General features: G+C 43.0%; 50 protein-coding genes, 3 tRNA genes and 1 other RNA gene (2 of these 54 cut by a window edge). 16 read left to right on the forward strand and 38 right to left on the reverse strand.

All coding sequences use genetic code 11. The features are described 5' to 3' along the window. The 17 genes from ftsZ to rsmI all read right to left on the reverse strand — a co-directional run. A protein-coding gene (gene ftsZ, locus F607_RS0100245) for a cell division protein FtsZ (RefSeq protein WP_027706421.1) crosses the window boundary here: on the reverse strand, window positions 1-926 show its 5' portion. 241 nt of this gene lie to the left of the window's left edge; 926 of the gene's 1167 nt are visible here — the first part of the coding sequence; it begins with the start codon at window positions 924-926; the stop codon falls past the left edge of the window. 73 nt (window positions 927-999) lie between these two features. Further along, entirely contained in the window at window positions 1000-2235 is a 1236-nt protein-coding gene (gene ftsA, locus F607_RS0100250) for a cell division protein FtsA (RefSeq protein ID WP_027706422.1), read from the reverse strand. Window positions 2236-2294: 59 nt separating this feature from the next. Beyond that, window positions 2295-3098, reverse strand: coding sequence for a cell division protein FtsQ/DivIB (locus F607_RS0100255; RefSeq protein WP_038289367.1), 804 nt, complete (start codon window positions 3096-3098; stop codon window positions 2295-2297). Between the two features lie 31 nt (window positions 3099-3129). Next, window positions 3130-4062, reverse strand: a complete 933-nt coding sequence (locus F607_RS0100260; protein ID WP_038289414.1) for a D-alanine--D-alanine ligase — start codon at window positions 4060-4062, stop codon at window positions 3130-3132. 7 nt (window positions 4063-4069) lie between these two features. Then, the gene (murC, locus tag F607_RS0100265) at window positions 4070-5497 is read right to left on the reverse strand and encodes a UDP-N-acetylmuramate--L-alanine ligase (RefSeq protein ID WP_027706425.1); all 1428 of its coding nucleotides are present in this window, start codon (window positions 5495-5497) and stop codon (window positions 4070-4072) included. A gap of 22 nt (window positions 5498-5519) precedes the next feature. Beyond that, window positions 5520-6605 carry an undecaprenyldiphospho-muramoylpentapeptide beta-N-acetylglucosaminyltransferase gene (gene murG, locus F607_RS0100270; RefSeq protein WP_027706426.1) on the reverse strand — a complete coding sequence of 362 codons (1086 nt, stop codon included), beginning with the start codon at window positions 6603-6605 and terminating at the stop codon, window positions 5520-5522. Next, window positions 6598-7776 (reverse strand): putative lipid II flippase FtsW, encoded by a 1179-nt coding sequence (ftsW, locus tag F607_RS0100275; protein ID WP_051310597.1) that lies wholly within the window; start codon window positions 7774-7776, stop codon window positions 6598-6600. The genes murG and ftsW overlap by 8 nt, the downstream gene beginning before the upstream one ends. Continuing rightward, window positions 7769-9142 (reverse strand): UDP-N-acetylmuramoyl-L-alanine--D-glutamate ligase, encoded by a 1374-nt coding sequence (gene murD / locus F607_RS0100280; protein ID WP_027706428.1) that lies wholly within the window; start codon window positions 9140-9142, stop codon window positions 7769-7771. Before murD ends, ftsW begins: the two co-directional genes overlap by 8 nt. Window positions 9143-9149: 7 nt before the next feature. Further along, the gene (gene mraY / locus F607_RS0100285) at window positions 9150-10232 is read right to left on the reverse strand and encodes a phospho-N-acetylmuramoyl-pentapeptide-transferase (RefSeq protein WP_027706429.1); all 1083 of its coding nucleotides are present in this window, start codon (window positions 10230-10232) and stop codon (window positions 9150-9152) included. A 3-nt stretch (window positions 10233-10235) separates the two neighbouring features. Beyond that, window positions 10236-11606, reverse strand: coding sequence for a UDP-N-acetylmuramoyl-tripeptide--D-alanyl-D-alanine ligase (locus F607_RS0100290; protein WP_027706430.1), 1371 nt, complete (start codon window positions 11604-11606; stop codon window positions 10236-10238). Continuing rightward, entirely contained in the window at window positions 11599-13104 is a 1506-nt protein-coding gene (locus tag F607_RS0100295) for a UDP-N-acetylmuramoyl-L-alanyl-D-glutamate--2,6-diaminopimelate ligase (RefSeq protein WP_084611039.1), read from the reverse strand. Before F607_RS0100295 ends, F607_RS0100290 begins: the two co-directional genes overlap by 8 nt. 6 nt (window positions 13105-13110) lie before the next feature. Further along, window positions 13111-14835, reverse strand: a complete 1725-nt coding sequence (locus F607_RS0100300) for a peptidoglycan D,D-transpeptidase FtsI family protein (RefSeq protein WP_027706432.1) — start codon at window positions 14833-14835, stop codon at window positions 13111-13113. Further along, complete coding sequence (ftsL, locus tag F607_RS0100305; protein WP_027706433.1) at window positions 14832-15125, reverse strand: cell division protein FtsL; 294 nt, start codon at window positions 15123-15125, stop codon at window positions 14832-14834. The genes F607_RS0100300 and ftsL overlap by 4 nt, the downstream gene beginning before the upstream one ends. Window positions 15126-15148: 23 nt before the next feature. Beyond that, window positions 15149-16123 (reverse strand): 16S rRNA (cytosine(1402)-N(4))-methyltransferase RsmH, encoded by a 975-nt coding sequence (gene rsmH, locus F607_RS0100310; RefSeq protein ID WP_420864423.1) that lies wholly within the window; start codon window positions 16121-16123, stop codon window positions 15149-15151. Further along, window positions 16098-16553 carry a division/cell wall cluster transcriptional repressor MraZ gene (mraZ, locus tag F607_RS0100315; RefSeq protein WP_027706435.1) on the reverse strand — a complete coding sequence of 152 codons (456 nt, stop codon included), beginning with the start codon at window positions 16551-16553 and terminating at the stop codon, window positions 16098-16100. Before mraZ ends, rsmH begins: the two co-directional genes overlap by 26 nt. Before the next feature lie 398 nt (window positions 16554-16951). Next, window positions 16952-17310, reverse strand: an RNA gene (rnpB, locus tag F607_RS32415) — RNase P RNA component class A. Between the two features lie 10 nt (window positions 17311-17320). Next, a complete protein-coding gene (gene rsmI, locus F607_RS0100320) occupies window positions 17321-18169 on the reverse strand; it encodes a 16S rRNA (cytidine(1402)-2'-O)-methyltransferase (RefSeq protein ID WP_027706436.1) in 849 nt (282 codons plus the stop codon). A gap of 499 nt (window positions 18170-18668) precedes the next feature. On the opposite strand from rsmI, the gene F607_RS0100325 reads away from it, so the two are divergent. From F607_RS0100325 to F607_RS0100340, 4 genes are all read left to right on the forward strand, one after another. Next, entirely contained in the window at window positions 18669-20558 is a 1890-nt protein-coding gene (locus F607_RS0100325; RefSeq protein ID WP_027706437.1) for a penicillin-binding protein activator, read from the forward strand. Window positions 20559-20566: 8 nt separating this feature from the next. Then, complete coding sequence (locus F607_RS0100330; protein WP_027706438.1) at window positions 20567-20941, forward strand: YraN family protein; 375 nt, start codon at window positions 20567-20569, stop codon at window positions 20939-20941. A gap of 271 nt (window positions 20942-21212) precedes the next feature. Beyond that, the gene (locus F607_RS0100335; protein ID WP_027706439.1) at window positions 21213-21797 is read left to right on the forward strand and encodes a phosphoheptose isomerase; all 585 of its coding nucleotides are present in this window, start codon (window positions 21213-21215) and stop codon (window positions 21795-21797) included. Window positions 21798-21817: 20 nt separating this feature from the next. Then, the gene (locus tag F607_RS0100340; RefSeq protein WP_027706440.1) at window positions 21818-22393 is read left to right on the forward strand and encodes a BON domain-containing protein; all 576 of its coding nucleotides are present in this window, start codon (window positions 21818-21820) and stop codon (window positions 22391-22393) included. A 49-nt stretch (window positions 22394-22442) separates the two neighbouring features. On the opposite strand, the gene F607_RS0100345 is transcribed toward F607_RS0100340, so the two are convergent. From F607_RS0100345 to rplM, 7 genes are all read right to left on the reverse strand, one after another. Then, the gene (locus F607_RS0100345) at window positions 22443-22856 is read right to left on the reverse strand and encodes a ClpXP protease specificity-enhancing factor (RefSeq protein ID WP_325167624.1); all 414 of its coding nucleotides are present in this window, start codon (window positions 22854-22856) and stop codon (window positions 22443-22445) included. A gap of 99 nt (window positions 22857-22955) precedes the next feature. After that, window positions 22956-23585, reverse strand: a complete 630-nt coding sequence (locus F607_RS0100350) for a glutathione S-transferase N-terminal domain-containing protein (protein WP_027706442.1) — start codon at window positions 23583-23585, stop codon at window positions 22956-22958. A 107-nt stretch (window positions 23586-23692) separates the two neighbouring features. Further along, window positions 23693-24448 (reverse strand): cytochrome c1, encoded by a 756-nt coding sequence (locus F607_RS0100355; protein ID WP_027706443.1) that lies wholly within the window; start codon window positions 24446-24448, stop codon window positions 23693-23695. Continuing rightward, window positions 24448-25659 carry a cytochrome b gene (locus F607_RS0100360; protein ID WP_027706444.1) on the reverse strand — a complete coding sequence of 404 codons (1212 nt, stop codon included), beginning with the start codon at window positions 25657-25659 and terminating at the stop codon, window positions 24448-24450. The genes F607_RS0100355 and F607_RS0100360 overlap by 1 nt, the downstream gene beginning before the upstream one ends. A 10-nt stretch (window positions 25660-25669) precedes the next feature. Beyond that, a complete protein-coding gene (petA, locus tag F607_RS0100365) occupies window positions 25670-26263 on the reverse strand; it encodes a ubiquinol-cytochrome c reductase iron-sulfur subunit (RefSeq protein ID WP_027706445.1) in 594 nt (197 codons plus the stop codon). A gap of 251 nt (window positions 26264-26514) precedes the next feature. After that, the gene (rpsI, locus tag F607_RS0100370) at window positions 26515-26907 is read right to left on the reverse strand and encodes a 30S ribosomal protein S9 (RefSeq protein WP_027706446.1); all 393 of its coding nucleotides are present in this window, start codon (window positions 26905-26907) and stop codon (window positions 26515-26517) included. 14 nt (window positions 26908-26921) lie between these two features. Further along, window positions 26922-27350 carry a 50S ribosomal protein L13 gene (rplM, locus tag F607_RS0100375; protein WP_027706447.1) on the reverse strand — a complete coding sequence of 143 codons (429 nt, stop codon included), beginning with the start codon at window positions 27348-27350 and terminating at the stop codon, window positions 26922-26924. Between the two features lie 408 nt (window positions 27351-27758). On the opposite strand from rplM, the gene F607_RS0100380 reads away from it, so the two are divergent. Then, window positions 27759-28802, forward strand: a complete 1044-nt coding sequence (locus F607_RS0100380; protein ID WP_027706448.1) for an NADP(H)-dependent aldo-keto reductase — start codon at window positions 27759-27761, stop codon at window positions 28800-28802. Between the two features lie 68 nt (window positions 28803-28870). Here F607_RS0100380 and zapE read toward each other — a convergent pair whose 3' ends face one another. Then, the gene (gene zapE, locus F607_RS0100385) at window positions 28871-29971 is read right to left on the reverse strand and encodes a cell division protein ZapE (RefSeq protein WP_027706449.1); all 1101 of its coding nucleotides are present in this window, start codon (window positions 29969-29971) and stop codon (window positions 28871-28873) included. Window positions 29972-30265: 294 nt separating this feature from the next. Between zapE and F607_RS0100390 the strand changes: the two genes are divergently transcribed. Continuing rightward, complete coding sequence (locus tag F607_RS0100390) at window positions 30266-30745, forward strand: Z-ring associated ZapG family protein (RefSeq protein WP_027706450.1); 480 nt, start codon at window positions 30266-30268, stop codon at window positions 30743-30745. On the opposite strand, the gene F607_RS27520 is transcribed toward F607_RS0100390, so the two are convergent. From F607_RS27520 to trxB, 4 genes are all read right to left on the reverse strand, one after another. After that, window positions 30738-32801 (reverse strand): flavohemoglobin expression-modulating QEGLA motif protein, encoded by a 2064-nt coding sequence (locus tag F607_RS27520; protein ID WP_084611040.1) that lies wholly within the window; start codon window positions 32799-32801, stop codon window positions 30738-30740. The two genes, F607_RS0100390 and F607_RS27520, sit on opposite strands and share 8 nt — an antisense overlap. Then, complete coding sequence (gene gshB / locus F607_RS0100400) at window positions 32785-33822, reverse strand: glutathione synthase (protein WP_027706451.1); 1038 nt, start codon at window positions 33820-33822, stop codon at window positions 32785-32787. The genes F607_RS27520 and gshB overlap by 17 nt, the downstream gene beginning before the upstream one ends. Before the next feature lie 381 nt (window positions 33823-34203). Next, window positions 34204-34986, reverse strand: a complete 783-nt coding sequence (locus F607_RS0100405) for a GumC domain-containing protein (RefSeq protein ID WP_027706452.1) — start codon at window positions 34984-34986, stop codon at window positions 34204-34206. Between the two features lie 224 nt (window positions 34987-35210). Continuing rightward, window positions 35211-36161: a thioredoxin-disulfide reductase gene (gene trxB / locus F607_RS0100410; RefSeq protein ID WP_027706453.1), complete on the reverse strand. Its 951-nt coding sequence runs from the start codon at window positions 36159-36161 to the stop codon at window positions 35211-35213. Between the two features lie 576 nt (window positions 36162-36737). On the opposite strand from trxB, the gene cysZ reads away from it, so the two are divergent. Next, a complete protein-coding gene (gene cysZ / locus F607_RS0100415; RefSeq protein ID WP_027706454.1) occupies window positions 36738-37484 on the forward strand; it encodes a sulfate transporter CysZ in 747 nt (248 codons plus the stop codon). 78 nt (window positions 37485-37562) lie between these two features. Beyond that, window positions 37563-38741: a glycosyltransferase gene (locus tag F607_RS0100420; RefSeq protein ID WP_027706455.1), complete on the forward strand. Its 1179-nt coding sequence runs from the start codon at window positions 37563-37565 to the stop codon at window positions 38739-38741. A 7-nt stretch (window positions 38742-38748) separates the two neighbouring features. Here F607_RS0100420 and F607_RS0100425 read toward each other — a convergent pair whose 3' ends face one another. Next, window positions 38749-39351 (reverse strand): Yip1 family protein, encoded by a 603-nt coding sequence (locus F607_RS0100425; RefSeq protein WP_027706456.1) that lies wholly within the window; start codon window positions 39349-39351, stop codon window positions 38749-38751. A 272-nt stretch (window positions 39352-39623) separates the two neighbouring features. Here F607_RS0100425 and F607_RS0100430 point away from each other — a divergent pair, with 272 nt between their 5' ends. Further along, on the forward strand, window positions 39624-40163 hold the full coding sequence (locus tag F607_RS0100430) for a hypothetical protein (RefSeq protein ID WP_027706457.1): 540 nt from the start codon (window positions 39624-39626) through the stop codon (window positions 40161-40163). An 89-nt stretch (window positions 40164-40252) separates the two neighbouring features. Here F607_RS0100430 and F607_RS0100435 read toward each other — a convergent pair whose 3' ends face one another. Together F607_RS0100435 and F607_RS0100440 are read right to left on the reverse strand one after the other, a co-directional pair. Beyond that, window positions 40253-42748, reverse strand: a complete 2496-nt coding sequence (locus tag F607_RS0100435) for an ABC transporter permease (RefSeq protein ID WP_027706458.1) — start codon at window positions 42746-42748, stop codon at window positions 40253-40255. Further along, on the reverse strand, window positions 42745-43425 hold the full coding sequence (locus F607_RS0100440) for an ABC transporter ATP-binding protein (protein ID WP_027706459.1): 681 nt from the start codon (window positions 43423-43425) through the stop codon (window positions 42745-42747). Before F607_RS0100440 ends, F607_RS0100435 begins: the two co-directional genes overlap by 4 nt. On the opposite strand from F607_RS0100440, the gene F607_RS27525 reads away from it, so the two are divergent. The 4 genes from F607_RS27525 to F607_RS0100460 all read left to right on the forward strand — a co-directional run bounded on the left by F607_RS27525 (window position 43424) and on the right by F607_RS0100460 (window position 49273). Continuing rightward, on the forward strand, window positions 43424-44089 hold the full coding sequence (locus F607_RS27525) for an arylesterase (RefSeq protein WP_084611041.1): 666 nt from the start codon (window positions 43424-43426) through the stop codon (window positions 44087-44089). The two genes, F607_RS0100440 and F607_RS27525, sit on opposite strands and share 2 nt — an antisense overlap. 572 nt (window positions 44090-44661) lie before the next feature. Beyond that, window positions 44662-45852 carry an acetate kinase gene (locus F607_RS0100450; protein WP_027706460.1) on the forward strand — a complete coding sequence of 397 codons (1191 nt, stop codon included), beginning with the start codon at window positions 44662-44664 and terminating at the stop codon, window positions 45850-45852. Window positions 45853-45955: 103 nt separating this feature from the next. Continuing rightward, window positions 45956-48088 (forward strand): phosphate acetyltransferase, encoded by a 2133-nt coding sequence (gene pta / locus F607_RS27530; RefSeq protein ID WP_038289376.1) that lies wholly within the window; start codon window positions 45956-45958, stop codon window positions 48086-48088. A 264-nt stretch (window positions 48089-48352) separates the two neighbouring features. Then, window positions 48353-49273, forward strand: coding sequence for an acyltransferase (locus F607_RS0100460; RefSeq protein ID WP_027706461.1), 921 nt, complete (start codon window positions 48353-48355; stop codon window positions 49271-49273). Window positions 49274-49310: 37 nt separating this feature from the next. Here F607_RS0100460 and F607_RS27535 read toward each other — a convergent pair whose 3' ends face one another. The 3 genes from F607_RS27535 to F607_RS0100475 form a co-directional block, all read right to left on the reverse strand. Further along, window positions 49311-49907 carry an OmpA family protein gene (locus F607_RS27535; protein ID WP_051310600.1) on the reverse strand — a complete coding sequence of 199 codons (597 nt, stop codon included), beginning with the start codon at window positions 49905-49907 and terminating at the stop codon, window positions 49311-49313. A 138-nt stretch (window positions 49908-50045) separates the two neighbouring features. Then, on the reverse strand, window positions 50046-51233 hold the full coding sequence (locus F607_RS0100470) for a PleD family two-component system response regulator (RefSeq protein ID WP_027706462.1): 1188 nt from the start codon (window positions 51231-51233) through the stop codon (window positions 50046-50048). A gap of 44 nt (window positions 51234-51277) precedes the next feature. After that, on the reverse strand, window positions 51278-52939 hold the full coding sequence (locus tag F607_RS0100475) for a fatty acid--CoA ligase (protein ID WP_027706463.1): 1662 nt from the start codon (window positions 52937-52939) through the stop codon (window positions 51278-51280). 419 nt (window positions 52940-53358) lie between these two features. Here F607_RS0100475 and F607_RS0100480 point away from each other — a divergent pair, with 419 nt between their 5' ends. Further along, the gene (locus F607_RS0100480) at window positions 53359-54546 is read left to right on the forward strand and encodes a thiolase family protein (protein WP_027706464.1); all 1188 of its coding nucleotides are present in this window, start codon (window positions 53359-53361) and stop codon (window positions 54544-54546) included. Between the two features lie 106 nt (window positions 54547-54652). After that, window positions 54653-54976, forward strand: coding sequence for a DUF3094 family protein (locus tag F607_RS33390; protein WP_084611044.1), 324 nt, complete (start codon window positions 54653-54655; stop codon window positions 54974-54976). Between the two features lie 209 nt (window positions 54977-55185). On the opposite strand, the gene F607_RS0100490 is transcribed toward F607_RS33390, so the two are convergent. The 3 genes from F607_RS0100490 to F607_RS0100500 form a co-directional block, all read right to left on the reverse strand. Beyond that, a tRNA-Lys gene (locus tag F607_RS0100490) sits at window positions 55186-55261 on the reverse strand. Window positions 55262-55266: 5 nt separating this feature from the next. Continuing rightward, window positions 55267-55343 (reverse strand) — tRNA-Pro (locus F607_RS0100495). 5 nt (window positions 55344-55348) lie between these two features. After that, window positions 55349-55424: transfer RNA gene (locus tag F607_RS0100500), tRNA-Asn, on the reverse strand. Window positions 55425-55838: 414 nt separating this feature from the next. Here F607_RS0100500 and F607_RS0100505 point away from each other — a divergent pair. Beyond that, window positions 55839-57671 carry the 5' portion of a DUF1631 domain-containing protein gene (locus tag F607_RS0100505; protein WP_027706465.1) on the forward strand. 648 nt of this gene lie beyond the right edge of the window, so 1833 of the gene's 2481 nt are visible here — the first part of the coding sequence; its start codon is at window positions 55839-55841; its stop codon lies off the right edge, out of view.

Genomic DNA, 57671 nt, shown 5'->3' on the forward strand with positions numbered 1-57671 from the left:
ACTCGTAACTCATCAGACATATCGGGGTCTATCACAGTACCGACTACTACGGTAGCATTTTCGGATGCAAACTGCTCTACAGTATTACCCACTTCTGAGAACTCACCCAAAGAAAGATCGAGACCTGCTGTAATATTTACCAAAATTCCTCGAGCCCCATGTAAATTGACATCTTCCAGTAATGGGCTACGAATTGCTGCTTCTGCAGCTTCAACGGCTCGATTAGACCCTGTTGCAGAACCCGTTCCCATCATAGCCATTCCCATTTCAGACATGACGGTACGTACATCTGCAAAGTCAACATTAATCATACCTGGGCGTATAATTAAGTCTGCAATACCTTGCACAGCTCCCAGTAATACATCATTTGCTGCACTAAATGCAGAAAGTAAACTGGCATCTTTACCAAGCACTGGCAGTAGTTTTTCATTAGGAATAGTAATCAGTGAGTCAACATTATCTGCCAACTCAATCATCCCTTCATTGGCAATAGCCATACGCTTCTTGCCTTCGAAAGGGAATGGCTTAGTAACAACGGCTACTGTCAGAATTCCAAGCTCTCTAGCAACTTGTGCAACTATAGGTGCAGCACCTGTTCCTGTTCCACCACCCATGCCAGCTGTAATAAAGACCATATCAGCACCAGAAAGCACTTCAGCAATACGGTCTCTGTCTTCAATAGCTGCATCACGGCCAACATCAGGATTGGCTCCAGCCCCCAGCCCTTTGGTAATAGCGGTACCTAACTGTAATAATGTCTTTGCATGTAAATGCTTTAATGCTTGGGCATCTGTGTTTGCACAGATAAAATCCACCCCATCCACATGCTTACTTAACATGTGGTTTACAGCGTTGCCACCTCCGCCACCGACGCCGATGACTTTAATGACCGCGTTTTGCGGTACATTATCGACTAACTCAAACATAACCCTCTCCTTTCTATCGCTTCACATCTGTTTTGCGTAAGGTTGTAGTCCACACCCCAGGTTCTCGTCATTATCAAAAGTTACCCTGAAACCACTGTTTAACCCGCATGAGGATCCCTTCTTGTGATTCCCGAATAGGCACACTTAACTGGCCTTCCTTTTGATGTTTAATGCCATACATTAATAATCCGACACCTGTTGAATAGATCGGGTTCTGTACAACATCAGCCAAACCTTTCACATTTTGTGGAACACCCAGTCGAACTGGCATATGAAATATTTCTTCTGCCAACTCAACGGCCCCTTCCATTTTTGCGGTTCCTCCTGTTAAAACAATGCCCGCAGCAACAAGGTCTTCAAAACCACTACGGCGCAACTCTGCTTGGACTAGCGTAAACAGCTCATCATAGCGAGGCTCTACTACCTCCGCCAACGCTTGACGAGATAAGTCCCTTGGTGGCCTATCACCCACACTTGGCACTTTTATCATTTCTTCAGCGCCAGCCAACTGTGTTAATGCACAGGCATACTTAATTTTGATTTCTTCAGCATGCTGAGTTGGGGTTCTTAGGGCCATAGCAATATCATTTGTAACCTGATCACCCGCAATAGGAATAACCGCAGTGTGTCGAATAGAACCCTCAGTAAAAATGGCAATATCTGTCGTGCCCCCACCGATATCAACCAAACACACACCAAGCTCTTTTTCATCATCAGTCAAAACGGCATAGCTAGATGCCAATTGTTCAAGGATTATGTCTTCTACATCCAAACCACAGCGTCGAACACACTTCTCGATGTTTTGTGCTGAATTTACTGCACATGTCACCAGATGCACCTTAGCTTCCAGACGCACCCCAGACATTCCTAACGGTTCTTTCACACCTTCTTGAGTATCAACAACATACTCCTGAGGTAATATATGCAATATTTTTTGGTCTGCAGGAATGGCTACCGCCTGTGCAGCATCAATAACCCGCGCAATATCTGCAGTCGTCACTTCTCTATCACGAATAGCTACAATACCGTGAGAGTTAAGGCTACGAATGTGACTACCCGCGATACCTGCATACACAGAGTGGATCTGGCAGCCAGCCATTAATTCTGCCTCTTCAATAGCACGCTGGATGGACTGAACGGTAGACTCAATATTAACCACCACTCCCTTTTTAAGACCACGAGAAGGATGTGCGCCAATACCAATTATCTCCAGTGAGCCTTCATCATTAAGCTCACCAACAATGGCCACTACTTTAGAAGTGCCAATGTCTAGTCCCACAATCATTTTTCCGCCAGTTGCAGCAGCCATTCAATCAGACCTTCTTACGCCAACTATTTTCATACTTTCATATTCATTAAATACGACGTTTAACCACGTTGTTCTCGCCAAGCAACTGCAACACCATTTGAATAACGAACATCAACAGATTTAATTCGTTGCTTTTGCGTTTGCAACTCCGCTTTATAAATCAGCGCAAAACGTTGCATTTTTTCTAAAAGATCATCTCTCCCCAGCAAAATCTTTAACCCATTTACTTTTAACGTCCAACTACCCCGTTCACTTTGTTGTAGTGATACAATGTTTAGTTTTATAGGCCTCAACTGTTGACTGATAGAATGGTATTGCTTCATCATTTCTAATTGAGTACCTTTAGGTCCTACCAAATGTGGTAACCCTTCAAACCCACTAACATCATCTGGGGTAAAACTTTCTCCATTAGCGTTTAATAAAGAACGTTGATTCCATCGTGCTACAGGTATTTGTTCAATTATATGGACAGCAAGCTGGTCAGGCCAGAGTCGCCGTATAACGACAGTTTCTACCCATGGTAGCTGCTCTAATGCTATCTGTAGCTTTTTTATCTTTAAACTAAAAAAACGTTGCTCAAGAAAAGGTTCTATTGTCTGCTGAACATGCTGCTCTTTTAATGCAGCAAATTTACCTTGCACCTTTACTCTAGCTATAGGTTGATTTACTTTTTTTTCAATGTAAGGCCAAGTATACCCCCCTATAAAAATAATACCGCATAATGCCAATAGTTTCCCGACGATTTTTAGATAAAAAACGAACGCACGGCTTCCTTTTTTATTCGAAGTATTGCGGCTTGCTCCACGCGTTTTTTTTCGTCTACCTCTCACATTGACATCACTGTAACCATACACGTCAAGCATTATCGCTTTACCCAAACTGTTTGGCAAATAATCAACTTTTGGAAGTCGCTAAAATAGACATCACCAGCTGGTTAAAATCGATTCCCGCCACTTTAGCTGCTTTAGGAACCAAACTATGTGTTGTCATGCCTGGTATTGTATTGACCTCCAATAACCAAAAATTGTTCGATTCATCTTGCATAATGTCGACACGTCCCCAACCTTCACAGTCCAAGGCAGAAAATGCTTCAAGTGCAAGCTTTGTCAGCTGCTTACGCTGCTCATTTTCAAGCTCACATGGGCAAATATACTGAGTATCGTTTGTAGTATATTTTGCCTCATAGTCATAAAACTCTCGTGGTGTTTTTAACTCGATGGCAGGCAATGCCTCACCATGCAAAATCGTAACGGTAAACTCTCGTCCTGTTACCCAGGTTTCCGCTAATACCTGTTCATCAAACTGATAGGCTTTTTTAAGTGCACTCTGCAACTCTTCACAACTTTTTACTTTTGTCATGCCAACACTAGAGCCTTCATGCACAGGCTTTAAAATACACGGCAAATCAATTGTTAAAGATTGTGACTCACCTTTTCGAAATAATTGATAAGGTGGTGTTGGCAAGCCCAATCCCTGCCAGACTAATTTTGATCGAAACTTATCCATAGCGAGAGCACTGGCTAATACCCCTGAACCTGTATAGGGAATATTAAACATTTCCAGCAATCCCTGGATGGTACCATCTTCTCCAAAGCGACCATGCAAGGCGACAAATGCCCTGTCAAATGTCTGCTGAGATAATTGCTGACGTAGATTTTTTTCGTCTACATCCAATAAAAAAGCATCGAAACCTTGTTGAACCAATGCATTATAAATTGCTTGCCCAGTGAGTAATGAAATCTCCCGCTCAGCTGTATGCCCGCCATAAAGCACAACAATACGGCCAGCTTCTTCAGGTGTGATCACTGCTTTTGCAACATCTATCATCGCCACATTACTCTCTGTTTTTTATTTGCCCAACAAATAAATTGTGCTGTGCTAATTCACTCGCAAGACCACCAATATCACCCGCGCCTTGTGTTATAACAATATCACCAGGTAACAAAACATCATCTAAAATAGAAGCAATATCGTCTCGATGTTTAACATAAATTGGCTCTACTTTTCCCCGTTGACGAATACTTCGACATAAGCTTCTACTATCAGCCCCAGGAATTGCTTTTTCTCCTGCGGCATACACCTCCATTAAGAGCAAAACATCAACTTCAGATAAAACGTCAACAAAGTCCTCATATAAGTCACGTGTTCGAGAAAAACGATGAGGTTGATAAATCATCACTAAACGCTTTTCTGGCCAACCATTTCGTATTGCATTAATCGTGGCTAATACTTCTCGCGGATGATGGCCATAATCATCAACCAGCATAACTTCACCATCAGCCACAGGGTAATTACCATATATCTGAAAACGTCTACCCACGCCTTGAAATTGCATCAGCGCATGACAAATATCTTCATCAGCAATGCCTTCATCCTGTGCAATAGCAATGGTTGCAAGGGCATTTAATACATTATGTCTACCAGGCATGTTGAGACAAATATCCAGTGACTTACCTGATGGGCACACTGCAGTAAAACTTGTTTTTTGCCCAACCTGGCTTATGTTGACAGCCTGGTAGTCCGCCTCCTCAGTACAACCATAGGTAATAGTTGGTCGTTTAACCAATGGTAGTATTTCCTGCACAACAGGATCATCCGTACATAATACTGCTAATCCATAAAAAGGCAGGTTATGCAAAAAGTCGACAAATGTTTTCTTTAGTTTTTCAAAGTCACCTTCATAGGTAGACATGTGGTCTGCATCAATATTGGTGACGACCGCAATCATTGGTTGCAAATGCAAAAACGAAGCATCTGACTCATCAGCTTCTGCAACCAGGTATCGGCTTGCACCTAACTGAGCATTAGTGCCTGCAGAATTCAATTTACCTCCAATGACAAAAGTAGGATCAAGCCCGCCCTCTGCAAGTACTGATGAAATTAAACTCGTTGTGGTGGTTTTTCCATGTGTTCCAGCCACTGCAATTCCATGCCGATAACGCATTAATTCTGCTAGCATTTCAGCCCGAGGTACGATTGGAATACGAGCTTCTTTTGCTGCAATCACCTCAGGATTACTTGCAGCTACAGCACTGGAAACAACAACAACATCGGCATTGATAATATTTTTTTGGTGATGGCCAATCGCTATATCAACACCTAACTGTTGTAAATGCTCAACCGTTGCTGACGACTTAATATCTGAGCCAGCAATTTCATAGCCCTGATTAAGTAAAACTTCAGCAATGCCACACATACCAACACCGCCAATTCCAACAAAATGAATACGCTTTATTCGACGCATTTCTGGAATAGCGAACATGGGTACTGGTTTATTTAACGTACTAGCCACCTTTTACAACCTCCAAGCAATGCCCTACCACTTCATTTGTCGCATCCGGCCTGGCTAACGAACGGGCAGCATTGGCCATTTGAGTCAAACGCTCTTTATTAGTCATTAATTGCGTTAATAATAATTGCACATGATCTTGAGTAAATGCTTGCTGCATAACCAACTCTGCGGCACCATGACTTACTAAATAATGTGCATTTTTAGTCTGATGATCATCAACAGCATAGGGAAAAGGTACTAGAATTGAAGGCACACCAGCATTTGCCACCTCAGCAATAGTTAACGCCCCTGCGCGACAAATAACAAGATCCGCCCACTGATAAGCAGCCCCCATATCTTCAATAAATGCCTCAATTTTACCTTTCACACCATATTGGTTATACAGTGCCTGAGTTTGCGTTAAGTTTTTTTTGCCTGTCTGGTGCCAGATTTCAATAGACTGCTTTTGTTGTAGTTCTGCAATAGCAGATGGCACTACTTCATTTATAGCAACAGCCCCCAAACTCCCACCTAACACCAGCAGTCTAAAAGGACGCTCATTAGACTCTGTTTCATGTATTTTTTCCTGAGGAACAATATTTTTTCTTACTGGATTACCTGTACAATAAACTTTACGCAAACTTGCAAACGTACCAGGAAATGCCTCAAGTACACGTGTAGCAATTCGTGAGAGTAAACGATTAGTAAATCCAGCAATGGCATTTTGCTCATGGATAACCAGTGGTATACCAAGTAACTTTGCTGCCACTCCACCTGGCCCGGCAACATACCCACCCATACCCACAACACAATGTGGCTTCAAGCGTTTTAAATGGTGTTTTGCCATACAAACTGCTTTGGTTATCATGAGTGGTGCTTTAACCCAACGCTGGACACCCTTGCCGCGAAGTCCCCCAACATTAATTAATGTCATGGGGATTTCTTCTTTTGTAATCAAATCAGCTTCCATACTGTTGGGCGTACCAAACCAGTGAACACTATGTCCCTCGGCTAATAATTGTCGTGCTGTTGCTAACGCAGGAAATATATGCCCACCTGTACCCCCAGCCATAATCACAAATGTTTTTTGTTCACTCACGGCGTTTACTCCTGCTTTTAGTTTTAACAGAAGCTCTAAGCCTTCGTGTTTCAAAATCAATACGCAACAACAATGCAACAGCCATACAACTCACCAATAAACTACTACCGCCATAGCTCAATAATGGCAGTGTTAACCCTTTAGTAGGCAGTAGTCCTGTATTTACGCCAATATTTATTAATGCCTGCATACCAAGAAGCAAGCCTAATCCATAAGCGATATAAGCAGAAAACAAACTATTTTCACGCTCTGCTTCTACTCCAATACACAAAGCTCGCCAGGCAACGAAAACCAGCATAAATACGACAAATAGTGCCCCAATTAAACCAAACTCTTCTGCTAACACAGCAAATACAAAGTCAGTATGGGCTTCCGGTAAATAAAACAGTTTCTGAATACTATTACCTAGCCCAACGCCAAACCATTCTCCTCGCCCAAACGCAATTAATGCCTGAGTTAACTGGTAACCACTATCAAACTGATGTGCCCAAGGGTCGATATAGGTTGTTAGTCGCTGTAAGCGGTAGGCTTGTGAAAATGCCATTAAAGCAACAGCACCACCACAGGCCATTATCAGCAGAATAAAGTAAAACAGTTTCACCCCTGCTAAAAATAACATGCCCACAACTGCACTAATCAGCACCACAGCCGCGCCAAAATCTGGCTCTAATAGCAGTAAAAAAACAACTAAGGCCAATAAACACATCGGCTTTAAAAAACCTGACCAACGTTGTCGAACCTCTTCCTGACGCCGCACTAAATAACCTGCCAAATAAATAATGATGAATACTTTTGCTAATTCAGAAGGTTGAAAATTTGCAATGCCCAGGCTCACCCAGCGCTTACTTCCATTAATCTCACGCCCCACCAATAACACCGCAGACAACATCAATAGTGAGCATAAAAACAATAACCAGCCTTTGCTTTCCCACCAGCTCATTGGCACCATTAAAACCGTTAGTACCACCACTAAACTGACACTTAAATAAAGCAGTTGCCGGATACAAAAATAAAAAACATCATCATACTGGCTAAAGGCTATTTCCGTTGATGCGGACGTCACCATCACCAACCCCGTGGCAATCAACATAATTGACACTACAACTAACGGTAAATCATACGTCATAGTGACATTATTTTTTGATATCCAAGGCCACCAGGATTTAGTCATTCACTAACTCCTTGACCCACTGACAAAATTCATTACCACGTGCTTCATAATTTGCAAACATATCTAAGCTGGCACAGGCAGGCGATAATAAAACAACATCTCCAGGCTGAGCCATTTCAGCCGCCTTACTGACTGCACTTTGTAATGTGTCATGCTCTTCGCCAGGAACTCCTGCCGAACGCCCCACAGCTAACAATGGTTTAGCATCTCGCCCTATAGCCACTAGATAACGACAATATTGATTGAATAAATCACCTAAAATATCAAAATCTGCATTTTTACCATCACCACCAGCAATGAGAATTATTTTCCCTGCTATTTCAGAGCCAATGCCTTCTAATGCCGCAGATGCCGCCCCCACGTTAGTCGCTTTTGAATCATTAATAAAAGTAACCTGACTTTTCTCGGCAACCCACTCACAACGATGCGGAAGTCCTTTATACGTTCTTAAAGCAGAACACATAGCCTCTACCGGCAAACCCGCTTGATATCCTAACGCCAACGCTGCAAGTGCATTCGCATAGTTATGAAGCCCGACCACTTTTAACTCACGTGTATTCAGTAACCGATCTTGTCCCTTAACTAAAAATGTTCCGCCATCCGTATCATCTTCAATAACACCAAATTCTTTTAAATCTGGCTCATGCAAAGTAAACATTACATGAGGTATTTGCTGTGGCAGTAGCGGTTGAGTTAAAGCATCATCCTTATTACTCACTGCGGCTTTACAATTACGATAAATTTTTTGCTTTGCTTGATGATAAGCCATCAGTGAAGGATAACGATCCATATGATCTGGACTGATATTTAAAATAGTGCTTACAGTGGGCGCAAATGTATCAACCGTTTCTAACTGAAAACTAGATAACTCCAATACAAAAATATCGAAGCCTCGGTCCAAAAGTGATAACGCAGGTATACCTAAATTACCACCCACACCTGTTTTCAAACCTGCTGCCTTGCACATGTCACCAACCATTGTGGTGACTGTACTTTTTCCATTAGAACCTGTTATCGCAATAACAGGTCTATCGCAGTAATAACCAAATAACTCAATATCACCAATAACTCGAACACCTTTTGCTTTAGCATTCGCAATCGCTGGTTCAGTGAGAGGTACACCCGGACTCACAATGAGTTCTGCAGCCCGAGATAGCACTTCTTCTGGAATTCCACCAAGATATACTTGCACTAAAGGAAACTCGGCTCTAAAAACAGCTAACTCTGGTGGCGACTCTCTGCTATCAACAACAATAAAATTAATACGTTGCTGCTGTAAAAAACGAGCACACGCCAACCCGGTTTTACCTAAACCAATAATGACACGAAGTTGATCAGAAGCAATTAAGCCCTGTTGTTTTTCCATGCTCTTATTACCGCAGTTTCAAGGTAGCTAAACCAATTAATACTAAAATCAATGTGATAATCCAAAAACGAACAATAACACGAGGCTCTGGCCAACCTTTTAATTCAAAATGGTGATGCAAGGGTGCCATTCTAAAAATACGTCGTCCCGTCAACTTATAGGAACCTACCTGTAAAATGACAGAAACTGTTTCCATAACAAACACACCACCCATAATAAATAACACAATTTCCTGCCGGACAATTACCGCAATAACACCAAGTGCAGCCCCTAGCGAAAGTGCACCAACATCCCCCATAAACACCTGTGCTGGGTAAGTGTTAAACCATAAAAAACCTAATCCAGCACCCACTAAGGCTGCACAAAATACAACAAGCTCTCCTGCACCTGCGATATAAGGAATATGCAAATAATCGGCAAAACCAATATGGCCACTTAAATAAGCAAAGATACCTAAAGCACTTCCAACCATAACTGTGGGCATAATTGCCAGCCCATCCAAACCATCGGTCAGGTTCACAGCATTGCTACTACCCACAATGACAAAATACGTCAGTACGATATAAAAAATGCCTATATCCAAAACCACTTCTTTAAAAAATGGCACGATCAACTCAATTTCTGCAGGTGAAGGCGCTGTTTTAAATAAAAAAACTGCTGCACCAAGCCCTCCAACTGACTGCCAAAAATATTTCCAACGGGCTGGCAGTCCTCGCGAATTTTTTTCAATCACTTTTCGGTAATCATCAACCCAACCAACAGCACCAAAAATCAGCGTAACGCCTAATACTACCCATACATAACGATTACCCAGATCAGCCCATAACAATGTACTAATAGCAATTGCCACAAGGATTAACGCGCCACCCATTGTTGGCGTTCCAGCCTTGCTCAAATGCGACTGAGGTCCATCATCTCTGACAGCCTGGCCAATTTGATAATGTGTCAGTTGTTTAATCAATTTTGGTCCCAACCAAAGCGCTAACCCCAACGATGTTAACACCCCTAAAATGGCCCTAAATGTTAAATACTGAAAAACGGTAAAACTGCTTTCATACTGCGCTAGAAATTCCGCCAACCACAACAGCATTTATTAATTACTCCCATAATTCCTATCCAAACAGGCCATAACAACATCTTCCATTTTTGCACTGCGAGAGCCTTTAACCAAAACAGTTGTTTCATTAGTTAAAAGTGCTTGCAGCTCATCTATAAGATTTTGTTTATTCGTATAGCCATGCCCACATTCGCCAAAACGAGCGACCGTATGTTGGCTTAAAGGCCCAACCGTTAACAAATGGTTTATGCCCATTTTTCGAGCATAATCACCTAATTCTGCATGAATTTCTTCAGCATCTTGGCCCAGCTCAGCTAAATCACCTAGCACCAATACACGTTCCCCAGGCTGCAGTGAAAGTAAATCAATTGCCGCCTTTACAGAACCTGGGTTTGCATTATAAGAGTCATCAATGAGTACTGCGCCCATTTTTCCTGGCAGCTTGTTGCCCCGACCTTGAACTGGCTCAACCTCGGCCAAAGCATTTATAGCCACGGGAATAGCTACCCCTAAAGCGATAGCTCCTGCAATAGCGGCTAATGCATTGGCAACTTGATGCTTACCTCCCAGTTTGAGCTCAACAGGAAATACTTGTGCTTGATAGCGCAAGTTAAAGTACATACCGCCATTAGGCAAAGGCTCAATGGCTGTTGCCTCAAGGTCTGCAGCACAGTCATCAAGTGCAAATGACAAAATATGGCATGATGAAGCTTGATCTTGCCAATAATCAAAAAACACATCATTTTTATTGAGAACAGCAACACCATTAGCTGGCAAAGCGTGTAAAATTTCTGCTTTTGCTTGAGCTATTTTTTCAACAGACCCAAATCCACCTAAATGAGCACGCGTCACATTAGTAATAATGCTAACGTCAGGCTGGGCTAAATCTGCCGTATAAGCAATTTCACCAACCTCACTTGCGCCAAGCTCAATCACAGCAAACTGATGCTCTGCAGTAAGCTGCAAAAGTGTTAATGGAGCACCAATTGCATTATTTAAATTACCCTTGGTAGCCAGCACATCCCCTTGCTTATGCATAATGGCAGTGAGCATTTCTTTAACGGTGGTTTTTCCGCTATTACCAGTAACCGCTACCAGCTTTCCAGAGTAATACTGACGGTTTAATGCCGCTAATTTACCCAGCGCCTGAAGAGTATCTTTTACACATAACTGGGGGATAGGCACATTTTCTTGCACTTCACTGACGATTGCAGCACTAGCTCCTTTTTCATAAGCAGCAGCGACAAAGTGATTGCCATTAAAATTGGGTCCTTGCAACGCAATAAACAAGTCACCAGGTTGCAACTGCCGGGTATCAGTAACGATATTGCCTATTTCAATATCTTGACCATGCAAATCAGCATCTAATGCGGAGGTAACATCTGATAAGTGCAAGCGCTTAATCATAAGCATACTCCTTCAATACTTTTGCTACTTGCACAAGGTCACTGAAGGGGTAGCGCTGACCATTAACCTCTTGATAATCTTCATGACCTTTACCTGCTACAACAACAATATCATCTGGCCTCGCCGCTAAGATGGCCTCTTGTATTGCTTTAGCTCGGTCAACTTCGACGTGAACCTGAAGCTGAGCATGTTTAAAACCAGGCATGATATCGTTGATGATCGCACTAGGATCTTCTGTGCGAGGGTTATCACTGGTCACCACACATTCATCAGCGCACTGAGCAACCGCTTCAGCCATTAAAGGACGTTTTCCTGAGTCGCGGTCACCACCACAGCCAAAAACACACACCACTTTACCCAGAGAGTGCAAACGAACAGCTTTCAATAAATGTGCAAGGGCATCAGGCGTATGCGCATAATCAACAACAACTGTTGGCTGGTTTTCTTCACCAAAATACTCCATTCGACCAGGAACTGTTTTGAGCGCTGATAATGCATCCACAATTCGCTCAACTGGCTGCCCATGACAGCCTAGTGCAGCAACTGCGGCTAACACATTTTGCAAACTAAAGTGACCTAACAGTGGAATATTGGCTAAAACGCTACCCCATGGCGTATGCAACAAACACTGGATACCATGAGGTAAATACTGAATCTGACTTGCATAAACATCAGCAGAAGCATTACTTAGACTGTAGGTAATTTGCTCTGTGGTTTCAGCTACAGAGTGTTTAATAAAAGCTGCGTAATCATCATCCAAATTAATAATGGCATGTTTAAGCTCTGGCCAGGCAAATAGCTTAGCCTTGCTTTGCGCATAAGCTTCCATCGTGCCATGAAAATCCAAGTGATCCCGACTGAGATTCGTAAAAATCATGGTTTCAAACTTACAACCCACAAGCCGACCTTGTTCTACTCCATGGGAAGAAGCCTCCATCGCTAAATACGCAACTCTTTTTTGCACTAGTTCTGTAAGGTGAGACTGAATAACTAAACTACTAGGCGTGGTATTTAAACTAGCATTTAACGCATCAAGCATGCCGTAGCCTAACGTTCCCATGACACCTGCAGATATATTTAAAGCACTAAACAACTGGGCAATAAAATGAGAAGTTGATGTTTTACCATTCGTGCCAGTAACGCCAATTACTTGAATATGTTCGCTAGGGTTATGAAAATAACGACTAATGATACTTCCTACTTGAGTACTTAAATTCTGCATCAAAAACACAGGAATAGCATAGTCATACTGTGTTTCTGCCAGTACGCTATTTGCCTCAGCTAATACGCCAACAGCACCTCGTTCAACAGCTTGAGTGATAAACTGATGACCATTCACCCGAGAACCCGGCAACGCAATAAACAAGTCCCCAGGTTTAACTTGCCGGCTATCTAATGCAATACCCGTGATGGTTAAATGCGCATCAACAACCACATCAAAACCTGAGAGCAGTGCCTGTAACAACCATGTTTTTTGATCTACTTGCTGCGTATTCATATACTTTTACGACTTATTTTTAATCCCAGGTTTTGCTTCTTGTTTGGCGACAGTAGGCATATTGTCTGGTGGAACACCTAACATTCTTAAAGCTCCTGCTGTCACATTCGAAAAAATTGGGGCCGCAACTGCACCACCGTAGTATTTTCCAGCCTTAGGATTATCAATCATCACGACTGTAACCACGCGCGGATTTGTGGCTGGGGCCATACCCGCAAAAATCGACATATATTTTTTTTCTTCATAACCATGAGCACCGACTTTATGTACTGTGCCCGTTTTGCCCGCCACTGAATAGCTATCCACTTTGGCACGAGTGCCTGTCCCCCCCTGTTCAATAACGGTGGTTAACATTCGGACCACTTGCTTGGCTACTTTCTTAGGTAAAATTTGTTGTGCATCAACACTGGCGGGGTCATCTACCTTTAATAAGGATACAGGACGCTTAATACCGCCAGAAGCAAGTACCATATAGGCTTGGGCTACTTGCAGTGGTGTGGTGGAAAGACCGTACCCATAAGACAAGGTGGCAATTTCCACTGGGCGCCACTTAGTGTGAACAGGCAAACTACCACTTCGCTCACCAGGAAAACCAACCCCTGTTGGCTCACCAAGCCCAACTCGACTAAGCAGTGACCATAACTGTTCAACACCAATATCTTGAGCAATTTTGGTTGTTCCCACATTGCTCGATTTGGTCAACACAGTAGTTAAATCGATGACGCCATAATTTCGGTGATCTTTAACTGCTTTACGACCAACCATGATATAGCCAGGGCGCACATCGATTTTGGTATCAGGCGTGTATTTGCCTGTTTCTAACGCAGCAGCAACAGTAAAGGCTTTCATGGTAGAGCCAGGCTCAAACACATCAGTTACCGCACGATTTCGTAATGCAGAAACTTTCACCCCCTTTCGGTTATTGGGGTTAAAAGACGGGTTATTGACCATTGCCAATACTTCACCTGTAGTAACATCCAATACGACAACTGAACCACTATCTGCTTCGTTTTCTTTAACCGCATCTTGAAGAGCTCGATAGGCATAGTATTGAATGCGCATATCAATGCTCAGCATTAACTCCTTACCTGGTTCCGCACTTTTAATCGATTGCGCCTGCTCAATAAGGCGACCACGACGATCCTTCAGCAAGCGCACCTTACCTGGCTTACCATCAAGCCACTCACTGTAAGCCAGCTCGATGCCTTCTTGCCCTTGGCCATCAATGTTGGTGAATCCTATGAGATGAGCAGCCACTTCACTGGCAGGATAATAGCGACGAAACTCATCCATGACGTAAACACCTGGAATATCCAGTGCGGTTACCTTGTCACCCTGTTTGGGCGTTAAGTGACGACGTAGATAAATAAATTCTTTATCGGCACTGCGTAAAATTCGCTTGGCTAAGGTTTTACGCTTAATACCTAATGTATCTGCCAGCTCTGGCCAGCGTGCTTTGTGTTCTACAAGTTCTTTTGGATTTCCCCAAAAAGACTTAACAGGTGTGCTAACAGCAAGGGGCTCACCGTTTCGATCAAAAATAATGCCCCGCGTTGCCGCTATCTCGGTATAGCGAACTGTTCGTTTATCACCTTGATCCTGCAAAAACTGGCGATTTATGACATGCAAATCAATAATACGCCAGGTAATGACGCCCATAACCAGCATCAAGCACGTTACAACAACTCGAAAGCGCCAAATATAAGGCCCTGTCTGCTTGACCTTACTCATGGCACTACCATTTTTATCTGATCAGGATTTGGTGTTTCCATCTCCAGCTTCTCTGTTGCAATCCTTTCAACACGCTTGGGTGTAGTAAGAGTGCTATGCTGTAAAAGCAATTGCCCCCACTCAACTTGTGCAGCATTTTTCACAACAAGCTGGCGCTGCAGATCATTAAATGCACGACGATTCATGTGCGCTACATAAGTAATGGCTACTGAGGAGATAACCATCATCACCATCAGTATCAAAAACACCACAACTTGCTTATGCTTCAGCTGCGCTACTACATGAGTCATAGGGACCCTCTTACTAATTGACGCTAACGCAATTTAGTGGCCACCCGCATAATTGAACTTCTAGCGCGGGGGTTTTGCTGAACTTCTACTTCACTTGGACGAACAGGTTTCCTTTCACCTCGGAGGCGCTGAGAACTACTGACCATATCAACGGTCACGGGTACACCCGGTGGATACTCAGTCCCTTTTTCATGCTTTCTGATAAAGCGTTTTACGATGCGATCTTCAAGTGAGTGGAAGCTAATAACAACCAGTCGACCATTGACGTGTAAACACTGGAGCGCATCATCTAATCCTTGCTGCAAATCATCCAGCTCTCTGTTCACAAAAATGCGAATTGCCTGGAAGGATCGCGTCGCAGGATGCTTATGCTTTTCCCACGAAGGGTTAGCCTGCGCTACGATCTCTGCTAACTGTTTTGTCGTAGTGATAGCTGCCTCCTCTCGGGCACGCACAATGGCATTTGCAATTCGCCGAGCAAAACGCTCTTCACCATACTCTTTCAAAACTATCGCAATATCTCGCTCATCTGCTCTTGCTATCCAGTCTGCTGCACTCACTCCATGGTCAGGATTCATTCGCATATCCAGCGGGCCATCTTGAAGGAAACTAAACCCGCGTTGAGCATCATCAAGCTGGGGGGAGGACACCCCCAAGTCCAGTAAAATACCATCTACCCGCCCCAGCCAGTGATGCTGTTTCACCCACTCCATTAACTGTGCAAATGAACCATGGACAACACTTACTCTTGAATCCTCCTGTGCTAACTGATTAGCAATGGCGATTGCTGTAGGATCTTTATCAATAACCAGTAGCTTCCCCTCAGCCCCCAACTGAGACAGAATCTTCCGGCTATGTCCACCACGCCCAAATGTGCCATCAATGTAAATACCATCAGCGACAATATTTAGCTGCTGTACAGCTTCATCCAACAACACAGTGGTGTGTCTTAGTTCTTCAGTCATAAGCTCACTACAACGACAAGGACTGCAGCTCATCTGGCATTTCACTTCCTTGACTGGCTTCCGCCAGGTAGGCATCGCGACGCTCGCTCCAGCGCAGTTCACTCCAAAGTTCAAATTTTTTGCCCTGGCCCAAGAGGATCACTTTCTTCTCGAGGCCAGCATAATCTCTTAGCAGTGGCGGGATTAACACCCTACCACTCCCATCAATTTCTAAATCAGTGGCATGCCCTATCAGCAACCGCTGTATCCGTCTAGCTACAGGGTTGAAGCTTGGTAACGCCTCAATTTTTGCCTGGATTTCCTCCCACTCATCAATGGGGTAGATCAACAGGCAAGGTTCTTCTGTATCAATCGTGGCGACTAAAGAACCATTGCAATGGGAACTTAGTACTTCTCGGTAACGACTTGGGATAGCAAGCCGCCCCTTGGCATCCAGACTGATTGCATTGACTCCGCGGAACACAACTATACACTCTCGCCACTTTTACCCCAAAAAAATCCACTTTCACCCACTTTGTACCACTTTCAGACACTATAGGAATGGCCCTGAGTTCCGTCAAGGCAACCCAAAGTGCCAACCCCCAACAAAATGTGACGGAGTTGACAAAAATGCGCAGATACGGGTTATTACATAACCAGGTACCAAATATATTTATCAAGAGGATTCAGCGAGTTAACGCAATTATTGAATTGACGTGACGTATGGATTAATTATTTCTGTAAAACACCTAATTGAGGGAAAAGCATAGAAGTGCAACATATTGTTGAACATTGTGCAGAGTACTTCATTTTCAGATGTTATATCCCATCATTCTAAGCTCACTTCAACTAATGAAAACAAGCAATAATGTGGGAAATAAAAAAGTGAGTTGGCCGATAAGCCGGGTTCTGTCATGGACAGTCATTCATCTGGGATGTATATCACTATACACCTCAAGCAACCTACCCGAATTCAGTGCGGGCCACACCAATGAATTCCTATTTGGTCTTGCTCCAAGCGGGGTTTACCATGCCGTGAAGTGTTACCACTCACGCGGTGCGCTCTTACCGCACCCTTTCACCCTTACCGGCAAAGTAAAGTACTTTGCTTAGGCGGTCTACTCTCTGCTGCACTTTCCGTAGGTTCACACCCCCCAGGCGTTACCTGGCGCTTTGCCCTATGGAGCCCGGACTTTCCTCCATAATGCTAAAAGCATTACAGCGACTGTCTGGCCAACTCAGCCGCGAAGCTTAGCTACCTTTATTTGAAAGTGCAACTTTGTATAACAGGTTTTTCTTCAGTCCAGAAATTTTTGCTGTCAAGCTTGCGGCCTGCTTAACAGGAAGCTCAGTTTGAAGTGTTTGTAAGATATGTAACACATCTGCAGGAATTTCATTTTCAGTATGAGCAGACTCCACCTTACCTTCAACAAGTACCACAAACTCGCCTTTCTGCTGAATGGGCTCATCCTGTAAACGTTCAAGCAACTCACTCGCAGAACCTGACAACACTGTTTCAAACCGTTTGGTCAGTTCACGTGCTATGACTACCTGCGTCTCATTTTGCAATACCTGTTGCATATCCTCCAAACAGTCAATAATGCGATGGGTTGACTCATACACGACCCATGTCGCCTGCAGTTGCGCCAGTTCGTTAATACGCTGCTTTCGTTGTGATGTTTTAGCGGGTAAAAAACCTTCAAACCAAAACCGGTCAGTAGGTAAGCCTGCCACAGATAGTGCAGACATAATCGCACTGGGACCTGGAATTGGGCTTACCTGAAAACCCGCCTTTCTTGCGTTTCTCACTACCACAAACCCAGGATCAGAAATAAGTGGGGTACCTGCATCAGAAATCAATGCAATTGACTGACCCTGCTGCAACTTTGCTAATAGCTGCTCCGTTCGTTGTGATTCATTATGTTCATGGTATGAAACCATGGGTGTGGTAATCCCAAAGTGAGATAGCAACCGCGAAGAATGTCGAGTGTCTTCCGCTGCAATTAAATCAACTTGCTGCAAAATTCTTTGTGCACGAGGACTAAAATCATCCAAGTGCCCTATAGGCGTTGCAACAATATATAAAACACCTGATGCCATTATAAATAGAGCCTTTCCCACCAAGTTAGCAATATGACTGATTTACTTTTTAGTGAAACCAGTCATTATGAAGCTTATAAAAAAAGTGTAGTTTTCAGATAAAATAGAATAATGGACACCTCTAAAATAGTATTTTTTTGTAGGGCTGACACAATTAGTGAAGCTCTGCAAAAGCAGTATTACCCATAGCAGGGTCTAGGTGTTAATCCACACTCAATGTTGTACTTCACTTTACACTTTGCCAGTTAACTGTAAAGCCAAGTGAGCAAAAGTACATCAAGTTGGACCAAATATTTCGGTGTATACCATTAGCAGTATTGACCTATCCTAATGTTAAAGGGACCTGCTTTCTAGCAGTAGCAGTCCTTACATGTTGTTTTCTAGGCATAGCACTTTTGCGACATGATTGATAATCCCTAAAGACAGGGCACCGTGATAAAATTACTAAAGGTTCTTTTTTTACCCGCTCAAACCAACGCAATAGGAATCGCATTCAAGCATGACAAGCACGAAAAAGATCAAAGCCCCTTTCAAGCAAGCCATCAAGCTGCTTGTTTCAGCTTGCCTTATCAGTGGTTTACTCACGGGCTGCGGCAACTCATTTATAAACCGTTCAGGTAGCTCACAAAGTGATCCCCTAGCCACTCAATCAATGGCAGAAGTACAGCAGCTTCTCTCGAGTGCCGAACAGAGTACGGGGGCAGAACAAGATGCCCTGCGACTGGATGCTGTAAGTATATTGTTAGAGCAGCAAAAGACAGCAGAAGCTAAAAATATTCTGCAGCAACTGTCGCCCAGCGTCGAGACAGGTTCAAACCAAGCTCGTTATGCCGTTGTCCAAGCGCAGCTGGCATTGGCAGAAATGAACGCCATGAAAGCATTTGAGTGGCTTGACTCCCCTGCTGTTATTAATAATTCTGATAGTCAGGTCGGCAAGCGCGCCTATGCCGTTAGGGCTGAAGCCTATGCACTGAATAAAGAGTATCGTGCAGCCATTGATGAAGTCATGATGGCTATTCCCCTTCAAACAGAGAGAGAAAAGCAGCCTTCTTACCAGCGCTTGTGGCGCTACTTACTCAATGTTGATAGCCCAACCCTGGACGCTATGGCAGCGAACACAGCGGATACTTTACTGACTGGTTATATTCAGCTGGCCAACATTGTTAAAAAATCAGATAACATCGAAAGCCAGCTACAGGCTTTCGCCAATTGGCAACAACAGTGGCCTAACCATCCAGGGCATCAACAACTCCCTCAAACTCAACAACTGTTGAGTAAGGCCTCGCAAGAGCGCCCGCAAAAAGTTGCTCTGCTGTTACCCAAAAATGGTGCTCTAAAGGTTGCAGGCAATGCCATTGAATTAGGCTTTTATACTGCCTACTACCACTCTCAGCGAAGCGGTGGTCAGGTACCAGAAATTATTCCTTATGACACAACTTCAGCAGACCCTCTTGCTTTGCTTAACCAAGCTGCCGCTTCAGGTGCACAGCTGGCTATTGGCCCACTACGCAAAGATGCTGTTCAACAGTTACAAAATAATGCTGCCCTGCCAATCCCAGTGATGGCATTAAATTATGCTAATCGTGGTCAACAGGCTGGCAATCGGCCTTTCTACCAGTTTGGACTGTCAGCTGACGATGAAGCCCGTCAAGCGGCTCGTCAAGCAATACATGATGGTCATCGCTTTGCAGTAGTGATCACTCCTGACAGTGACTGGGCTGTCCGCGCCAGTGAAGCTTTTCAACAAGAATTACAATCTCTGGGTGGTGAAGTTGTTGGGGTTGGGCGATTCAATGAAGCAAATAATAACTATAAAGCCGTTATTGGCCGCTTAATGAATGTTAATGCCAGCAGTGCCAGGGCCCTTGAGATCCAGCGCCTTGCAGGTAAAGAAGTTGAATTCAGCGGGCGCCGCCGTCAGGATGTCGACTTTGTTTTTCTTGCAGCCAGTGCCAGCCAATCACGACTGGTTAAGCCTTTTCTAGCTTATCATTTTGCTGGAGACCTGCCTGTTTATGCTACAGCAAATGTATTTTCAGGCACAGTTAACCCTCAAATTGACCATGACCTAAACAATATTCGCTTTACCGGTATGCCCTGGCTCAATGATGATTTCAGTGATCCACTAAAAGCCGAAATTATTAAAGCGCGTCAGAACAACGGCACATCTTACGCTCAGCTTTTTGCCTTGGGTATAGACGCCTTCCGCTTATATGATCGCTTAGGTCAACTTGCATCCTTAAGTGGTACTCAAATAAACGGTGCATCAGGCTCCCTGACAATGAACACATATCAAGAAATTGAGCGAACTCAACCTTGGTATATTTTTAAAGCAGGCAAACCACAGCGGTTACCAACGATGACTTTCAACCAGCCTAGTACTCAGTAAGTTTGAGTATGTTTTGGCGCCTTTCCCATCGCCATCGAGGAAGCCAGCATGAAGATTTCGCGCTGGCTTACCTGAAGCAACATGGATTAACGCTTGTGCAGCGAAATTATGCTTGGAAAGGCGGCGAAATTGACCTCATTATGCTAGATAAAACGACACTCGTATTTATTGAGGTTCGTTATCGAAAAAATACTACCTATGGCACAGCTGCTGAAACATTAACCAGCAGTAAGCAACGCAAACTCATTAACACAGCTAAACACTTTCTACTGACACAGGCTAAGCACAACCCTCCTTGCCGCTTTGATCTACTCGCAATAACAGGGCAAATGCCCGACCAGCAAACTGAATGGATCAAAAATATAATCCAGTTGACTTACTAGCATCTAATAACAAGCTCAAGCTTCATTTAATTAATTCACTTAAACTGTTAACGGCTGTATTTTTGTTTTTTATCTGTCATCATCCCTGTCCTGACATTATTGATTCAGGTTACAATAGCACCCTCAGTCACCAGCTAAACGTTACATCAGTGCCTGACTGTCAGAAGAGATAGCCACCAGCACGCTGTATTAATCGTTTACAACAACCACTTTATTTCTTCAACTGCTGTCTTTATCCTCAGCAATTCAACAATGTAAGGCTGTTTAACCAATGCATGAACGCATAACACGTCATTTTGCCGAAAGCATCGATGCAGTGGCCCATGCAGCAGAAATTCTCAGCCCCCATATTGGTCAAGCCAGCGAATTAATGGTCAACGCGTTACTCAATGAGGGGAAGATTTTAGCATGTGGAAATGGCAACTCAGCCAGCAGTGCTGCTTATTTTACTGCAAAACTACTTAATCGCTTTGAACGAGAACGTCCCGCACTGCCTGCTGTAGCATTGTCTGCAGATGCAGCTACACTCACAGCCATTGCCTGCGACTATAGTTTTCATGAAATATACTCAAAGCAAGTACGAGCTCTAGGTCAACCTAGTGACATTTTATTTGTTATTTCAGCCAGTGGCCGCTCTACAAATATTGTTCAGGCCATTCAGGCTGCTCATGATAGAGAAATGCTGGTAGTGGCATTAACTGGTGGTGATGGTGGAGATATTTCTGCATTATTGGATGCAGAAGATGTAGAAATTCGAGTACCTGAAATTAATACTCAGCGTATTCAAGAGGTTCAACTGCTCACCATACACTGCTTATGTGATTTAATTGACGAGTTTTTGTTTGGCGGCATTTAATTTTGGTGGAGCTTAACGAAATGAAAAATCCTATTTTATGGTTCCTTTTAGTCAACTTAATAACTTTCTCCACAGCATGCACCCCTATATTAAAAGCAACGAATGATGGTCCAATTCAGCAAGACAAAAGCACACGGACTGTGGGCGACTGGGTTGATGACAACACCATTGAAACAGTTGCTCAGGTCAATATTACCAAAGCAGACCCAGCTCTCGAGCAGTCGCATATCGTAGTGACAAGTTATGATGGTATTGTCTTATTAACAGGACAAGTAGCGAATGAACGGTTGCGTAATCTTGCAGGTGATGTTGCCCGTAATGTTAAAAAAGTACGGCGTGTTTATAATGAGCTAGAAATTGGTCCCGCTACCACGTTCTTAATTCGCAGTAATGACAGTTGGTTAACCTCAAAAATTAAAACCAAAATGCTTGCTGAAAAGAACTTCCCAGCAGGCAAAATCAAAATCGTGACAGAGAATGGTATTGTATATCTGATGGGAAAAGTTAATCAGTCTGTCGCCCGTCAAGCTGTAGACATTAGCCGTACAGCTTATGGCGTACAAAAAATTGTTAAGATTTTTGATTACACCGATTAAATATAGCAAGCCATTGCTTGCTATTAAGTCATTCTACTGTGGCCCATTTTTACTTAACAACTTTCAAACTTGGCTTACCACTTGGCCGTGAGCCAGGTTGTCCATCAGTACTTGGACTGGTTGGCGTAGGCTCTGGATCAGTAGGCGTTTGCTCTACTTCAAAGACCATGCCTTGTCCATTTTCCTTGGCATAAATCGCCATCACGGCACCTGTAGGTACATAAACATGCATGGGTGATCCACCAAACCGCCCATTAAATTCAATCTGCTCATTACTCATTAGCAAGTCCCGTACAGCAACAGGAGAGATATTGAGCACGATCTGATCATCCTTAATGAACTCTTGCGGTACAACCACACCAGCTTGCGCAGTATTGACTAATACATAAGGGGTACAGTTGTTGTCGACTATCCACTCATATAATGCTCTCATGATATATGGGCGGCTACTGCTCATTGACATCAATTGTCTCCTTTGTTTGGCGGGTATCTAGTTTTTTGGTGAGCATTAAGAGGGCCAAAGCCCTCTGACTTCATAGCGAAAACACAGAGTCTGCTTTGCCTAGATACGCATTTCCTTTTCAGCCTCTGACAAGCTTTCTTTGAACGACTCCCTAGCAAATAACCGCTCAGAATACTCAATCAAAGGTCGAGCTTGTTTTGGCAACTCAATTCCCATTACCGGTAATCGCCATAAAACTGGAGCAACACAACAGTCAACCAGCGTAAACTCTTCACTCATGAAAAAGGGCTTTTCCATAAAGATGGGGGTAGTAGATACCAAGCTTTCTCTCAGCTCTTTACGCACCCTGTTTGCAGTTGTCTCTTTGGTTTTAGCATCCAGCAATGTATCTACCTTTGTGGCCCAGTCCTTGGCAATTCGGTGCATCCACAACCGGCTTTGTGCCCGAGCTACAGGGTAGACTGGCAGCAATGGTGGATGGGGGAAGCGCTCATCGAGATACTCCATCATCACATTGGCTTCATACAAGATTAAATCTCGATCCAAAAGTGTTGGCAGACTATTGTATGGATTAAGATCAGCGAGTTCGGCAGGTTTATTTTCAGGATCAACATCCTGAATATCAACAGCCACACCTTTCTCAGCAAGAACTATTCTAACGCGATGACAATAATGATCCTTAGGATCGGAGTAAAAAGTCATTGAGGAACGTTTGGCGACTACGCCCATGTTTAACCCCACATTTTGACTGAACCAAAAAACAAACAATGCGCGTACTCCTAAGAGCACACGCTGTTAACCTTAGCTAAAAAGCTATTGTACCAAGCAATGACTGCTTAGTGTACGTCTTTCCAGAACTCTCGCTTCAGCAAGTATGCAAAAACAAAGAATACTGCCAAAAACAATAGCACATAGACACCAACTCGTTTCCGCTCTAGCTGAGCAGGTTCTCCTGCATAAGCTAAAAAAGTCACCAAGTTTTTGGTCGCTTCTTTATACTCTTGCTCTGACATTGATCCTTCTTTACCTGTAATAGGTTTAAACCCACACATGCGCTCGCCTGTTAAAGTATCACGCGTTGAGGGATCAGTATCACCACAAGTATCTTCCTGAAGCCCCTGAAGCTCTGCAAGCACGTGCGGCATAGCTACATCAGGAAATACTTTATTATTGACGCCCCAAGGACGCTTGGGGTCAACATAAAAAGTATTCAGGTAAGTGTATAACCAATCTGTACCTCGCACCCTAGCCACAAGGGTCAAGTCAGGAGGTGCAGCACCAAACCAAAGTTTAGCCTCATCATCACGCATGGCATTTTCCATTAGGTCGCCAATTTTTGCGTCATCAAAGACCAAGTTATCCATAAAAAGCTCATGAGGAATGCCTAAATCATCAGCCACTCGCTCATAGCGCTGAAACTCTGTACTGTGGCAGCCCATACAGTAGTTTATATAAAGCTTGGCACCTTCTTGCAAAGCCGCTTTATCTTCCAAGTTGACATCAACATGGGTCAATGGATAACCACTGCCACCTGCGGCCATTACAGCAACAGGCATCCATGCTAATAACAACGCAATCAGTTGCTTTTTCATTAGCCTGTCACCCTCTCTGGAACTGGTTTAGTCTTCTCTACCCGTGTGTACCATGGCATCAACAGAAAAAATAAGAAGTAAATGACCGTACATACTTGGGACCAAAACGTTCGAGTGTCAGTGGCAGGCACAGCACCTAAATAGCCCAACCATAAGAAGCTAACAGCAAACAACACAATGGCTACTTTACTCATCCATCCCTTATAGCGGATAGATTTGACTGGGCTACGATCTAACCAGGGCAGAACAAATAAAATAGCAATCGCTGCCCCCATAGCAATAACGCCCATTAGTTTATCAGGAATTGCCCGCAAAATGGCATAAAAAGGCGTAAAATACCAAACAGGTGCTATATGATCCGGGGTTTTCAAGCTATTAGCCTGTTCAAAATTAGGTTTTTCAAGGAAAAACCCTCCCATTTCAGGGAAAAAGAACACAACAATACAAAACACAAATAAGAAAACAACAACACCCACAATATCCTTAACGGTGTAGTAAGGATGAAAAGGAATACCATCTAAAGGTATACCATTAGTGTCTTTTTTCTTTTTAATCTCAATTCCATCGGGGTTGTTAGAACCAACCTCATGCAGTGCTAAGATATGCAAGACAACCAGACCAACCAGCACTAGAGGTAAGGCAATTACATGTAATGCAAAAAAGCGGTTGAGGGTAATATCAGAGATTAAGTAATCCCCTCTAATCCACTGTTGTAAGTCAGCACCTATCACTGGAATAGCACCAAACAGTGAAATAATAACCTGAGCCCCCCAATAGGACATTTGCCCCCACGGTAACAGGTACCCCATAAATGCTTCAGCCATTAATAATAAATAAATGGCCATACCAAATATCCATACTAGCTCTCGGGGTGTACGGTATGATCCGTATAAAATACCGCGAAACATGTGCAAATAAACCACAACGAAAAATGCAGAAGCTCCTGTCGAGTGCAAGTAGCGAATCAGCCAACCCCATTCAACATCACGCATAATATATTCGACGGAAGCAAATGCCTCTTCAGCCGATGGTTTATAGCTCATAGTCAGCCAGATACCCGTCAACAGCTGGTTAACGAGTACCAATAAAGCCAGAGAGCCAAAAAAGTACCAAAAATTAAAGTTCTTCGGCGCGTAATATTTACTTAAATGTTCTTCCCACATCTTTGTGGCGGGAAAACGCGCATCGACCCAGGCCATGAATCTTTGCATTCTGCTCATATTAAGCGTTCTCCTCATCAATCCCGATGATTAGGGTGTTTTCATCCTCAAATGAGTAACGGGGCACCTCTAGATTCAGCGGTGCAGGCACTCCTTTATAAACCCTGCCCGCTAAATCAAACTTGGAGCCATGACAGGGACAATGAAAGCCTCCCAACCATTGCTCATCGAAATCCATGGCCTTAACTTCAGGATGATATTTTGGCGAGCAGCCCAGGTGTGTACATAAGCCAACCAACACTAAAAGTTCTGGTTTACGTGAACGATACTCATTTTTTGCATATTCAGGCTGTTGCTCCTCATTTGAACCAGGATCAGCAACACGCTCATCCATTTTTTTGATGTTGGCTAAACTTTCTTCCGTTCGCCGGACAACAAATACAGGCTTACCTCGCCATTCAGCAACAACTTGCTGACCTGGCTCCACCTTGGCGATGTTCACTTTAACTGGGGCTCCCGCGGCCTTAGCCTTGGCACTTGGGTTCCAGGATTTTACAAATGGGATGGCGACTCCCACTGTACCAACAGCCCCTACTACTGACGTAGCGCCCACAAGAAAGCGACGCCGGGTTTTATTCACGCCGTCATTCGTCATTAAATTATTCTCCCCATCAGAGACATGACCCGTCGAATTTGCAGCTGAAGAATCAGAACAGATATAAAGCGTCAGACTTATAAAAATGATTAAAATTTTGCGAATGTTAAAGAAAATCCCTTCACCTAGCAACCTTAAGGGTATTTTGTAAGACTTAAGAAGTGAAAATGCTCAACGCTTAAGCAAAAAAATACCCGGTCAATGCCGGGTATTTTACAGCCACAATGAAGTGGGCAATGTAAATGCGTAAATTAACGCTTGGAGAACTGAGGACGCTTACGCGCTTTACGCAATCCAACTTTCTTACGCTCAACCTCACGCGCATCACGAGTAACATAACCCGCTTTACGCAATGAAGGACGGAGATTGTTATCGTAATCCATCAGGGCACGAGTAATACCATGACGAATTGCACCTGCTTGACCAGCAGCACCACCACCAGTCACAGTAATTTTTATATCAAACTTGTCAGTCAATTCGACCAGCTCTAAAGGCTGACGAACGACCATGCGAGCAGTTTCACGACCAAAGTACTGATCCAGCTCACGACCATTAACAATAATTGCACCAGAACCTGATTTCAGGAAGACACGAGCAGTCGAAGACTTACGACGACCTGTTCCATAGTATTGAGTAGCAGACATAGCCAGACCTTATCTTAAATTTCCAGAACCTGTGGTTGTTGCGCAGTATGGGGATGCTCAGTACCAGCATAGACTTTTAGCTTGCGATACATCGCACGACCCAGTACATTCTTAGGCAGCATGCCTTTTACTGCGGACTCAATTACACGTTCAGGTGCTTTATTGATCAGGCCCTCAAAGTTGATGCTACGCAATCCACCAGGGTAGCCAGTGTGGCTGTGATACATCTTATCTTTGCTCTTATTCCCGGTTACCCGGACTTTTTCAGCATTGATAACAACAATGTAATCACCAGTATCAACGTGAGGTGTATACTCTGGCTTATGCTTGCCGCGTAAACGACGAGCAAGTTCAGTAGCAAGACGACCTAGGGTCTTATCTGCTGCATCTACAATGTACCAGTCACGCTTTACTGTTTCTGGCTTAGCACTAAACGTTTTCATTAAACAATTGCCTCATTGACCGAATAAATTACCGGCAAAACCAAACACCCCTATCACCTTGGCTTGAGATGTAAAGTGATGTTTGCGTTTAAGGGGCATTAGACGTTGGGAAACGAATGCGCAATTATACGCATCAGGCTAAATTTTAAAAGTCCTAAGCGACCTGAAAGACACTTTGGCAACCGAAAACTGACAAAACTCTACAATATAACTCAGTCAGAATACTTCCAAAGCCATGCAAGAGAGCTATATACCTCACAAAACAAATGTCAGCGAGCTTTTGAGCATGCCAGGCTGATACGCTTACTAGCTTTTGTACAGATATCAAGTACGAGACTAAAAACATCATTCTACGCGCGAACAGGCTACAACAGGCTTTGCTATCCATTCTCAGCTAGGACTTATCTCATGGACTATAGACCATTAGCAAACACTTCGCTAAATGTGAGCCAGCTCTGTTTAGGTACAATGACCTGGGGGGAACAAAACAGTAAAGCTGATGCTTTTCAACAGCTTGACTATGCTACCAGCCACGGGGTTAATTTTATTGATACTGCAGAGCTCTACCCAGTCCCACCCAAAGCCAACACCTATGCCACTACAGAAAAAATTCTTGGCAAATGGCTAAACCTGCACGGGCATAGGAGCAACCTTATCATCGCAACTAAAGCTGCTGGACCCGGAGACTGGGTCAGTTATATCAATGAAACAGGACCAACTTTAAAACATACAGACATTATGCGTGCTGTAGAAGGCTCTTTAAAACGCTTAAACACTGATTATATCGACCTTTATCAAATACACTGGCCAGGGCGCAGCACAAATTTTTTTGGTCAACTAGGTTATCAGTTTGCTGAAGATAGCCCTGACATTGCATCCATTGAAGAAACGCTTTTTGCTCTAAACGCGTTAGTAAAGAGTGGTAAAGTACGATACATAGGTGTTTCCAATGAGACACCCTGGGGGGTTAGTCAATACCTACAACTTGCGGATAAGCATAACTGGCCCAAGATTGTCAGTATCCAAAACCCTTACAACTTACTTAACAGAACATACGAGGTTGGTCTGGCTGAGTTTGCCCAAAGAGAGTCAGTGGGTTTACTCGCCTATTCTCCCCTGGCATTTGGTGTGCTTTCAGGGAAATACCTTTATGGGGCTAAACCAGTGGGGGCACGTCTAACGCTATTTAGTCGCTTTAGTCGTTATAATAATCACTATGCCCATCAAGCAACCGAGGCTTATGTTCAACTGGCACAGCAGTATGGGCTTGATCCAGCTCAAATGGCATTAGCCTTTGTCAATAGCCAGCCATTCACAACTAGCACAATCATAGGTGCAACAACCATTGATCAATTAAAAACCAATATTGCCAGCAGGAAAATAACCTTACCTAATGAGATTCTGGATGGGATAGCACAAATCCACCAACAGTATTCAAACCCTGCCCCATAGGCTCAAAAATAAAAGGCTCAACTCACTTTACTCCCAAAAGACCAAGAGTGCTTGAGCCTTCTCAGCACCTAAGCCTGGTGTGGTCGCGCCAAATACTCATGTGACTGCATTTCTTGTAAGCGACTGACAGTGCGCTTAAATGGAAAGCTCAGATTCTGCCCTTGATAAAGCTCCGTAACAGCTACAGCAGCAGACATAATCACATTCACATTGCGATCATAAAACTCATCAATCAAATTGATAAAACGACGCGCTAGGTCATCATCTTTTGCGGTAAGCTGAGGAATTTCATCCAGTAATACTGTATGAAACTGCCGGCTGATCTCAATATAGTCATTTTGACTACGCGGTCCATCGCAGAGTTGAGCAAATGAAAACCAGACAATACCATCACACACCTTTTTAAAGGGGATATCCCGTCCCAAAATCTCAAGGGTGGCATCTTCAACAATATTACCCTCACCTAATACAGAAAGATTTTTAAAGTTTTCAGTTAACTGCTGTTTGGCTTGCTCATCCAGGGGGTAATGATAAATCTCTGCCTGCTCTAAAACTCTCAATCGGTAATCAATACCACTGTCGACATTAACCACTTCAGTATGTGTCTTTAATAATTCAATTGCCGGCAAAAAGCGCTGTCGCTGTAAACCATCTTTATATAAGTCATCAGGCACAATATTTGACGTCGCTACCAACGTTACACCTCTAGCAAAAAGCTGTTGCAGAAGCCCCGCCAAAATCATGGCATCCGTTATATCTGTGACAAAAAACTCGTCGAGACAAATAATACGAAAGTCTGCGGATAATTTTTGTGCCACTTGCTCTAGTGGATTTTTTTCGCCTAGAATGGCTTTTAATTCCTGATGGACGCGCATCATAAAGCGGTGAAAATGAGTACGCCATTTCTGCTGGGTTGTCAGGCTTTCAAAAAACGTATCGACGAGGTAAGTCTTGCCTCTGCCGACCCCTCCCCAGAAATAGAGACCTTTAATAGGTGCTTCTACTTTTTTTGTGCGAAAAAATAGCCAGGAACGTTTAGCTGGCTGGTTTGATGCCGATTGCAGTGTCTCATATAGACACTGAAGGTGTTTTACCGCCTGCTCTTGTGCTGCATCGTATAAGAAATCCTCTCGTTGTAAATCCCGCTGGTAACGCTCAATAGGGCTCATGGTAAATACTCTTAGCTTTTTATACTTCGAAGTAAATGGCACAGTCAGCTGTGCTCAAATACTGTCAGCGAATATTACGGAGGCTTGCGATCCCCCCCTCTTTATGTGTTTAATGTCGCTGCACGCTAGGAAACTTTAATGGCCACGCCTATAAATGGCAAATCAATGAAAATATGATGAAATCTAGGCTGGCCACAAAAACGTCACGAGCATTGAAACACAATCAACACTAAACCTGCACAAATCTTGCTTGAGTAATTTTTATTTCAGTACAAGTGAGAGGGGGGTAACAACATGGAACTGACAGAGAATCTTTGGCTTGCCTGCAGTATTAGCTTTGTCATCGGCTCAATCATCGGCGCATGGCTTTATCGAGCCTCAACGAGCGGTGTAGAGAGAAGCCAGTTAGAGGCAAAGCTGTCCGCCATGGAAAAGCAAATGCAAAAACACCAACAAAACCTTGATGAACACTTTAATCAAACAGCCCAGCTTTTTAACCGTGTCACCGATGCTTACAAAGACTTGCAGGTACATATGGCAAATAGTGCGGCGTCACTGAGTCAAGATCCATCAGCATCTCACCAACTCTCTGATGCTTTATTAGCAAGCCAGACTCTGTCACCAGAGCAACCACCTGAGAGTCGTGAAAAAAGTGATGACACCCTATTATCACCTCCCAAGGACTACGCCCCCAAATCAACTCCGGATGAAAAGGGGACTCTTTCTGAAGAGTTTGGCTTGCAACAGCCAATACAACCACAACCAGCTAAATAGCTTGTTTAATCTCACTGGTTGTTTTTGGCGTGATCACTATTGTTTGCTGTTTACTGACATCAAAAGGCTGAATGGACTGCAATAAGTAGTCCATTACAGGACCCGCTTCCACAGGGCTAGAAAGAAAAGCTGGTAACCACTCAGGTTTTTTAGCCATACCCCGCTCAATCATTTCATTAATAATCGGTAAAAAACGAAAGCCGGTTTTACCAATAAATAAGTTGCGAATAGGCTGTGTTTTATAGAGTTGTACTGCCTGGCATAGCCCTTGTAGATACAAATAATCCTTGGTAAAGCCACCACCACGGTGTACTCGGGTTGTTAAGCGAAATGCCTCATCTGGCTTCATATGGTGTTCTTCGGTTAAATACAGCCAGGTATGGCGAAAATCACGATAAAGTAGCATCTGTTCTACAGCGAGGACTCGTAATCCAAGCATTTTTAAGCGCTTTAAAGTCAAATTACCTGAATAGTGTTCACTTAAAATAGCCAAACCTTCCTGAGTTAGCGTGTTATCTGGCAACCCCAAAGCAAACACCTTTAATGGCTGTAAACCTGCGTTCAAGGTTGTCACCATATGAACACCCAACTCGTGATGAGCTAACGCCTGCAGTTCCGTGGCTGTCACCTTGGCATCTTTGCGAACCAATAACGCTCTCCGCCCACTACTCACCATGGCCGCCGCAACCAAACGAGAACTGGTTTCGACTTTACAGTTCAGCCCCCATTCGGTTGCTTTTTGCTGCAAAATCTCACGCATTTGCTCAGCATTGTAAGCCGGGCTTTCCTCCTGCTCTGCAATAGCAGGTGCGTAGAGTAAAAAGCGCGCATTATCAATATCCTGTTTACCTGGCTCACCATAGTAACGTAAAGAGTTATAAATAAACCGCTCAGTACCAATACTCACCAATAAGTCAACCTTCATAGAGATAGTATCAATAACCTCACGATACAATTGCTGAATCCCAGCATCTCGGATTTCATCAACGGGTAGACGATATAATTTTTCTCTTAGTAAATAAGGGTCCATTGCCAACTGGCGATAGGTAAACTCAGGCTGATACTTTGCTCTGTGCGAAAAAAACCGCTTCATTTCATGAGCGATATTTATAGGGTTAACATACTGTAGTGTGCTTACACCTTTTGCCAACTGATATAATGCTCGATCAACCCGCTTAATAGCGGGGTCAACTAAGCTGGCTAGCATATGCTTGCGCTTGGCCTGTTTTTTCTTTGTAAAGCGCCTCGCAAAAAATGCTGCTGTATCCACTACAGTATGCTTCATTCCTTCACTTAAACTCTGCAATACTAATGGATAAAGCTCACCACTCTTTTCATCCATGAACACTTTTTTAATTTCTGTTGGGATAACCAAGGTATTTTCAAAGCGGCTGTTTACATGAGCAATCATATAGCCTCGCCCATAAAATACTCGGTTAATTTCCACACTGGTCTTCAAGTTAGGTAGCTGCAAGGACTCCAGACAGTTTTGATAACGCTCTATGATTGGTGTCCAACGATCCATATCTACCTGCTCTAACCCTAAGTTAAATACAGGAGCATCATCAGGTTGTCGGCCTTTGTTATAGGAATGAATATCAAATACCAAACTAGCACCAAAACGCTGCTCTAGTGCAGCTATCAATGCATCAAGAATACGGTAAAACTGACGATGCTTTTCAGTACTTCGATGCCACTGATTATCGGTTAAAGGTGAGCGCCAAACTTTTAACCCCCAAGCTCGCTTATAAACACATTGAGCTAATGGACGGTTTAAGTCGTATTCATATCTGGAGTCACAGGCTACCAATGTTATTGGTAATGAACGGATCAATTCTCCGGTATATGGATCTTCCTCAAAATAGCGCTGGTCGGTATCTAACAGACAGCGATTAACTAACTCCGAGCGTAACTGGCTTCCATTATGAATAGCAGTACAAATAAAAGGGACATAATCTTCAACTTTAATCTGAAAAGAGCCATCTTCAATACTGCACTCAAAGAGTTCACCTGCTTTAATGGCTTTGACAATGTCAGCTTCAGTACGACTCTGCATCTTCAATCACCTTGCGAAACTCAGTTTTTCGCTGCGCTATCATTTCTTTAGCAGAAACTACATTTTCCACAAAATCGATCACTTTCTTCTGCAGTTTTGTCCTATTAAGGCGGTTAATACGTGTAATTCCACCAGGGCTTAATACATTTACCTCGATCAGCTTGCCATGAATGACATCAAGCCCCACAAAAAACAATCCATCTCGCACCAGTTTAGGCCCTATTGCCTGGCATAAAGCTTTTTCTTCTTTAGTCAATACATGTTTAACTTCCGTGCCACCCGCGTGAATATTTGAGCGCACATCATTTTCCGCAGGGCGGCGACGCATAGCACCTATAGGCTCACCATTCAACATAAGGATGCGCACATCTCCGTGCTCAGCCCCTGGAACATATTCTTGTAAAATGACATAGTTGCTTTTATCACCACTGCCAATATAAAAATCCAAAAGTGAGCGAAAGCTTTGTCGCGCTAGTTTTTCAATAACGATAACACCCTGTCCACCAAAACCATTTAGAGGTTTCAGGATCATTCGCTCGGCATCATTCTCCATCAACACTCGCTCTAAATACTCACGGCTTTTAGAAACATGTGTAACAGGAATATACTTTTGCGCTTCACCACTAAAAGAAGCGGTGTACAGTTTATTATTGGCAATACGCAAACCATCAATATCATTCATTATGAATGTATCGTCTCGAACTGAGTCCAAAAAGTTTAACGCTACGGTATCCAGAGGTGGATTTGCCCGCATAATAATGACATCAAAGCCTGCCAGCGGCAGTTTGGAACGCTTAAAGTCTGCCACTTTGTAAAAATTTGGGATATTAGCAGTCAGTTTCGTCGTTTTCTTAAATACATTACAAAACGCATGCGCTGTATTATCACGAATTGTTAGACTGTTAGGCGTTGTCAGGGCCACAGTATGTCCACGACTTACTGCTTCATGTATCAAGCGCAGAGTTGTATCTGTCTCAGGAGAAATTCGCTCCCAAGGATACATAAGAAAACAAACTTTCACTTAATTACGCTCCAAAGGCTGGACTGGAACAGATTAATCGATAGCTGCGCCACACTGCGGAAAAGATACAGGGAGTATCATCAGTAGGAAGAGTAAGTCAGCGCAACCTAAGCATCCTTTTATACTGAATTGACCAGAAAAACAATCTTTTTATCTTGCTTATCAACAAAGAAATATAGATCAATCCTAACTACTTGAAAGCCACTTTCGAAAACACCTTTGTCCAGGTTCTACTAGGCACCTACCTCAAAATACCACAAATGTTACTTTAAAAGTGATTAGGGGAAAGCAAAATACAGGCATTGCATTAACACATCCCTCTATTCACTTAATACTGTTTTTTTATAGGTAATTTCCCTACAGAGGAACAACTAAAAACGGCTAAGTAGCCAGCGATAAATTTAAACGCACCCTATTGACCAGCTCTACAATAAACGCACCAAACATTCCAAACATAATGGCCAGCAAGCAACCAATGGTAATCAAAAGCATTTTACTTATACCCTTTGGTTGCAAGCTTTGTGTTGCGGTCTCGATAATCACCCCTCCTTGCAATTCACTTAGCTGGTTTTCCAAAGTGGTAACCTTCATGAGTAACTCCATTGTTTTAGCCGGTGGTGCATGCCCATCCACTTGCTCCAACGTTTTCTTAGTAGACAACAGCTGTTGTTTAATACTTCTTGAAGCCTGTTCAACAATTTCAGTTTGTGCAGCATGAATTTTTTCAACAATAATTTTATGAAACTCACTCACTTTATCTTTACCAGCTAAACGGGCCTCACTGGATATCATAATTAAACCGGTATCTTTAAGCGCCTGGAAAGATACTTTAAAAGGTAAATCTTGAAGTTGATATCGCTGGGTAAACTCACGAGATACTTGTGGATAGTAAACTCTACTTGCTTTCTGAACGACAGCTTGAGGAGGCTCAATATAGTCACTCCAGCTACGTTTAGCTAATTGGTAAATACTGACAAAGGTATATGCATCAGGCTTAATTAAAGCCACCGCTACTGTTACAACAATAATTGTCGCAGTAATGCCACACAACCAACGCCAATGGTTCACCAACACCTTAATAATATCAACTAAAGAAATTTCATCATCTACTGACGCTAACGGCTGTAATGCATGACTGTTTTTGATAGGTACTTGATTATCCATAGCTCTCGCAGTCCTTGCGATGTTTAGTACAAAATGACGTATAGTACTCTTATTTAATTATCATTATTTTTAAAAGTAGCACATAAAGTCGGCTGCTTTAAAAATACAATAACTTTGTCAACAAATTACCATCCACATCATTTTTTATTGATCAAAAAAACACCCAAAACAAAAAAAAGCCGGCGTTGCCGGCTAAGTCGTTCACATGTAAACTATTTTATTTTTTACTGCTCATCTAAATAACGCTCTGCATCAAGTGCAGCCATACATCCAGTACCAGCAGAGGTGATTGCTTGGCGATAAACATAGTCCATCACATCTCCAGCGGCGTACACACCAGGTATACTTGCTGCTGTTGCATTGCCATTAAGCCCACTATTTACCTTAATATAGCCATCTTTCATTTCTAGCTGGTCAACAAACAAACTGGTGTTAGGTGTATGACCAATGGCAATAAAAACGCCGGTTACATTAATGTCAGTCGCCTCGCCTGATTTAACATTTTTAACACGAATACCTGTTACACCCTGATCATCGCCCAATACCTCTTGCAAGGTATTATCCAACACCAGCTTTATATTGCCGTTGTTAACCTTATCAAACAGCTTTTGCTGCAGTATTTTTTCAGCGCGAAACTCATCACGTCGATGAACCAGTGTTACTGATTTAGCAATATTTGATAGATAAAGTGCTTCCTCAACCGCTGTATTACCACCACCAATGACCGCAACATCTTGTTGTTTATAAAAAAAGCCATCACAAGTAGCACAAGCGGATACACCTTTTCCTTTGTAAGCCTCTTCACTGGGCAGACCTAAGTAACGTGCACTTGCCCCCGTTGCTACAATCAACGCATCACAAGTATAAACACCACTATCACCTTCTAATCGAAAAGGGCGCTGAGATAAATCTGCCTTATTGATATGGTCAAAGATAATCTCTGTATTAAAGCGCTCTGCATGTTCACGCATCCGCTCCATCAAAGCAGGACCTTGTAATCCTTCCACATCACCAGGCCAATTATCCACATCTGTTGTAGTAGTTAACTGTCCACCCATTTGCATGCCGGTAATCAATACAGGGTTAAGGTTAGCTCTAGCAGCGTAGACAGCTGCAGTGTATCCGGCAGGACCTGATCCTAATATCAACAAACGTGCATGCTTTGTATCGGCCATTACTTTTCTCCACTTAATTCTTTGCAAAGCCTTATGTAATTCACTGCATTAGCGAGATGCGATTATGCTTGCTACTTTCTGAGATACAGCCTTATACAGGCGATTATTCAGTCGACGAGTGAGTCTATTTCAAAAAGCGGTAATTTTAACAGTTTCAAAGACTCTTTCGCCCTCTCTTTAGAAAAAAATAACATCCATAACGAGAGATACACAGTCGACAAAGCTTTTCATGTCGCTATGATACGTTAACTAGACAACCACTGAGTAGTTGATAAAAACAATCAGGCTAATATAAAAAAACTATCAAACATCAAAACACACTGTTTAGCATGTAACACTATGACAAAATAACCTCGATGTTAGATGAACTTGATACGCATACTATACCTAAAACGAAGGCTTTTTAGGGGCGGCCGTCAAGCGATGAAGCCTCCAGTAGCTTATATTAATAAGTGACTGGGGTGAAAAGCGCCGACAACAAACCCTAAAAATGATTCGTGAAGGGTATATGCTCCACGATATACTACGCAATGACTGTAAAGATTAATCAAAAACCCTTCAGACGCTATGGCTACTATGCAGCAATCCAATCAATCAACGCACTATTTTTTTGCCGGTTTAAAACTAATTTTTCAGCCGGGGATGCGCCGCTTTGTATTTATCCCGCTTACTCTTAATATCATCCTTTTTTCCGTGATGATTTATTACTCTATTGGCTTTATTGATTCACAAATCAGCAACTTCATAGCTTGGCTACCCGAATTCTTAAGTTTTCTTAGTTGGCTTATATGGCCTATAGCCTTAATCCTAATGTGTTTGCTGGTATTTTTTTCATTTTCGTTGATAGCTAATTTTATTGCAGCTCCGTTTAACGGCTTTTTATCAGAAGCGGTGGAGAAACATACTCGCCAACAACAAGGCCTACCAGTATCAGAAACCCCTCTAGACTGGAAAGAGCTGTCTTTGTTGATTCCTAGAACATTAAGCCGCGAGCTGCGAAAGCTAGGCTACATTGTCCCTCGCTGGCTATTATTAGTAATACTGACGTTTATTCCTGTCATTAACTTTATTGCGCCTATTGTCTGGTTGATATGGGGTGCCTGGATGATGGCGGTTCAATATGCCGATTTTCCTGCCGATAATAACAAAGTGCCATTTCCTGCACTTTTGAACAAACTAAAACAACGTAAAAGTATGACTTATAGCTTTGGCGGGCTTGTCTATTTAATGACGCTTATCCCCTTTGTCAACTTACTCGTTATTCCTGCAGCCGTTGCCGGAGGAACAATTCTTTGGGTCAATGAAAAGCTCTACGAGCAATAATATTAACATCATATTTTTTTCACACCTTCGTCATGGTGAAGATGCATAGTCTCTGGTAATTTGACTAGCAGCTTCCCTATGACCCACAAGCCAACCACCATTGCCATTGTCGCTAATACGCCTGTTCTATTTAATCAGGCACATAATACGATGCTGCGCCACTTGATTGATGGCATGCTCCATCATGGGTTACAAGTACAACTAATATGCCCACACACTCAAGAAGAAGACCATCGATATCATCCTGGATTAATCTGTGTAACACCTTCACACATGATGGCATCCAGCAAAAAAAAACTATCACTTTCCCCTATTGCATGGCTTGCTGACTATTGGTCACAAAACCCACCAGACGCCGTATATATTTCCTCACCCAGCTTTATGGGCTGGCAGGTAACACGATTAGCTTCTCGGCTAGCCATCCAAACAGTGACAGGTTTTTTTGATTTGACAATAACCTCTCACTTTAATTGTGTAAAACATATTGCAAATCATTTGGTTTTGCCTTGGTTTAACGGCAAGAGCAAATATTCACTGGTTAACTCAATCCATCATGCTCGACAATTTCAATCATTACGCCTGAAGCGTTTAGCCATTCTTAGTCACGGAGTTGACAGCAAACGTTTTGCCCCCTGCTACCGTAGTACTGAACTTCGACAACAGTGGCAAGCAGGCCGTCATGATCTAGTTTTTTTATATACAGGTCCATTGGATCAAGCTCATAATGCTGAACTTGCTCTACGCACATTTCGCATTATCAAAGATCACTTTCCTAACAAACAGCATAAAATGGTATGTATTGGCAGTGGCAAACAAGCCGAGCATTTAAAGCACCGTTTTCCTGGCATCACCTATATAAGCCATGTTCCTGCCAGCCAACTGCCAAAAATATATGCGTCTGCCGACATATTACTACAGCCCAATAAACAAGGGTTACTGGGCAATACTGTTATAGAGGCAATGGCAAGTGGTGTTGTTGTCGTTGGATTTAAACGAGGCGCAGTGGCTCAGCATGTACAAAACCATGTATCAGGCCTGTCAATTTCTTTAAATGGCGGCTGGGTTGATGAAGAAACCTTTATTGATCGGGTATTAGCCCTATGTGACCGACCGGATAAAATCGCCTCTATTAAACGTAATGCCCGCTATACGGCATTACGTCAGGATTGGCAGTATGTGACACAGCAGTTCATCCATTTGCTGCTCTCACCTGCACCTTATACTTCCAAAACACAAATACAGCCATCGCCGCTGTAAGAATGCGTTAAAAGCTGTAGACAGGACCAATGCCAATTCCCCAAAAAATAGCAGTAACTACTTTCATTGATACCAACAAGACAAGGCCCACACACACCACTGATGTAGAAAACAAGAAGCCTCGCTCTGGCGGTATTTCCATCACCCTGGGAATACCTATGTATAATAAATATGCAGTATACCCAATGGCGATAATTATCGCGGTCATTGTAATTGGAATCGAAGGATAAATACCGACAATACCCACTAAATAAAGTGGTGTACCAACATAAGCTGTAAAAATAATACACTTTATTAAGCTAGGATCAGTACCATAGGTTTTTGCCATCCAGTGAATAAAGGCCCCCATAATAAAAACCGCAACAATAATCGCTAGATAAGACATTAAAGACATCAACAAAGCGCTACCCGCTGTTAATTTAGCAGAGTCCAACTCACCAATAGACCAACCTGTCCAGGTTGCGCCAACATACGAGCTAATCGCTGGTACAGCAGCCAAAATTAACACATGAGACAAATAGCGGTGTTTGTTTACCAGTGTTTCCTTGCGAATATCCACCCATTCTTCACGGGGATGTGTGAATAAACCCCAAACATGATTAAGTACCATCGCAAATCTCTCCCTTACATTTGCTTAATCTATAGCACTAAAGGTGTAACTTTAGCTTTTCAAGTTATACAAGATGCTATGCCTTTAGCACCTTGTGATAAAACACAATTCACTACCACCTAAACATATAACCTAATAATAAATAACGTTTTATCAAAGTTTTCTATAGCAAACCGAAACTTACGAATTTTTCTTAATGCTAATTTTGTATTAAAAAACCATGAAAACTTATACAAATATCAACTATTGTAAAAGGTATAAGGAGGTGCGCTATGAGACAGCTTCATATCCTTACCAACAACATTAAAACCGTCAATCAACTTACCCAACAACTTTACAAGTCAGGAGTAAAAGAGAATAACATCCATGTTGTCCATAAAGATCACTCCCTTATCCAGTTTCACGGACTTAATGACAGTAGTTTTTGGCAAGAGCTGGATATTATTCACTGTGGCCAACGCGGCCTACTGATAGGCTTGCTAGTAGGACTCACTGCAGGTAATGGGCTGCTATTGTTTTTCCCTGAAGCCAGTGAGCATCTAGCCCTAATCATCTTTGTTATCGGGCTTTTAACCGCATTTTCCACTTGGGTTGGAGGTATGATAGGCGCTGCACATGACAATTATCGAATAGCGCCTTACCACCACCATTTGAAAAAAGGGAGCTTTTTACTGCTAGTTGATATTGAGCCTAACCAATTAGTAACTGTTAAACAAATAGTGCAACAACAGCATAATGCTCAATATGTAGGTTCTACCTCTACTATCAGCAACCCTTTTAATGGTGGCGAACTAGTCCGTCATGACTTTTAAAAGGGCTTTTACTTACAAAAAGACACTAATGACCAATATATGGCCTAAGGCCCTTATAGAACATGTTCTACTTTGACAGTTAAAAAGCCTTACGGGCTATTTGTCAACAGCTTCATTGGTGAGGCTATAGTCACTTGACGTGTGGTTAGCCAACCTATAGCACCAATTAAGCATGTACCACTAATAGGTAATACAAACCAATACAACAGATGAAAGCTAAAATCTAAATTAAAGACTTGCTCGTATAAAAACCAAGTAGTTAATTCAAGTCCAACTACCGCCAAAGTACCAGCCAATGCACCTAGCAAGGCAAATTCTGTAATAATTGTGCGTCGAATACGGGCTGTCTCTGCGCCTAATGCTCGAAGAATAACCGCTTCTTGAAGCCGTTCATCACGACTTGACGCAATCGCAGCGGCTAACACCGCCAGCGCAGCCGCCAACACAAACCCCAGTACACACTCAATGGCTAGCGTTACTTGCGTTAAAATCTGCCGAACCTGTCGTATGACTAAATCAATATCCAATAGCGTCACACTAGGAAATTGCTTAATCAAGTCAATAATAAAGTGCTCTTGCCCGGGTGGCAGATAAAAACTCAATAAATTAGTTGCAGCATATTCATCCAATACTTTTTTAGGAAAAATAAAATAAAAGTTCGGCTTAAATGATTCCCAGTTAACTTCACGAATGCTGGTCACTTTTACCGTGAATGTCTGCCCTGTGATATTAAACAGCAATTGATCACCAAGCTTTATGCCTAATTTTTTAGCCAGCTGCGACTCAATGGAAACTTCTTCTGAACTTACCTCCTTCGTCCACCACTGTCCTGCAACTAGTTTATTATCTGCCGGTAACTCATCTGACCATGTAAAATTAAGTTCACGTCGAAGGGCGTTATTATCTTGTGCTTCTTTCGTCACAGCTTGTTTGATAGGCACTTGATTAAGTTCTTGCAATCTTCCCCGGATAATGGGGTAAACAGCTGAGCGACTGACGTTCCCCTGAGTTAATTGCTGTAATAGCTCAGGGACCTGATCAGACATTATATTCATTGCAAAGTAGTTTGGTGTTTCAACAGGAAGTTGCTTCTGCCAATCGCTCAACAAATCAGTTCGTAACAAGAATATGAGCGCCATTACCATCAGAGTTAAACCCAACGCAAGCACTTGCCCCACTACAAACCTCAGATGTCGTAACAAACGACGGCTGGCAAAGCGTAATAACAGTGGTAATTTTTCACGTTGCAAACGCTTGAGCAGAAGCCTGATCAACGCCAGTAATACCATGCTCAGTACTAATCCAGAACCTAACATAGCTACTAAAATGACTATGGCCAAAACCCAGTCCAGAGTGATCCACCACATCAAAAGGCCTAATGTGAGTACTGCAACGCCATACCACAACTGACTTCGAATTGACGGTGGCAATAAATCTCTTCGTAGCACACGCAAGGGAGGAACCTGCTTTAGCTGCAATAAGCTGGGTAACGCAAAACCTAGCATAACGCCTAAACCAGCAAGCAAACCAATACCCCATGGCTGCCAGCCTACAGGGGGAAGTGATGGAGGCAGCAATTCCCCTAAAATTAAAATAACGCCATGATGTATTGCTAACCCTAAAATTGAGCCAATAAGCCAAGTCCCACAGACCAAGCACACCAGTTGTAGCATATGTAACTGCAACACAGCAGCCTGGGTGTACCCTACAGCGCGCATAATCGCAACCGCATCATAGTGTCGCTGTGCATAACGTTGCACACCAACCGCAATGGAAACCCCCGCAAGCGCTAATGCAATCAGGCCAGCCAGCCTTAAATATCGCTCTGCTCGTTCTAAAGCATTACTTAATGCTGGTCGATTGGCCTTAACATCCAACAAGCGCTGACTGGGCTGTAATTTGGATGTAAGTCGTGTTTTTAGTTGCTCAATAGACTCTGGTAAGCCACTAAACAAATAAAAGTAAGCTACTCGACTCCCTGGTTGAATGACTTTCGTTGCAGTCAGCGACTTGAGATTAAGCAAGACTCGAGGAGACAATGTATAAAAGTCACCACTTCTATCTGACTCATAAGTGAGTACCTGGGTCACTTTAAAGTTTGCATCTCCTATCGTTAACCTCTCTCCAAGCTTAATATTGAGCAAACCAAACAGCCGTGGCTCAAGCCATACCTCTCCTTCTGCAGGGACTGCCTGAGTTTTTTGACCAGACCCATAAACCTGCTGTCCAATCCTTAACTCACCGCGCAGAGGATACCCCTCACTCACAGCTTTTATAGCCGCCAGCTGAAAATTGTTATTGGCAACGACCACACTTGGAAAAGTGACTGTCTCAGCTTGCTTTAGGGGCAAACTCTTCGCCTCAGCCAATAGTGAATCTTGCGCAGGATAAGAACTGCGTAACACCAAGTCAGCCCCAAGCAACTCAGTGGCCTGGCGACTCATGACTTTTTCCAAGCGCTCCGTAATGCTGTTTATGGCAACTACTGTGGCAATAGCCACTAATAATGCGGCAATAATGACATTAAGCTCACCTGAACGAATATCACGCATTAACAGACGTATACTTAGCAGTACTCGTTTCATGATGCAGCTACCAACTGTCCAGCATCTATGTGAAGTTGTCTTTGACAAGCACTGGCTAGCTGCATGTCATGGGTTACCAAAATAAGTGTCGTATTTTCCTCTTCATTCAGCTGAAACAATAATTCAATAATACGCTCACCCGTATGCGTATCTAAGTTCCCGGTTGGCTCATCCGCAAATAAAATAGGAGGACGATTGACGAAGGCTCGGGCAATAGCAACGCGCTGCTGCTCACCGCCAGAAAGCTGCTTGGGATAGTGCTGCAAACGGTGGTCTAACCCTACACGCACCATAAGAGATTTAGCTTCCGTTTCAGGGGCAGGATGTCCAGCAAGCTCCAAAGGCAACATAACATTTTCCAGTGCTGTCAGCGCAGGAATTAAGTGAAATGACTGAAAGACAAAACCTACCTTTTCACCACGAAGCTTGGCTCGCTCATCTTCACCAAGAGAGCTAATGACTTCACCATTCAACATGACGTCGCCCTGGCTGGGTGTATCCAGACCAGCTAATAAACCTAACAAGGTCGACTTGCCAGAACCTGAGGCGCCAACAACAGCGACAGATTCCCCCTGCTTGATCTCAAAGCTAATACCCTCCAATATAGTGAGGACTCCATCGGGGGTTGTAACATGCTTACCGATATTTTTCGCCGCTACAGCACTGGGTATCGACATGGAATTCCTTCTTTCGTATTGGCAACAGACAGTTCGAGTTATTCTGATGACTTTGACACTCAGCTTAACGCAAAATGTATTCGCTAAAACCCTTTTAGTCGTAGGTGATAGCCTGAGTGCTGGTTATGGTTTAGATCCAGCCGCTGGCTGGGTCAACCAACTGGCAGAACGACTTAAAGCTCACGATATTCCTTTATCAGTAGCTAATATAAGCATTAGCGGAGAAACATCCGCTGGCGCATTACGCCGCCTACCCTCTGCACTTGCTAAATATACGCCAACTATCGTACTGATTGAACTCGGAGCTAATGATGGCCTACAAGGGCTTCCTTTAAAGCTTCTTAAGCAAAACCTTCGACAAATGATTCTGCTCTGTAAACAGCAAGGTGCCTTACCAGTACTCTTCACGATGCATATCCCACCCAACTACGGCAAGCCCTATACATCAGCATTTAGCCAACTTTTTTCCACCCTCAGCCAAGAACAAAACATTCCATTAATGCCTTTCTTTCTAGAAGGTGTTGCAGGAAATCCAGAGTTTATCCAGGCTGATGGTTTGCACCCCAACCAGGCAGCTCAGCCTATTATTTTGAAAAATGTATGGACTGTACTGGCCCCAATGATTAAACAACAGTTAACGATTGAAGAGAGCGCCACTCAATAATGAAATACCTACAGCCTGTTTTATAAACAGCTGAATGGCAAACGTATTCAGCTATCACTTTCCTCTTTAATTTAAGAGAGTATTTAAGTGCAACCTGTTCAAGGTTTACCAGAACAGAAAACTTACGAAAAGTGTGTTTAATTGTAGTAATTTTAACAAGTTTACATAACTGAAAAGTTTATAAAGCAAGTGAATCATTTTCCAAAACATACTGCTAATTCAATCTGTTCAACAACCTCCCACTCAGATCAATTAATACGTGTTTTTCCGTAGCTTTACGTATACCCGATATTGTTTTTCCGGTTACACTTCCCTGCATAATCGCTACAAGTCCATAATCATCCGTCATCAACCCTCATTCAGCACTATACTGACTTGGGGTAAATTGATCCGGGCGATCAAACAATAGCGTCTCACATCACGCTTTTATAGGTAAGCACACCAGTAAGCTTCCAGACTTGTGTGAATGATTGTCTCCAGCAGCCCTCAGCCTCTGACACCCGCAGACATAGGTGACCTAGTCAGTGTGTAAGGCCTGTCAAACTCTAGCTTTAGCAGTTGTGAAGGTAACTATGAGTAAGCAAAATATTCTTGTCATCAATTCAGGCAGTTCCTCAATCAAGTTTGCAGTCATCAACCCCCAAAATGAACATGAATATGTCAGTGGTTTAGCTGAGCGTTTAAGCCAGCCTGAAGCACGTATCATTTGGAAGCAAGATGGTGAAAAAACCATTTACGACATGCCTAATGCAGATCACGATATTGTCTGCCAGAAAATTCTCCACTTACTGGAAGAGCAACAACTGACAGAAACCCTTGCCGCTATTGGCCACCGTGTTGTACATGGCGGTGAGCACTTCAAAGCTTCTACCCTCATCAATGATGATGTAGTACAAGCCATTGAAGACTGTAAAGGGCTTGCACCTCTTCACAACCCAGCACATTTACTGGGCATTCGAATTACTCAAAAGTATTTTCCAAACTTGCCTCAAGCTGCTGTATTCGACACTTCGTTCCACCAAACTATGCCTCCTCAGGCTTACCTCTATGCTATTCCTCATTCTCTCTATCGCGACCATCATGTCCGCCGTTATGGTTTCCATGGTACCAGCTACCGCTTTGTCACAGGGGAGGCCTGCCAGCGCCTTAATATTCCTGTAAATGAAAGCAATATTTTATGTGCTCATTTAGGTAATGGTTGCAGTGCTGCTGCCATATATCATGGCCAATCAGTAGATACGACGATGGGCCTAACGCCATTAGAAGGGCTGGTCATGGGCACCCGCTGTGGAAATATTGATGCCAATATTTTCAACTTCCTTCATCAACAGCTTGGCTATGATATTGACCGTATTACCACATTACTTAACAAAGAAAGTGGATTACTTGGTCTCTCTGAACTCAGTAATGATTGTCGTACACTTGAAGAAGCTATGGAGCAGGGTCACGAACAGGCAACACTGGCAATAGATGTATTCAGCTATGTGCTGGCTAAATCCTTGAGTGGCCTTGCCAGCTCACTGGACCATATTGATGCCCTAATCTTTACAGGTGGTATTGGTGAAAACTCTCGCGTAATACGTGCTAAGGTTTTACAACAACTGCGTATTTTTGGCTTTCAACTTGATGCTGATGCCAATGCAAACAACGGTAAAAATAACAAAGGCATTATTACCACTGCAGATAGCCCTGTTGCCTTGGTCATCAATACCAATGAAGAACTCATGATTGCTCGTGACGCAGCTCAACTTGCAGGCTGTTAATTTGAAGATATAGCCGCAGCAAGCTCATATTTGTCATAGCTTTTGTTTGCTATGTTCACAGTTTGCTGGGGGTATATACAGTTGCTGTAGAAGGATTAACTGTATGCATACTTTTTTTCTTGCACCCACAAGTGCTGGAGTCGGACTCACATCCGTATCTATGGGGCTGGTCCGTGCCTTTGATAACGTCGGCCTGCGGGTTCATTTTTTTAAGCCTATTGGGCAGCTTCACATCTCAGATCGAGGCCCAGAACGTTCAACTCATGTCATTCAGCAACACATGGGGCTAAATCCACCCACTCCGATTTCACTGAGTGAAGTGGAAGATTTGCTGGGTGATAATCAAAAAGATAAGTTACTGGACCGTATCATTGAGCTGTTTGATCAAAGCGCTAAAGATGCTGATGTGGTTGTCATTGAAGGCTTAGTTCCCACTCGAAGTGCTCCTTATGTCACTCACTTAAACCGTGAAATTGCAAAAGCAATTGGTTCAGAAGTTATTTTGGTTGCTTCATGCAATGAAAGCACACTGGAAGAAACAGCAAACCGCTTAGAAATTGCGGCTGAAAATTTTGGTGGTATTGGTAACAACAAGCTACTGGGTTACATTCTTAACAAGGTTCCAAACGCCGACTATAAGAAAATTTGCCCTGGTAAGCCCATAGAGCTACGAAAACTTGCCGCCTTTAACCGCAAAGAGTTTGCCCCTATTGGTGCAGTTCCTTGGGATGAGGCGTTGTCTTCTCCGCGCACCAAAGATATTGCTGAATTACTGGATACCAAGATTATCTACGAAGGGGACATCACCTCTCGAAGAGTCACTTCTAAAGTGCTATGTGCACGAACTGCGGCCAATATGAGCCACCACCTCAAGCCTGGTAAGTTGATCATTACCCCTGGTGACCGTGATGATGTGATTCTTGCTTCCAGTATGGCAGCATCGAATGGTGTCCCTTTGGCAGGCTTAATGCTGACCAATGGTATCGAGCCCGATCCTCGTATTTTTGAACTGTGTAAAAAAGCTATTCATGAGAGTGGCTTACCTGTGTTGCTTACAGGCTTAGACTCTTTCAACACAGCTGCAGCACTGACTCAAATGAATACTGAGGTACCTCTTGACGATTATGACCGTATGGAACAGGTCATGAACTTTGTGGCTGATCACCTCAATGCTGAGTGGTTAAAAGAACGCTGTGGTACAGCTATTGAAACTCGGATGTCTCCTGCAGCATTTCGTTATCAGCTCACCAAGCGCGCTAACGAAGCGAAGAAAAGAGTCGTTCTGCCAGAAGGTAATGAACCCAGAACAATTCAAGCTGCTGCAATTTGTCATGACCGAGGCATTGCCCAGTGTATCCTTTTGGGTAACCGGGAAGAAATCTATCAAGTTGCTGCAAACCACGGTGTTGAGTTACCTGAGACAGTCATTATTATGGACCCTGAGGCCGTTCGTGGACGCTATATCCAGCCAATGGTTGAACTGCGGAAGCACAAGGGCCTGAATGCTCCTATGGCTGAAGCACAACTGGAAGATAACGTGGTATTAGGCACCATGATGCTGGCTATGGATGAAGTCGATGGATTGGTATCCGGTGCTGTGCATACCACTGCGAACACCATTCGCCCTGCTTTCCAGCTGGTTAAAACCAAACCCGATGCCAAGCTAGTCTCTTCAGTTTTCTTTATGCTGCTACCTGATCAGGTACTGGTCTATGGTGACTGTGCAGTAAATCCTGAGCCTACAGCAGAAGACCTGGCTGATATCGCTATTCAAAGTGCTGAGTCAGCGAAAGTCTTTGGTATTGAGCCAAGGGTTGCCATGATCAGCTACAGTACAGGTTCTTCAGGCTCTGGCAGTGAAGTAGAGAAAGTAAGAAAAGCCACAGAGATTGCACGTAGCAAGCGCCCTCACCTTTTGATTGATGGCCCCTTGCAGTACGATGCTGCTGCTATCGAAAGCGTTGCTAATAAAAAAGCTCCTGATAGCCCTGTGGCAGGTAAAGCAACCGTCTTTATTTTCCCTGATCTTAATACTGGAAATACCACCTATAAAGCTGTGCAACGTAGTGCAGATGTAATCAGTGTAGGTCCTATGCTGCAGGGGTTAAACAAACCTGTAAACGACCTATCCCGTGGTGCTCTGGTTGATGATATCGTCTTTACAATTGCTTTGACCGCAATCCAGGCGGAACAAGTACAGCGCGAAGCTGCTGCAAGAAAAGCAGAAAGTAATTAACCCAAACAGCGTATGCCTTGTTCAAGGTATACGCTCCTCTTTCTTTAGTTCTACCTTAATTGCCATCTTATTTAAACAAGATGAAATCCTTTCCTAAACCTGTCAAACTCCGCGTTACTCATCGTACTCATATTGCACTTTTATTAAAATCCATCGTAAGCTGCTGCTTTTAGTGATAATACTCTCTTATTGCTTTGGATAGAGCACATAATAAACACTAAAAACCAGCTACCAAGGAAATCATAAAAAAAGAGACGAAAACACATGCTGTATTTTTTACCATCAACAGTTCGTGGATGCGTTGCAGGATTACTGCTGGTGCTTAATACGCTGACTTTGTGTTGGCCATTATTTATTATCACTTTTTTAAAGCTGATTATTCCTATTCAAGGGTGGCGGGCATGGTGCGCTAAAGTCTCTATTCGTATTGCTGAATTATGGATGACCATTAATAGCGGCTGGATTCACCTTACCCAAAAGCCAAAGTGGCATATTGAGGGTCTTGAGCAGCTCCAGAAAGAGGGCTGGTATTTAGTTACAAGTAACCATCAGTCTTGGGCTGATATTACAATTTTGCAGCATATACTCAACCGTCGTATTCCTATGCTTAAGTTTTTTCTCAAGCAAGAATTGATATGGGTACCTTTTATTGGGTTATGCTGGTGGGCTTTAGATTTTCCATTTATGAAGCGCTATAGCAGAGACTACCTTGAAAAATACCCAGAAAAAAAAGGTCAAGATTTAGAAACAACAAGAAAAGCCTGCGAGAAATTCCGAAACACACCCGTTGCCATTTTTAATTTTTTAGAAGGAACCCGCTTTACACCACATAAACACCGGGACCAACAGTCACCTTATCAGTTTCTACTGAAGCCCAAGGCAGGAGGTATTGGCTTTGTATTAGGCGCCATGGGTGATCAGCTAAAGAGTATGCTGAATATTACGATTTATTACCCTGCTCAGTACCGCTCTTATTGGGACTTTTTATGTGGAAAATTTCGTAATGTGGTTATTAAAATTGAGCAAACAGAAATCCCTAACGAATTTAAAAACAAAGATTATCTCAATGACCCTGTGTTTCGTGAGCAATTCCAGTTTTGGGTAAGTGATCTTTGGCAAAAAAAGGATAAATTGCTAGCGGATATGCATCAGCAATATACTCAAAGATCACACAATAACCCCTAAAAAAATATAGCTGCTTTAACGGCAGCTATATCACCATTTAATGTTTCGGGGGTTTGATATTAATTTCAACTCGACGATTCATCATACGGCCAGATGAAGTATCATTACTGGCTATTGGACTATCAGGTCCCATACCATAAAAAGTGACACGAGAAGCAGCAATACCTCTTTGTGTCAGATGATAAGCTACCTCTCTTGCTCGCTCTCGGGATAATCGCTGATTAAATTGATAGTCACCTGTATTGTCAGTATGTCCAATAATTTCAACCGTATTCTGATCAAACTCCGCTAAAACGTCTGCTAATGCATTAAGTACTTTGCTAAAGTCCTGGCGGATATGTGTAGCATTGATAGCAAAACTCGCCTCCTCAGGCATTATCAATACTAAATGATCTAAATCGCGAGAAACACTTACTTTTGTTTTTTCTAATGCTTGACGCAAAGACTCTTCTTGCCGATCAATATAAAAATTATCTTTAGCAGAATAGTTTTTGTTCGCATCAACTTTTGCCGTTTGCTTAGCGAATGGCTCCTTAAACCAGTCGCCATCAACTAACTTTTGGCATCCCACAACACCCCCACCCAATAAAGCAATGATCAGCCCGACTCGCGCATATTCCTGTAACTGCCTCATTATTTCCCCCACCTAATTTGGCTTTTTATAGTATGCTCCTTCATTTACTATGTTTACTATGAAACACAGCGTTAAAGGCTAGTGCTTCATTTTTACCTCTCGTATCGTTGGCTTGAAAATTAGCCTCCCAACAGTGAATCAAATAGTGTTAACCGACTCTAGCTCATTATCGATAATATCTTTCAGCAAGCTAGCTCTGCTTTCACTCTCTTGTCCATTAATAACAGCGTTTAACTTGTAAACTAAACGTTCAAACTCATTTTCGATATAAATACTTTGCAGGAAAACACTTTGTAGTTGTTTATTTGTCTCAGCCCATACTTGGTCTATTGTTTCCGAGGACGCAGGATATGATTTACCATGCACAACATCACCCAGTTGCAACGATAAATTATCAAATAAATCAGCAACCTCTCTAAGGGAGGCTTGATAGCCATCTTCTACTTTTTGTATAAAACGCTGCACCCTAGCAATAAAAATATTGATAAAAGCACGCTCAGCTTGCAATGCCATACTCATATCCAGCTGTTGGATTTTCTGTTCGACAATAGCAACATGAACACTTAACCATTGCCTGAATGCATCAACCTCTTTCCCAGAAAAGTCCGGTGCTTTTTTTAATAAGAGCGATACTCGCTCAGTATTGAATACACAACGTCGACCAAATACATGCCAGGCACCCTGTTTACATAACTTATCCAACAAGTGTGTTTCAAAGGCTTTCGTCATACCATGTGCTTCCATGGTTTTTTTGCCAAACTGAGCCCGCAACTGAACACTTGCGGCAATATCGAAGCTTTCCAGCTGAGTAAGCAAACATTGCCCTAACTGATCGAGATTTTCACTGCTGAAACAGTCCTGAACAAAGTCATAAGACACACCCTGAGGTAAATTATCGATACTTGTCAACTGCTGTCTTAGGGAAAGTTTTAGGCGCTTTTTCAGCTGCTGATTAGCAATGGTGTGGTAGATTTCTTTAGTCAGCCTAGCATGTAATTCATTATCCCCCATAGCAACATGAATAACATCATTACACCCCATCTCATAAGCATGCATACGAAACTCAAGGTCTTTTTCGTAAGCCACCAGCACAATAGAGGTCCCTTCAGTCAGGCCATTCTCATATAAATGCTGACACATCGACAATGCTGTAGTCATCGACTCAATGGGGAAAATAACAATTAACTTTACTGACTCACTACTCGCCGCATGTTGCATTTCATCCACAGAGTTGAGCTTAAGCACATGAAAAAAACGCTCAACTCTTCCAACCCATGCTGTTGCAGGTGACTCATCAAAAACAGCTACTTTATACTCTAATTGCATAGCACACTCCTTGTGCTACTGAGCCAACCAGTAAAAAATAGCGCTTACTGGATTTTTTCTGCACGTATTTTTTTCTTATCAATTTTTCCTACACTGGTTTTAGGAATAGCATCAACGAACTCTATTACTTCAGGAATCGCCCATTTATGAATCTTCCCTTGTGCTACAAATTGCTGTAAGTGTATCTGTATATCTTCACCCTTTGTTTGCTTATCTTTTAATACAACCAAAGCACATGGCCTTTCCCCCCACTCAGGATGAGGTAAACCAATAACAGCAACTTCAGATACACCCGGGTGCTGACTGATTAAGTTTTCCAGGGTCAGTGAAGAAATCCACTCTCCACCGGTCTTTATGACATCTTTAATTCGGTCAGTAATTTGAATAAAACCAAGTGCATCAATGGTTGCCACATCACCAGTATGGAGCCAACCATCACGCCATAACGCCTCACTTCCTTTTTCTTCTTTTAAGTAACCTTGAGTGAGCCAAGGTGCCCGACACACTATTTCACCTACTTGCTGTCCATCATGGGCTAAATCATTTCCCTCTTCATCAACAATTGCCAATTCCACCAAAGGTGCTGGTATACCGGTTTTAATTCTAAAATCAATTTGCTCATCCTCAGGCAAATCTCTTAGCTTTTCGTTTAAATAAGCAACTGATAGCAACGGACATGTCTCTGATAAACCATAAGCCCCTGTCAAAATAACGCCTTTTTCTCTGGCAGCAACAGTCAACCCTTTCGTTAAAGCCGAACCACCAATTAAAATACGCCAACCAGATAAGTCTGCCTGCTTTGCAGCCTCTGAGTTTAAAAGCATATTTACAATTGTGGGTACACAATGAGAAAAGCTAACTTTTTCTTGCTGTTGTAATTTAATCAGCAAATCAGGCTCATAGCGTCCAGGATAAACTTGCTTCGTGCCCACCATTGTTGCTGCATAGGGCACTCCCCAAGCATGAACATGAAACATGGGTGTGATAGGCATATAAGTGTCGCCAGAGTTCATCAATGGCTGGCCCGCTAAACTGCCTAATGATAAAGAAATCACCAAGGTATGCAGAACAATTTGTCTGTGGGTAAAATAAACTCCCTTGGGATTTCCGGTAGTACCTGTTGTATAAAAAGTAGTAGCAACAGAGTGCTCATCAAAGTCAGGGAAATTATAGGTAGTCTCACTTTCAGCCAAAAGCGCTTCGTACTCTCCCTGAAATGAGACGCCTTGCGAAGACAAGTTATCATGCTTACTTTCAGATGGCTTGTCTGTTAATAGCCAGAATCCTTCAACCGTATTTAACTTGTCTTTTATTTGTGCCATTAACGGTACAAAGTCATCATGAACTAGCACTAACTTATCATCGGCATGATTCATTGTGTATAAAATCTGCTCGGGAGATAAGCGAATATTTACCGTATGGATAATGGCACCGATCATGGGAATCGCAAACATACACTCAAGGTAACGATGAGAGTCCCACTCTAAAACTGCTACAGTATCTCCAGGTCTCACTCCCGCTTTTGTTAACGCATTTGCTAAACGACAGATACGCTCATAAAGCTCGCCGTAGGTATAACGAAATAAATCACGATAGACTATTTCCTGCTGAGGCTCATAACGCGGACCAGAGAGTAAAATCTGCTTAATTAAAAGAGGATATTCGTACGCACTGGCAGTGGGTTTAACAATTTTTGTTTTTAGCATGAATTGTCATCCTTAACGTGTCATATTAACGACTTAAATACATCATAAAGCCTTCGACACTGTGATCACGAAGTTGTAAAGCTTATTAATAAAGCTTAAATGCACATAAACTGACCGTCGAGTTACTGCTTTATATAAACTCCTAGTCATTCTATACACCACACTAACGTTTACACTCTTAACAGAATAAATATACGACATTTATCGTGCATGTAGCTAAGTGCAAAAAGCAATCTTTAAGACAAAAAAGTCATTAACATTTCCAAAACTTACCAGTCAGTTATTACGTAGTATTTCCCCTTTAAAAACAGTTAAAATCTCACTACAAAACGTAATAATCATCCCCTTACCCTCTAAGCAAAGGGTATTGCATAAGAATAAATCTAATAACAAATTTTCTAATATGAACAGGTAAGCTCATGCAAAATAAGGATGCAGTTGTTCTGGTTGATGGCGCCCGCACTCCCATGGGCAGCTTTCAAGGTGCATTTAAAACACTGTCGGCTGTTGATTTAGCAGCTATTGCTGTCAAAGAGGCCATTCAAAGAAGTGCTTTGTCACCCACGGATATTCAAGAAGTTATCATGGGTTGTGTGTTACCTGCTGGTCTGAAGCAAGGTCCTGCTCGCCAAGCTAGTCTCCAAGCAGGCATTCCTGCAAGTACAGGCTGTACAACGATTAACAAGTTATGCGGCTCAGGTATGAAAGCAGTCATGCTTGCCCATGACTTAATTAAGGCGGGTACGAATACCATCATGCTAGCTGGCGGCATGGAAAGTATGAGTAATGCACCTTTCCTTCTTGAAAAAGCCAGACAAGGTTATCGAATGGGACATCAACAGGTGCTAGATCACATGTTTACTGATGGGCTTGAGGATGCAGAGACTGGCAAGCTCATGGGTTGGTTTGCACAACATACGGCAGATGAACATGAAATCAGTCGAGAAGCCATGGATCAATTTGCTATTAACTCATTGCAACGTGCCAATGATGCAATTCAAACCAATAAGCTCGACGCTGAAATTGTACCTGTCCCTGTACAAACGCGTAAACAAACAACCCTCGTTCAAACCGATGAGCAACCGGGTCAAGCAAATATTGAGAAAATCCCCTCCTTGAAGCCAGCATTCGCTCAGAATGGCTCTATTACTGCCGCAAACTCCAGCTCTATCTCGGATGGTGCATCAGCCATTGTGTTAATGTCTGAGTCAGAAGCTGTACAGCGTGGTTTGACTCCCAAAGCCCGTATTATTGCTCATAGCACCCACTCACAACACCCATCGACCTTTACAACAGCCCCTGTTGGCGCCATTAAAAAAGTTCTGGATAAAGCTCAGTGGCAAAAAGATGATGTCGATTTATTTGAGATCAATGAAGCTTTTGCCATGGTCACCATGTTTGCCATGCAAGCCTTAGATTTACCTCATGAGAAAGTCAATATTCACGGTGGTGCATGTGCTCAGGGCCATCCTGTTGGCTCAACAGGCTCCAGAATTTTGATTACGCTCATGTATGCGCTTGAGCATTATAATTTGAAACGTGGCATTGCTTCTCTATGCATTGGTGGAGGTGAGGCCACAGCAGTAGCCATTGAGCGGATTTCATAAAAAAATAACTGACTATCAAATACGACATGTAAAGCCAGCTTCAGGATAAGCAGGTTTTACATGTTGATTAAACTGAACCGTAAAATGCATGGAGCACATTAAGGCTATGTCTGCAGCAACCCCAAGCAAAAATAAACATGACCAGTCGCCCAGCTCAAAATCACTCTCTACTGAAGACCTCGCCCGTGTAAATGAGTACTTAAGTTCACCTGTCCACCAAATCGAACGATCACCCTTTAAGCCATTAAAGTTACTTGGCTGGCTTTTGCTGATTATTATTGGGCTGGGGGTAATCAGTCGTGAGTTAGGTAATTACTTTATGAGTCAGCTTTTTGGCGGATATACCCTTTACGAATCATTTTCAGGGTTTGTTGTCATCGCTCTTGACTACCAAGGATGGTGGAAATGCAGTTTATGCATGAGCATTTAACTGTCACTCCAGTCACTTATTAATATAAGCTCCTGGGTCTTCATCATTTGACGGCCGCCCCTAAAAACCCTTCGTTTTGGGTATAGGCTAGGTCAAAATAGATTAAGCTGCAGAGCCGCTATTTGCTTAGAGCAGAGGCAAGTGGAAAGATTTTAAATTTAAGGGTTTTAAGTAAAGGATGGTTGCTATAAACGAGAGGTGTTTAATGATGGTGGGTCGTGCAGGATTCGAACCTGCGACCAATTGGTTAAAAGCCAACTGCTCTACCGACTGAGCTAACGACCCAAATATGGTCGGGGTAGAGAGATTCGAACTCCCGACATCCTGCTCCCAAAGCAGGCGCGCTACCAGACTGCGCTATACCCCGTGATTTGGCTCCCCGAGCTGGACTCGAACCAGCGACCCAATGATTAACAGTCATTTGCTCTACCAACTGAGCTATCGGGGACCGACTCAGCGCTGAGGTTTTTGCTGTCTCCCTCAACGTTGGTGGCGCGCATGATACCGTACTGGTAGAAACTGTCAACCCCTTTTATAGTAAAATTAGCTAACTCTTTTGTAGCTAGACATATTTTAAACAATTTCGTATAAAGCCGCTGCAAGCAATACCAGCCTAAACAATTTTGGTTTAATTAGAGTAAAAGTGGCTCATCCTATCAATCCACACCCAAAAATTGTTTGCCAACTATACTCAAGGTAATGTGTTCAAAAACCAGAGCTGATGAGTTGATCTATTCACCAAACCACGACCGAGCAGATTATCCGTGATCTACTCTCACCAGAGCAAAGCAAACCCAATTTTTAGCAGGACTATGCAACCTGTTGTCCATGTTTTCGGGACTCCCAGAGCGCAAGGACAGATATGACAAAGCCTGAAAATAACAAGATCGTCGATTTAGCCTCTAAACAAAAAGGCCCACGCAGGCAAATTGAGCCTCGATTTGAAAAATTACTGCAAAGTTGCCGTCAAATCACGATGAATCATACAGCAGAAATGCTGACCAACCTGTTCAACAATATTGATGATGCTTTCTTTGCTGCAGCAGACCAGGCAGAAACCAACAGCATCCAAACCATCTTCTTTGATGCCATGCGAGAGCTTCGCATGCAAAGAGCTTCTATTGAGCGAGCTTTTCATCAACATCTAGCACAACACTTTGAAAACCACCTTTATGGACCTCAAAACCAAAGCAGTAATGGATTTGAAGATATTACCGCAGACCAGCTCAACCTCGTGCAGCAAGAGGAATTTGAGCAAACCGTCCTGTTGACAAGCATTTCCAGTCGAGCAGTAGCCAAAAATAACGAAGCTTTATACAGCCTCAGCCAACGTTTTGCTTTATTGCTAAAAGCTGAGCGACTGCCTATTGAAAAAATCCCATTTGCCCCAGTGAGCATTGCAGAGTGTTTTGCAAAAGCTATTAGCGTCATAGCACTTAATAAGCGTATTAAAAAGGCTTTATTTGAGCTATTTGAGTTATACGTTATGAGTGAGCTAGCTACTGTTTATGAGGCACTTAATGACCGATTAATTGAGGCAGACATCTTACCGAACATTCGGTACAGCAAAGTTAAATCAACCATTACATCTCGCGGTCAAAGCTCTTCTCAGCCACAAAATCAACCGACAGCCAAACAAGCTACAACAGAGAGTACACCATTAACTACAAAGGTCTCTGCACCAACTTCACCACAGACAACAGCAGACAGTGAGCCTGGTTACAGTGAGAGCACCGCTGATCCCTCTCAAAAAGCCGCCACCTTATTCAATGCCATTCATGACCTGTTAGCTGACTATCGCGATATTTTTAGTGGCACCTCCCACCCAGTTGACGGACTAGGCACACCACAGTCTGCAACAGGTTCAGCTGTAAATCGTCCATTTCGAAGCATTCATCAGTTTAATGCTGATGTTGACAATAATACTCCAGACTATTCAACAACAGATGTCGTTGATGCCCTTAATACTCTGCAAAACCATGCTCAGCGGCCGCTAACTGAACCATTTCCAAAAGAGCAAGTTGTTAATGAGTTAAAGGAAGAGCTTGTTGCAACACTTAGCCAAGGCCATGAGCATGCGCAACCTATCGCTTCCAATGATGCAGATATTATTGATCTGGTAGGTATGCTCTTTGACTTTATTCTTGATGAACAAACCCTTCCAGATAAAGCCAAAGTCATCCTCAGCCACCTGCACACACCCTATCTCAAGCTTGCATTAATGGATAAGGCCCTTTTTACCCAACACACTCATCCTGCCAGGCGACTTCTCAACACCATGGCGCAAGCTGCCATAGACTGGGTGGAAAACAATGAAGATAGCCATGGAGTTATCGACAAAATTCAGTTTACTGTCCGTACAATACTTAATGAATTCAATACTGACATTGAGTTTTTCGAGTTGCTTTTCCAAGAGTTTGACCAGTTTATTAAACAACTGGAGCGACAAGCAGAAATCATCGAGCGACGAACGGTTGAAGCTGAAAAAGGACATGATCGCCTACAGGCAGCTAAAGAAGAAGCCAAGCAAGTTATTCAGCAGGCTATAGCCAGCTTCAAGTTCAAAGTACCTCAACCTATTCACCACTTTTTATTCTCGCTATGGCATGAAGTATTAGTGTTTCACTACCTGCGAAAAGATGACAAGCATAGTGAGTGGCAAAAAGCTCAAGACTTGGCTCATGAGCTTTTGTGG

Origin of the sequence: Zooshikella ganghwensis DSM 15267 (assembly GCF_000428585.1) — a bacterium.
Taxonomy (GTDB): Bacteria; Pseudomonadota; Gammaproteobacteria; order Pseudomonadales; family Zooshikellaceae; genus Zooshikella; species Zooshikella ganghwensis.

Excerpts from the sequence above, each read along its gene's own strand:
- F607_RS0100380 (WP_027706448.1), top strand. The coding sequence starts at position 27,759 with ATGGACTATAGACCATTAGCAAACACTTCGCTAAATGTGAGCCAGCTC.
- F607_RS0100475 (WP_027706463.1), bottom strand. The coding sequence starts at position 52,939 with ATGCTAAAAACAAAAATTGTTAAACCCACTGCCAGTGCGTACGAATAT.
- mraY (WP_027706429.1), bottom strand. The coding sequence starts at position 10,232 with ATGCTGTTGTGGTTGGCGGAATTTCTAGCGCAGTATGAAAGCAGTTTT.
- F607_RS27535 (WP_051310600.1), bottom strand. The coding sequence starts at position 49,907 with ATGAGGCAGTTACAGGAATATGCGCGAGTCGGGCTGATCATTGCTTTA.
- F607_RS0100355 (WP_027706443.1), bottom strand. The coding sequence starts at position 24,448 with ATGAAAAAGCAACTGATTGCGTTGTTATTAGCATGGATGCCTGTTGCT.
- ftsW (WP_051310597.1), bottom strand. The coding sequence starts at position 7,776 with ATGACTAAATCCTGGTGGCCTTGGATATCAAAAAATAATGTCACTATG.
- F607_RS0100420 (WP_027706455.1), top strand. The coding sequence starts at position 37,563 with ATGACCCACAAGCCAACCACCATTGCCATTGTCGCTAATACGCCTGTT.
- F607_RS0100255 (WP_038289367.1), bottom strand. The coding sequence starts at position 3,098 with ATGCTTGACGTGTATGGTTACAGTGATGTCAATGTGAGAGGTAGACGA.
- ftsA (WP_027706422.1), bottom strand. The coding sequence starts at position 2,235 with ATGGCTGCTGCAACTGGCGGAAAAATGATTGTGGGACTAGACATTGGC.
- rsmI (WP_027706436.1), bottom strand. The coding sequence starts at position 18,169 with ATGGCATCAGGTGTTTTATATATTGTTGCAACGCCTATAGGGCACTTG.
- F607_RS0100440 (WP_027706459.1), bottom strand. The coding sequence starts at position 43,425 with ATGTCGATACCCAGTGCTGTAGCGGCGAAAAATATCGGTAAGCATGTT.
- F607_RS27520 (WP_084611040.1), bottom strand. The coding sequence starts at position 32,801 with ATGCAGAGTCGTACTGAAGCTGACATTGTCAAAGCCATTAAAGCAGGT.
- F607_RS0100335 (WP_027706439.1), top strand. The coding sequence starts at position 21,213 with ATGCATGAACGCATAACACGTCATTTTGCCGAAAGCATCGATGCAGTG.
- F607_RS0100425 (WP_027706456.1), bottom strand. The coding sequence starts at position 39,351 with ATGGTACTTAATCATGTTTGGGGTTTATTCACACATCCCCGTGAAGAA.
- cysZ (WP_027706454.1), top strand. The coding sequence starts at position 36,738 with ATGCAGCAATCCAATCAATCAACGCACTATTTTTTTGCCGGTTTAAAA.
- rsmH (WP_420864423.1), bottom strand. The coding sequence starts at position 16,123 with ATGAGCTGCAGTCCTTGTCGTTGTAGTGAGCTTATGACTGAAGAACTA.
- ftsL (WP_027706433.1), bottom strand. The coding sequence starts at position 15,125 with ATGACTCATGTAGTAGCGCAGCTGAAGCATAAGCAAGTTGTGGTGTTT.
- petA (WP_027706445.1), bottom strand. The coding sequence starts at position 26,263 with ATGACGAATGACGGCGTGAATAAAACCCGGCGTCGCTTTCTTGTGGGC.
- rpsI (WP_027706446.1), bottom strand. The coding sequence starts at position 26,907 with ATGTCTGCTACTCAATACTATGGAACAGGTCGTCGTAAGTCTTCGACT.
- F607_RS0100405 (WP_027706452.1), bottom strand. The coding sequence starts at position 34,986 with ATGGATAATCAAGTACCTATCAAAAACAGTCATGCATTACAGCCGTTA.
- rplM (WP_027706447.1), bottom strand. The coding sequence starts at position 27,350 with ATGAAAACGTTTAGTGCTAAGCCAGAAACAGTAAAGCGTGACTGGTAC.
- F607_RS0100430 (WP_027706457.1), top strand. The coding sequence starts at position 39,624 with ATGAGACAGCTTCATATCCTTACCAACAACATTAAAACCGTCAATCAA.
- F607_RS0100290 (WP_027706430.1), bottom strand. The coding sequence starts at position 11,606 with ATGATTAAGCGCTTGCACTTATCAGATGTTACCTCCGCATTAGATGCT.
- F607_RS0100460 (WP_027706461.1), top strand. The coding sequence starts at position 48,353 with ATGCTGTATTTTTTACCATCAACAGTTCGTGGATGCGTTGCAGGATTA.
- F607_RS0100435 (WP_027706458.1), bottom strand. The coding sequence starts at position 42,748 with ATGAAACGAGTACTGCTAAGTATACGTCTGTTAATGCGTGATATTCGT.
- F607_RS0100300 (WP_027706432.1), bottom strand. The coding sequence starts at position 14,835 with ATGAGTAAGGTCAAGCAGACAGGGCCTTATATTTGGCGCTTTCGAGTT.
- F607_RS0100330 (WP_027706438.1), top strand. The coding sequence starts at position 20,567 with ATGTTTTGGCGCCTTTCCCATCGCCATCGAGGAAGCCAGCATGAAGAT.
- F607_RS0100325 (WP_027706437.1), top strand. The coding sequence starts at position 18,669 with ATGACAAGCACGAAAAAGATCAAAGCCCCTTTCAAGCAAGCCATCAAG.
- F607_RS0100340 (WP_027706440.1), top strand. The coding sequence starts at position 21,818 with ATGAAAAATCCTATTTTATGGTTCCTTTTAGTCAACTTAATAACTTTC.
- F607_RS0100295 (WP_084611039.1), bottom strand. The coding sequence starts at position 13,104 with ATGAATACGCAGCAAGTAGATCAAAAAACATGGTTGTTACAGGCACTG.
- F607_RS0100450 (WP_027706460.1), top strand. The coding sequence starts at position 44,662 with ATGAGTAAGCAAAATATTCTTGTCATCAATTCAGGCAGTTCCTCAATC.
- F607_RS0100345 (WP_325167624.1), bottom strand. The coding sequence starts at position 22,856 with ATGTCAATGAGCAGTAGCCGCCCATATATCATGAGAGCATTATATGAG.
- pta (WP_038289376.1), top strand. The coding sequence starts at position 45,956 with ATGCATACTTTTTTTCTTGCACCCACAAGTGCTGGAGTCGGACTCACA.
- zapE (WP_027706449.1), bottom strand. The coding sequence starts at position 29,971 with ATGAGCCCTATTGAGCGTTACCAGCGGGATTTACAACGAGAGGATTTC.
- murC (WP_027706425.1), bottom strand. The coding sequence starts at position 5,497 with ATGTTCGCTATTCCAGAAATGCGTCGAATAAAGCGTATTCATTTTGTT.
- F607_RS0100350 (WP_027706442.1), bottom strand. The coding sequence starts at position 23,585 with ATGGGCGTAGTCGCCAAACGTTCCTCAATGACTTTTTACTCCGATCCT.
- F607_RS0100260 (WP_038289414.1), bottom strand. The coding sequence starts at position 4,062 with ATGATAGATGTTGCAAAAGCAGTGATCACACCTGAAGAAGCTGGCCGT.
- F607_RS0100390 (WP_027706450.1), top strand. The coding sequence starts at position 30,266 with ATGGAACTGACAGAGAATCTTTGGCTTGCCTGCAGTATTAGCTTTGTC.
- F607_RS0100480 (WP_027706464.1), top strand. The coding sequence starts at position 53,359 with ATGCAAAATAAGGATGCAGTTGTTCTGGTTGATGGCGCCCGCACTCCC.
- F607_RS0100470 (WP_027706462.1), bottom strand. The coding sequence starts at position 51,233 with ATGCAATTAGAGTATAAAGTAGCTGTTTTTGATGAGTCACCTGCAACA.
- F607_RS33390 (WP_084611044.1), top strand. The coding sequence starts at position 54,653 with ATGTCTGCAGCAACCCCAAGCAAAAATAAACATGACCAGTCGCCCAGC.
- trxB (WP_027706453.1), bottom strand. The coding sequence starts at position 36,161 with ATGGCCGATACAAAGCATGCACGTTTGTTGATATTAGGATCAGGTCCT.
- murD (WP_027706428.1), bottom strand. The coding sequence starts at position 9,142 with ATGGAAAAACAACAGGGCTTAATTGCTTCTGATCAACTTCGTGTCATT.
- F607_RS27525 (WP_084611041.1), top strand. The coding sequence starts at position 43,424 with ATGGAATTCCTTCTTTCGTATTGGCAACAGACAGTTCGAGTTATTCTG.
- F607_RS0100360 (WP_027706444.1), bottom strand. The coding sequence starts at position 25,659 with ATGCAAAGATTCATGGCCTGGGTCGATGCGCGTTTTCCCGCCACAAAG.